This window comes from Comamonas sp. F1-6 (genome assembly GCF_039581415.1).
GTDB lineage: Bacteria > Pseudomonadota > Gammaproteobacteria > Burkholderiales > Burkholderiaceae_C > Comamonas > Comamonas thiooxydans.
Window position 1 is genome coordinate 56,842 of sequence record NZ_JBCPWN010000009.1, and the last position, 57,134, is coordinate 113,975.

The following is a 57,134-nucleotide window of genomic DNA, read 5'->3' on the forward strand; positions in this document are numbered from 1 at the left end:
GTCTGGGCGTTCACGTCCTCGGCCATCCTGTTGCCATGCTTTCCAACGTGCGCCGTCGCGCGCTCGGTGAACGACGCGATGGCGCTTTCCAGCGCGCCCAGGCAGGCGGTGGACACCGCACGCTGGAACACATGGGTAAAGGGGATGCGGAACAGCCAGCTGGTGTTTTCCATGCGGCCGGGGCAGCCCACATCGCTGTGGTCGTTGGTGTACTGGATGCGATGTGCCGGGACAAACGCGTTTTCCACCACGATGTCATGACTGCCTGTACCGCGCAGGCCCAGCACATCCCAGTTGTCCTCAATGCGGAAGTCCGCCTTGGGCACCAGAAAAGTCACATGCTCCAGGCCAGGTGTGCCATCACGCTTGGGCAGCAGACCGCCGAGAAACAGCCAGTCGCAATGCTTGGAGCCGGTGGAAAAGCTCCAGCGACCGTTGAACCTGAATCCGCCTTCCACGGGCTCGGCCTTGCCAGTAGGCATATAGGTCGAGGCGATGCGCACGCCGTTATCCTTGCCCCACACATCTTGCTGAGCCTGGTCGGGGAAAAGCGCCAGCTGCCAGGGGTGAACGCCGACCACCCCGTAAATCCAGGCCGTGGACATGCAGCCCTTGGCCAGCTCCATCTGCACGCTGTAGAACACACGGGGATCCATTTCATAGCCACCCCAGCGCTTTGGCTGCAGCACACGGAACAGCCCCGCCTCAGCCATCTCCTGAACGGTTTCGTCGCTGATCTTTCCTTCGCGATCCGCCTGCTGCGCGCGTGCCGCCAGCTTGGGCGCCAGGGCCTTGGCACGCTCGATCACAGCCAGCGCATCAGGAGTGAGGTAGTTATCTGTCATTGTGTTCATTCAGGTCTCCAGTTGCCGCTCCACCGGACGGCTTGTGGTGTGGTGGGCAAGGCCTTTTCGCCTATGACAGAAATGCTCTCACCATGCAATTTTCCGTTCATCGTCCGATCAGACTAACGATGAAGCAGGCGTTTGCGGACTTCTCCAAAGCCTGATCCCGCACAGCAAAAACACGGAGCCTAGGACAAACACCAAGCCCTGTTTTGCGCTGCTAGTCCATGTGAAGGATTCATAAAAGCCCTGTTCGCAGCACTCTTGCACCAAGGAGACATTCACCCCATGCAAAGCACTGCAGCAACCTTCGACCCCAAAGACTTTCGCCGCGCCCTGGGCATGTTTGGCACCGGGGTCACCATCGTCACCACCCGTGCAGAGAATGGCGAGCCTGTAGGAATCACCGCCAACAGCTTCAACTCGGTTTCGCTGGAGCCCCCCATGGTTTTGTGGAGCCTGGCCAAGAACGCCCGCAGCCTGCCTGTGTTCCAGAACGCCGACACCTGGAATGTGCACATCCTCTCCAACGAGCAAGAAGCCCTGTCGAACCGCTTTGCCCGTGCTGGCGAAGACAAGTTCTCCGGCCTGCCGCTGGACTCCGAGGCAGCCCATGCCCCGCTGCTGCAGGACTGCAGTGCGCGCTTCAGGTGCAAGACGGCATTTCAGTACGACGGCGGCGACCACATCATCTTTGTGGGCGAGGTGACCGACTACGACGCCAACCCACACCCTCCCCTGCTCTACGTGACCGGCGGTTACGCCCTGGCTTCACGCAAGGCCAACGCCGTGGCCAGCGAACCTGCCGCAGACACCAATACCGCCTACTCGGAAAACCTGATCGGATATTTGATGGGCCGCGCGCACTTTCAATTCCTGAGCGGCTTGCGCAAGCCCATGGCGGCTTACGGCATGACCGATGCCGATTTTTACGTGCTCTCGCTGCTGAGCATCCAGCAGCCTCAGTCGCCTGCCGAAATTGCGTCTCACATGGCCTACACCGGCACCGACATCGGAGCCGTGGCCCTGCAGTCGCTGATCAGCAAGGGCTGGGTGGAAGAAAGCCGCGGGCGCGCCGAGTCGCTGCAGCTCACGCCCCTGGGCAACGAAGCCATCTTGCGTGTGTTGGCGGCAGCCAAAGCCGTGGAAACCGATTTGATAGCAAGCCTTGGCGAGATGGAAGCAGCCACGCTGCGCAATCTGCTCAAAAAGGCGATTGCCGCCACCGATCCCGGCCTGCCCAAGCTCTGGCAAGCCAGGACTTGATAAGCCTCGTCATCCAAGATTTCTCACCCGAAGGCAGGAGACAGCCTTCGCCTATCCACTCCAAGCATAAAGAACAGAGATGAGCCAATTTTCCATCCCAGAAGGCAAGTATGTGGACATCGGCAATGTGGCCGGTCATCCTCAGCGCGTTCACTACCATGAGCAAGGCTCTGGCGACCCCGTGATCTTTTTGCACGGCGCTGGCACCGGTGCCAGCGGCTACAGCAACTTCAAGGGCAACTACCCCGAGTTTGCTGCGGCCGGCTTTCGCTCCATCGTTCCCGACCTGCTCGGTTACGGCCTCTCGTCCAAGACCGAGGAGCCCAGGCAGTACGACATGGATTTCTTCATCGCCGGCGTCAAGGGACTGGTGGAGCAGCTGGGCCTGAAAAACATCACCCTGCTGGGAAATTCGCTGGGCGGTGCCGTGGCGCTGGGCTATGCGCTCAAGTACCCCGAGGACGTCAAGAGCCTGATCCTCATGGCACCTGGTGGCGTGGAAGAGTTTGAAGCCTATATGGCCATGCCCGGCATTGCCAATATGTTCAATGTCTACAAGTCGGGCAAGACCGGCCCCGAAGCCATGCGCGCCGTCATGAGCATGCAGGTGGTGGACCAGTCGCTGCTGACGGAAGAAATCATCAATGAACGCGCCCCGATTGCGCTGACCCAGACCGAGGCCTCGCGCCAACGCCTGTACATCCCCAATATGACCGAGCAGCTGCCTGATCTGAAGTGCAATGTGCTGGGGTTCTGGGGCATGCAGGATGCCTTCAATCCCGTGGGTGGTGCCGACAAGCTGGCCAAGGGCATCAAGAACTGCCGCGTGGTGCTGGTCAACCAGTGCGGCCACTGGGTGCAGGTCGAGCATCGCGAGATGTTCAACCGCACCTGCATAGACTTCATGAAAAACGGTTGAATCCATGAGCACCACCGAACTTGATCTGTCATTCACCGAAACCCAGGGCCGGCGCCTGTATGACGCGCTGCGCACCGCCAGGACGCTGGCACCACTGACCGAAAGCCACCCCGAAATGACGGTGGAAGACGCCTATCACATCTCCCTGCACATGCTGCGCCTGCGCGAAGCATCGGGCGAACGTGTGATCGGCAAGAAGATAGGCGTGACCTCCAAGCCCGTGCAGGACATGCTGAATGTGCACCAGCCCGACTTCGGCTTTCTGACCGACAGCATGGAATACGAGGACGGCGCTGCCGTCTCGCTCAAGGCAGCCGGTCTGATCCAGCCCCGCGCCGAAGGCGAAATTGCCTTCATGCTCAAGAAGGATCTGCAAGGCCCGGGGGTGACCAAGGAAGACGTGCTGGCCGCCACCGAGTGGGTCGCCCCCTGCTTCGAGATCGTCGATTCGCGCATCAAGGACTGGAAGATCAAGATCCAGGACACCGTGGCCGACAACGCCTCCTGCGGCGTCTTCGTGATCGGCAAGCAGCACACAGATCCGGCTTCGCTGGATCTGGCCGCTGCCGCCATGGAGATGCGACGGAACGGCCAGCCCGCAGGCTCTGGCCTGGGCAGTGCCGTGCAGGGCCACCCAGCTGAAGCCGTAGCCTGGCTGGCCAACACATTGGGCGCTTTTGGCATTCCTTTCAAAGCCGGTGAAGTGATTCTCTCTGGCTCTCTCGCCCCCCTGGTGCCCGCTGCCGCCGGCGACCGTTTCGACATGGTCATCGAAGGCATGGGTACTTGTTCCATTCAATTCACCGAGTAAGAAACCATGACGCAAAAAAAGATCAAATGCGCACTGATCGGCCCCGGCAATATCGGTACCGATCTGCTCATGAAACTGCAGCGTTCCCCCATACTGGAGCCTGTGTGGATGGTCGGCATCGACCCTGAGTCCGATGGTCTCAAGCGTGCCCGCGAGATGGGCATCAAGACCACGGCCGACGGTGTGGATGGCCTGCTGCCCTTTGTCAAGGAAGACGGCATCCAGATCGCCTTTGACGCTACCAGCGCCTATGTCCACGCCGAAAACAGCCGCAAGCTCAACGAGCTGGGCGTGCTGATGATCGACCTGACGCCTGCAGCGATCGGCCCCTACTGCGTGCCCAGCGTGAATCTGGCCGAGAAGGTTGCAGAAAAGGCCATGAACGTGAACATGGTCACCTGCGGCGGCCAGGCCACCATCCCCATGGTGGCTGCGGTTTCGCGCGTGCAGGCCGTGAGCTACGGAGAGATCGTGGCCACGGTATCGAGCCGCTCGGTCGGCCCCGGCACGCGCAAGAACATCGACGAATTCACCCGCACCACATCGGGTGCCGTGGAAAAGATTGGCGGCGCGCAAAAGGGCAAGGCCATCATCGTCATCAACCCCGCCGAGCCGCCGCTGATCATGCGCGACACCATCCACTGCCTGACGGTGGATACGCCCAAGCCTGCCGAGATCGAAGCCTCGGTGCACGCCATGATCAAGGAAGTGCAGAAATACGTGCCCGGCTACAAGCTGGTCAACGGCCCCGTGATCGACGGCAACCGCGTCTCCATCTATATGGAAGTCGAAGGCCTGGGCGACTACCTGCCCAAGTACGCGGGCAATCTGGACATCATGACCGCCGCCGCGGCGCGCACGGCCGAGATGTTTGCCGAAGAAATCCTCGCCGGCCGTTTCGAGTTGGCCGAAGCCGCTGTTGCCGTCTGATCCAGGAGAAGAACATGTCCCTCAAAGGTAAGAAGATCACCGTTCACGACATGACGCTGCGTGACGGCATGCACCCCAAGCGCCACCAGATGACCCTGGAACAGATGAAGTCCGTGGCCACGGGACTGGATGCCGCTGGCGTGCCCCTGATTGAAGTGACCCATGGCGACGGCCTGGGCGGCAGCTCGGTCAACTACGGCTTTCCTGCACATACGGACGAGGAGTACCTGTCCACCGTCATCCCGCTGATGAAGCAGGCCAAGGTCTCGGCCCTGTTGCTGCCCGGCATCGGCACTGTCGATCACCTGAAGATGGCCCACGAGCTGGGCGTCTCCACCATCCGTGTGGCCACGCATTGCACCGAGGCCGATGTCTCCGAGCAGCACATCGCCATGGCCCGCAAGATGGGCATGGATACCGTGGGCTTTCTCATGATGGCGCATATGAACAGTGCCGAAGGTCTGGTCAAGCAGGCCAAGCTGATGGAAGGCTACGGCGCCAACTGTATCTACATCACGGACTCGGCCGGCTATATGCTGCCGGACGACGTGAAAGAGCGTCTGTCCGCCGTGCGCCAGGCTCTGAAGCCCGAGACCGAACTGGGTTTCCATGGCCACCACAACCTGGCCATGGGCATCGCCAACTCTCTGGCTGCAGTGGAAGTCGGTGCCAACCGCATCGACGCTGCGGCTGCCGGCCTGGGCGCCGGTGCGGGCAACACGCCGATGGAAGTGCTGGTAGCCGTGTGCGCGCGCATGGGGATTGAAACCGGCGTGGACGTGTTCAAGATCCAGGACGTGGCCGAAGACCTGGTCGTGCCGTTGATGGACTTTCCCATCCGCATCGACCGCGACGCGCTGACCCTGGGCTACGCAGGCGTCTATGGCAGCTTCCTGCTGTTTGCCAAGCGTGCCGAAGCCAAGTACGGCATCCCCGCACGCGAGCTGCTGCTGGAGCTGGGCCGCCGCGGCATGGTGGGCGGCCAGGAAGACATGATCGAAGACACGGCACTGACCATGGTGCGCGAGCGCCAGAGGCAGGCTGTGGCGGCCTGATACTTCTGACTTCAGGCTCTCTTTGCCACTTTGATCGGGTTCAGCGGCTGCTTGGGGCGGCCGTTGAACCCTTTTTTTGCGGCATCGGCCTGAGCATCAGGCCTCTATCCATCCAGGCCAGCCTGCCCGGGCTACATGGCACATCTTTTCTAGAAGCGATAGCGCGCCACCACCTGAGCCGAGCGCGGTGCGCCCGGCAGGTTGAGGTTGGGCACGCTGCCATGACCGGCCACGATGTAGCGACGATTCAGCAGATTGTTGAGCTTGAGCTGCACATCCCAGGGGCCCATGCGGTAGTAGGCCATGGCATCCACTGTGGTGTAGCCTGGCAAGGTCACGGTATTGCCGGGATTGGCGAACCGGGCGCCGACATAGTTCAGCCCCCCGCCCAGGCCGAAGCCGTGGCCCAGTGCCTTGGTCACCCATAAGTTGGCGCTTTGCCTGGGCGTCAGCGTGGGGCGCTTGCCCTGGACCGGCTGGCCGGAATCGACGGCAGGCGATGTGGTCATCTCTCCATCGAGGAATGCATAGCCGGCCCAGACCTGCCAGCTCGGTGCAATCTCTCCGGCAAACGTCAGCTCCAGCCCATTGGTGCGCTGCACGCCCAGAGGCACCACGGTGTTGCTTGTGGGGTCGACGCTCTTGATATTGGTGCGCTCGAGCTTGAATAGCGAGGCCGTGACCGAAGCCTTGCCGTCCGGCAGATCCCATTTGACTCCGACTTCCTGGCTGGTCGTTTTCTCCGGCGCCAGCTGTGCATTGTTGGCAGCCAGCGCAAAGGTTTCACCTGAAGGCTGGAAGGACTTGCTCCAAGAAGCATAGTAGGACCACGCCGACGAGGGCTGATAGACCAGCCCGACGCGCGGACTCCAGGCAGTGTCCGTACGGCTCAAATCCGGCTTGCCGGGCTGACGCTCATGCGTTTCCTGCTGGAAGCGGTCATAGCGCACACCAGCCAGTGCCTTCCACTGAGGACTGATGGTGACCAGATCCTGCAGGTAGGCGCTGGCCACCTTGAAGACGCTGTGATTGTCCGCCGCAGGCTTGCCGTCGATGCGCAGCGGCAAAGTCGGCAGCACCGGATTGAACAGCGAGACCGTTGCCACATTGGCTCGGCTGTATGACAGCAGATCCTTGCTCTGTCGGCCGAATTCAAAGCCGTACAGCAGCTGATGCTTCATCCCGGCGAACTCGAGCTTCTGGCTCAGCTCGGTCTGGTTGAAAAATCCGCTCTCGTCACGCTGCACATTGCCGCGTGTCAGCGATGCCGTCATCGCCTTCTCGTTGACCGAGCCCACGAGAGTGTTGTTTCTATCCAGCGAATAATCGTAGTAGCGCAAGGCATTGCGCAAGGACAGGCTGTCGCTGATCCGGTGATTCAGCGTGGCCCCCAGCGATGCCACTTCGGCACGGCTTACATCCACATCCCTGGCATTGGCCGCGCCGTAATAGGTACCGGGTGACACATTGACTGGCCGGCCCTGGTACGCGGGGATGCCGAAGTCCGTGAGGCGGCTGTCCTTCAGATAGTCGGCCTGCAGCAGCACGCTGGTGTCCGAGCTGGGCTTGATCAGCACCGATGCCGCAAGCGCCTTGCGATCGAGAAATTGCTGGTCGCGGTAGCTGTCGGCGCGCTCAACGGCGCCGGTCAGGCGATAGGAGACCGCACTGTCCTGCGGCGCGCGCGCCAGGTCGAACTCGCCACGGCGCTGGTTCCAGCGCCCCAGAGTCAAGCCCACTTCGCTGAGATTGACGCCGGGCTTCTTGGTGATGCGATTGATCAGGCCGCCCGACGAGCCGCGCCCGTACAGCACCGATGCAGGACCCTTGAGCACTTCGATCTGCTCGATATTGGACAGATCGCGGAAATACAGCGCGTCATCGCGCAAGCCGTCCACAAACTGGTCGGCAATGGCGGAGAAGCCGCGAATGGTGACCTGATCGCGCTGACCGTCACCATGAGAAAAGCCCACGCCAGGCACGGCCTTGAGAGCGTCCTGCATGGATTGAGCGACCTGATCGCGCAGCAGGCTCTGAGGCACCACATTCACGGTCTGAGGAATATCACGCAACGGGGCCTCGATCTTGGTGGCGCTCGTTGCCGTGGGTGGGTTGTAGCCGGAATCGGGCTGGCGATCGCTGCGGACCTGTACTTCGTCCAGCACCACCTCTGAAGCTTGCTGCGCCCACGCTGCACCGGAAAAAGCCAGCCCCAATGCCGCTGCCAGCGGCGAATACCTCAATGCCATGAATGCCTCGTTATACGGAGTTTTAATTCGGCTTGGCGGGTATCGTCCGCAGCAGGGACTACGGCATCAATTGGCTACAACCTGTGTGCTGTGCAAACGCGTGCGCATCATAAGCGAGAATCGGTCTCATTTACCTGTACTTTACAGTACAGAAATTATCTGGAGATCAAAGTCATGTACATGCTTTGAAAGCAGCAAGAGTCCATGGCTTAACAAAGCCGTATCCGCCCCTCCGAGGCGGGCTGGAGGCGATGCCGATACAACGGCAACTCGCTGCCATCAGGCCGCCGATTTCAGGACCGATCAAGGGAAAACGAGAGGACTCAACCGGCAGAGCTTTCAGCCCAGGGCTCAATAGCCCGATGCAAAAACCGCGTTCCAGGAGGTCTGGGCACTGGCCAGCACGATGCCAGCGGGCAGCTTGACCGCAGGCTCCGCCTGCCCTGCCACAGCGGTACCCTGCGGCAGATTCATGGCAGGCAGGTACAGCGCCAGTGCGGCAGCCACCAGCGACACTGCGCGAAGCGCATTCATCCAGCGAAAAGAGGTTTTCATGCTTGTCTCCTTTACAGGCTCTATGGCCTTTCTGGTTTGCAGTATGGCCAGCACGGAAAACGCAACATCGTCCATTTTGATGAGCAGGTATTTACTTAGGTGGCAACCCCAGATCACCGACCCGATGGCGCCGCCGCATGGCTTTGACTCCTGCCGGCAGAGTTTCAATAATTTGATAGCTGCCATCGCTTTTAAGACATAGGTATAAAGCCAACTTGACTGATATTTATCGCATTCCAACAGAGCCAGGATCCCATCCGTGAACGGCCGCAAAAAAAGGGCTTTGCTTGCGCAAAGCCCCAACCCTTGAAGAAACTGAAACACCCGCCTTCACCGGGCGGGCAACGGCGATTACATGTAAAGAATCACCAGGTCGTTGATGACTGCAGGACGGTCCTGGCCGACCACATGGATGTTGAGCTCCATCGTGGCCTGCACGCCGCTCTTGACCTGCTCCACAGCCTTGATGCGAGCCCGCGCACGGATCTTGCAGCCGGAGGGCACGGGGGTCGGGAAGCGCAGGCGGTCCGAACCATAGTTGACCATGTTGTTGAAGTCCACCACCTCGTAGTCCAGCGGAATCCTGAGCTGACTGGCCAGCACCTGCACCAGAGCGCCGTGGGCGATGGTGGTGCCGAACGGGCTTTTCTCGCGCGCCTGCACGGGGTCGGTGTGAATCCAGTAGTCGTCGCCGGAGAGCTTGGCAAACTCGTTGATGACTTCCTGGCTTACAGTGAACTCGTTGGACCAGGGGCTGTACTCCTCGGACACCAGCGACTTCATGGCCTCGATGTCCTTGACGGAAATCTTGCGCTTGGCTGCGGCAGCCTCCTCCACCACGGCAACCGCAACTGCGGCCTCGGCGTCCGCCTTGATGACAGTCGGGTGGCTGCCCGCACGGGCGGTAAAACGCAGCAGGGTGACCTCGCCGGGGCGCTCGTCAAACACGGGACGCACCTCCATGCCCACCTTCAGCGCCTCGGGATCCACGCCGACCATGGTGGTGTTGATGCGCACGCCTTCACGGAGTTCGACCACGGCCAGGGCCTGGGGCATCTCGTCCGTGAATTCGGGCATGGTGGGAATGCGTGCGATGGTGAAGCTGTAAAGCGTGCCTTCGCCCGACACTTTGTTCCACTTCAGGGTGCGCGATCCGCAAGTGGGGCAATGGGTGCGTGGGAAAAACAGCGAGTGTCCACGATCGCATTGCTGAATGCGCACTTCGTGGGCCTTGAGACCTTCCCAGTACGGCGCAGAAATTTCCGTGGGATGGGGCAGAGGTTTGTTCCAAGCCATGTTCTTATGCTCCCCGCAGGATCAAGGCGCCCTGCTCGCTCATCACGCCACCGGTGCCGGACACATAGGCCAGATCGTTGCGACCCAGTTGCCTGTCGCCGGCACGCCCCTGAATCTGGTGCACCGCTTCAATCACCTGGGACATGCCGCCCGCCGTGCCGGACTGACCGAAGCTCAGCTGGCCGCCATGGGTATTCATGGGGAAGTTGCCCTTGAAGGTGAAATCGTTGTTGCGCAGAAAGTCCATGCCCTTGCCCTTCTCGCAAAAGCCCGCGTCTTCCAGCGTCAGCATCACGGTGATCGTGTAGCAGTCATAGATCTGCGCCATATGCATGTCTGAGGGACGCATGCCCGCCATTTCGAAAGCCTTGGCAGAAGCCGGGCCGATGGGGGTCTGCAGCATGTCGGCCATATAGGTGGGTGACTTGCTGCTCACATGCTCGCCGCAGCCGACGATGCTGACGGGGCGGTGTCTGGTGGTTTTGGCGCGATCGGCGCGCGTGACGATCATGGCGCCGCCACCCGCAGCCGGCAGCACGATTTCCAGCACATGCAAAGGGTCGGCCACCATGCGCGAGTTCAGCACGTCATCCACCGTGATGGGCTGACCGTAGAACATGGCGTCGGGGTTGTGACAGGCATTGAAGCGCTGGTCTACGCTGATGCGTGCCAGAGCGGCCGCGTCGTAGCCATGGACCGCGCCATAGCGCTGGGCGATCATGGCATAGCCGGTGTTCTGCGCCATATGGCCATAGGGCAGGTCCATCTCGGCCTCGGGCGCTCCAAAGCGAGTGCTGTGGCCGCCGAAGCGGCTGGCCTTCATGACTTCCTTGATGTGGTCGTCATGTTCTGAGATCGGTGCCATGCGCGAGGGCAGCACGCAGACCACGGTGTTGCACAGCCCCAGCTCGATCGCAGCCGCCGCGCGCCAGACCATGGCCACGGAACTGGCTCCCCCCAGGTCCACGACTTCGGCAAAGTTCAGGCGCACGCCCAGGTATTCGCCGGCCATGGCCGGCACAAAACAGCTGGCTTCATGAAAGTGCGGAGCGCTGGTGATCAGACCGTCCACCTCGGACAGCTCCATGCCGGCGTCCTCCAGAGCCTGCAGCGTCAGATCGGCCACCTGCTCCAGATGGAACATGCGCGGCGCCGTTGCGTACTTCTGCGGCTTGTACTGCGCGACGCCAACCAGCGCCGCTTTTCCTTGCAAACCCATATGTCTCCCTTACCAAGAAAGTGTGCATTCATTGTGTAAATGAAGCAGACCGAATCCATCGTCTGTAGAGACTAAAAAGCCGGCCCCGTACATACCCCTAATTCTCCGGGCAAACGTCCATTCGGACGATGTTGCTGAAGCTCCAAATCAAGAACCTGCACCCGTGTTTGCAATACATGCACAGCGTGTACGAATCAATAAGGAGACAACGTGAAAACAGCCGTCGGTATAGGCGCAGCAGCATTGGTGGCCTTTGCCTCAGCGCTCGCCTTTGCACCCCGCACACCGCCCCCCCTGGCCCCCACCACCATTGGCATCGAGCGCAGTCACTTCAACACCATCACTCAGGTGGGCGATCGTCTGCTGACAGCCGGCGCACTCGGTGAAATCCTGTACTCGGACGACAAGGGTGCTCACTGGCAGCAGGCACAGATCAAGGAGCAGCGTCAGGCGCTCATCGTCAGCATGGCTTTTGCGCCCGACAGAAAGACCGGCTTCGCCGTGGGGCACGAAGGCTGGATTCTGCGTACCAAGGACGGAGGCAGCACCTGGGAGGAAGTCGCTTTCTCCAAGGAAAACGGAGAGCCTCTGATGTCGATCGCGCGCCTTCCTTCGGGCGACTGGATCAGTGTCGGCGCCTTCGGCCGTGCCATCACCTCCAGGGATAACGGTCAGACCTGGGAGCAGTTGCCCCTGCCCTCAGAGGTGGAGGACAAGCACATGAACCGCATTGCCAGCTCCGAAGATGGCAAGCACTGGCTGATAGCGGGCGAGCGCGGCCTGGTCATCAAGTCCGAGGACTCCGGCGCAAGCTGGCAGATCGAGCCCGGGTTCTACAACGGATCTTTCTACAACGCCATGCCTACACGCGAAGGCGGCTGGCTGATCTATGGCATGCGCGGCAACGCCTTTGTGCAGGCCGCACCGGACGCGCAATGGGTCAAGTCGACGATTCAGGCTCCGGTCTCCTTCTTTGGCCATGCCCAGGAAAAGGACGGAACCATCATCCTGGTAGGACAGGGCAGCATGCTCGGCCTGAGCAAGGACGGCGGCAAGAGCTTCAGCCTGCAACGCGCCAAGGGCCGCGCCACCCTGACCGACATTGTGCTTACCGGCCCCGACAGCGGATGGATGTCCAGCGACGCAGGCCTGCAACCCTTTCCCCCACCACAACAAGCCAAGGCAGCCGCTCAGGCTGACCCAGGAGCGACACAATGACTCTGAGCGAACCCACCAGCCGGCTGGACCGGTTTATTGCATCCACGGCACGCTGGCTGATTTCGTGGAGCAAGTCCATAGTCGTGCTGACGCTGATTGCCACGGCACTGCTGGCTGTCTCGGCCATGCGCACGCACCTGGATCCGGGCTTCAACAAGTTGATCCCCATGCGTCATGAGTACATGACGGCATTTCTCAAGCATTCAGCCACCTTCTCCGGAGCCAACCGCATTCTGGTGAGCGTGGAATGGAAGGGCCGGCAAGGCGATATCTATAACAAGGAATTTCTCGAAGCCCTGCGTGGCGTGACGGACGAGGTCTTCTTCACCCCCGGCGTCAACCGCGGCCAGGTGTATTCGCTGTTCACACCGAATGTGAAATACATCGAGATCACCGAAGACGGCTACGTGGGCGAGGTGCTGATTCCTTCGCGCTTCGAGGCCAACGAACAAGGCCTGGCCCAGGTACGCTCCAACGTGGCCAAGTCCGGTCAGATCGGCTCTCTGGTCAGCAACGATCTGAAATCCGCCATGGTGCGCGCCGACCTGCTCGAGGTCGACCCAAAGACCGGAGAAAAGCTCGACTATCACAAGGTTGCGCAGCGCCTGGAAGAGATCCGCAGCAAGTTCGAAGGCAAGGACATCTCCATCCACATCATTGGTTTTTCCAAGGTACTGGGCGATGTGATGGACGGCCTGACCACGGTGATGACCTTTTTTGCCATCGCCTTTGTCATCACGGCCATCATGCTGCGTCTCTACACCAAGTCAACCAACATCACGGTGGTCGGCCTGGCCGTGGCACTGCTGCCCGTGATCTGGCTGCTGGGCATTTTGCCGCTGATCGGCTACGGCATCGACCCCATGTCGATCCTGGTTCCCTTTCTGATCTTCTCCATCGGTGTATCCCATGCGGTGCAGATGACGGGAGCCTGGAAGCATGATGTACGCGCCGGCCTAAGCTCCAGGCTGGCCGCCGAGAACGCGATTCGCAAGCTGGCCATTCCCGGAGCTCTGGCGCTGCTGACCAATGCTCTGGGCTTCATGGTCATCATGCTGATCGACATCCCCATCGTGCACGAGTTGGGCGTGACCGCCTGCATGGGCGTGCTGCTGATGATCATCACCAACAAGGTGTTCCTGCCCGCGGTGCTGGCCAATCTGCGCCTGGAAAAAAAGGCCATGCAAGCCCCCTCCTCCTCAGCCAATGGCCGTAACCCCATCTGGTGGAAGCTGTCAGCACTGGCCGAAGGCAAGCCCGCAATGCTGACTCTGGTGGTGTCGCTGCTGCTGCTGGCCGCCGGTACCTACGAATCGCGCAATCTGCTGACAGGTGATGTGGGAACGGGCGCTCCCGAGTTGCGTGCCGAGTCGCGCTACAACCGTGATAACGACACCATCATCGGCAGCTATTCCATAGGCATGGACGTGCTGTCCGTCTTCGTCGAAACCTCCAAGCTCGACGAAGGCTGCCTTAACTGGCAGGTGATGAACGCCGTGGAGCGCTTTGAGTCGCGCATGCGCCGGGTTGACGGCGTGCAATCCGTCTCCACCGTCTCCGGTCTGGCCAAGATCGCGGCCTCCAGCAACAACGAGGGCAACCCCCGTTGGGCAGCGCTGCAGCGCACCGAAGCCGCATTGCGTTCGGGTGCCAAGGCACTTTCTCCCGATCTGGGCCTGAACACAGAGGGCTGCAAGGTCATCAATCTGCAGGTCTTCCTCAAGGACCACGAAGGCGCCACGCTGACCCATGTCGTCAATGAAGTGCGTGATTTCATCGCTGCGGACAAGACACCCAACGTCAAGTTCCTGCTGGCTGGCGGCAACGCCGGCGTGGCGGTCGCGACCAACGAAGCCGTGGAACATGCCGAAGTGCAGATGCTGGGCTCCATCTTCGGCGCCATCACGCTGCTGTGCTGGCTGACCTTCCGCAGCTGGCGCGCCGTGCTGTGCATCGTCGTGCCCCTGGCCATCGTCTCCATACTCTGCAATGCCTTGATGGCCATGCTGGGCATAGGTCTCAAGGTCCCCACACTGCCCGTGGTGGCGCTGGGCGTGGGCGTGGGCGTGGACTACGGCATCTACCTGTTCGAGAGCATGCAGCATGAGCTGCGCGAGCGAGACATCACGCTGCGCGAGGCTTTCTATGAAGCCATGCGCCAGCGCGGCAACGCCGCCATCTTCACGGCGCTGACCATGTCCATAGGCGTGGGTACCTGGGCGTTCTCGGCACTGAAGTTCCAGGCCGACATGGGCATCTTGCTGGCCTTCATGTTCCTGGTGAACATGCTGGGCGCGATCTTCCTGCTGCCTGCCATGGCCTATTGGCTGAATGTGGGCGCGGCGGAAGCCAGGGCCCGCATCAAGCGCCTGCACCGGCAGCCCAGACACGCCCATGCGACAGGCAGCGCAGGCGGTATCAGCCATGCGGGCGGCATGCTCAAACCCGAGCCCCAGTCATCCGTGAACGGCAAAGTGTGATGCAGACCGCAGCAAGCACGCTGGAGCAGGTTCTTCTTGAACATGCTCTGACCCAGACCCTGATCCGCTACGCCACGGCCTGCGACACACGCAACTGGGACTTGCTGCAGCAGGTGTTCACACCTGACTGCACCACGGTCTACGGTGGCAGCTACATCTGCGAAGGGGTCGCCAAGGTCCGCCGCATGATCAGCACCCATCTTGACGGCTGCGGCCCCACCCAGCATCTACTGGGCAATCTGGAAGTCGATGCAGCCGACCCGCAGCGCCCGCTCAGCAGGATTCAGGTGCGAGCCGCGCATCAGGGACTGGGCGAGCGCAGTCATCTGCGCTACGACGCCATTGGTTTCTATGAAGACGAATGGGTAAGGCTGCCCGAAGGCTGGCGCATCCAGAAGCGCAGCATGACCATGTTGCTTGAGATCGGTGAGCGCTCCGTGCTGCAGCCCGGCACCTGAGCAGCCACACTCCATCAATCAAGCCGCGCGGCCATGCTGCGCGGCTTTTCTGTTTCCGGACGACTCAATTGACAGAAGCCTACGCTCCATCAAAAAAGAACTTCGGGCAAATTTGACACGTGAAAAAGGCCAGCATTTGCTGGCCTTCTGCTTTTCCGCCGAGTCCTGTCTACTGCTCGAACTTTACCTTGAGAAACTGCAGCAACTGCTTGCCGGCCAGACTGCGTGCGGTTTCATCGCGTCCGGCGATATAGCCCACCTTGACGCAGTCCCCCAGAGCCTTGCCGCTCTGCACCCGAATCCTGTAGCGGGTCTGGCGATCGAACTGAGCCCCGGCGGGAATCAGCGGCTGGCCATTGAGGACGGGAAAGTCCTTGTCATTGAACTCTATCGTGCAGCCGGACAGATAGGGGCGGTTCGTCATCTCTCGTGGCTTGTCGCTTTCCCAATCATGGCCTGCTCTGGCATAAACCACCGTACTGACCTCGGAGCCCGCCTCACGCAGGATTTTTTCCTGCTGTGCACAGGCCACCAGATCATTCGATGCATCCTCCCCCGCTCTGAAGCTGAGCAAGGGCGAACCCGTGGTTTTGCGTGACTGCAGCAGCGCATAGCAAGGCCCGTAAAAGTCCACATGCAAGGCAAAGGGCTGAATGAAAGGCGCCAGCTTGTCGCGAATGCGCGCATCCAGGCTCATGCGTGCCGCAATTCCGCCTTTGGAAAATCCCATCACCCCGATACGCCAGCCATCGATGGCCGGGTGCTTGTTCAAGGCCTTGAGGGCGGCATAGGCATCGGCCACGGCATCGAACTCGGAGGTACCCATGATCTTGAGCGCATAAGGCATGTCTTCGCTGATGCCACGCGGCTTGAAGTTATCAACCAACAGCGCAGCTATGCCGTTGTCGGCCAGCATCTGGGCTGTTTCGCTCTCTCGCCCGGGAATGGCCCCCGCGCCACCTGGCAGGACAACCATGGCCGGCACCTGCTTCTTTTCGCTGGCCCCCTTGGGCAGGAACAGCTTTCCCATACCCATGGTTGCCTCTGCCCTGGCAGGCTGACTGAGCAGCACATCGAGGTCGTACGGACTGCTGGACTTGAAGCGGATATCGCCCTGTGTATCACCATGCAGCTCCGTGGGGGCCATCAAGGGAGCCACCTTGGGCAAAGGAGGCAAAGCATCGAACAGATGCTGTCCTGATGCCGCACTGCTCATCAGGCTCAGGGCTGCAGCTCCCAAAGGAGTTACCCATTTTCCGGTCAGTATTTGCATTCGCTTGCGCCTCTTTCAAACACAAAAGCCCGGAGAGCCGGGCTTTTGTGGTGTTGGCTCGTTGGTGTGGTTCAGAACGAGTACTTGGCGGTAACAGACAGCTGGTCGCGGTCGGCCAGCGGGCGTGCACGCAGGGAATCGGCAGAAGGATTGCCCAGGTAGTTGATGTAGGCCACGTTGATCGAGAAATTGCTCTTGCGAACGAAAGTCGCGCCAATGCTCAACCGGCTGTCGCTCTGGCCGCCGCCGAAGGTGCCAACCAGAGAACGGCCGCGCAGTTGCGACTGGTAGCTGATGGGGATGCTCAGATCCCAGCCTTCGAAGATGCCGGGGTAGCCCAGCGTCAGGGTCGCACCGGCCACCAGGGAGTTGCGGGTCTTGAAGCTCAGGTTATCGGTAGAGCTGCCATCGGCCACACTGATCACGCGAGAGCCGGAAATTTCGGCAGCCAGGGACATGTCATCCGCGATACCGGTGCGGCCGATATTGAAGATACCGCCGACGTTGCCCTGCACCACATCGCCACGCACCGCCACACCATTGCCGTTGAGCACTGGCGTACCTTTTCGATAGCTCGCTTCACCAAATGCAGAGAACTTGCCGAAGGTCGTGCTGACCGTCGTTCCCAGCATCTTGATGTCGTCGAAATAGCGAACCTGATAGCCGGTCGGTATCGCGCCATTCATGTTCACGACCAGCGATGGAGTGCGGTCGTTGTAGTTCAGGTAGTACAGACCGACTTCCGTCTCGTCAGTGACGCGGTAGCGACCGCCGATACCCCACTGACCCGAGCTGCTGGGCCGGATGTCGGTACCGCGTCGCAGGCCGCGACAGGTCGCACCGTTGTAGACGCCCAGGCAGGAGGCGCCGGGACCCAGGGCATTGCTGGTGCTGGTGTACATGCCGGGAGCCGGCAGCAGCGTTTCATGGAAGCCGAACTGGTAGTGACCAAGCAGCGAGAGTTTGGGACTGACTTCCAGCGAAGCCGAGATCTGATCTTCCGGCAGAAGGATTTCCTTGACCTCAGCGCCAGGCGAAGCTGCCTTTGCTGCATCGCTGGGTCCCTGGGCCGCAGCGATATTGGCAAAGTACATGGACTCGCCCCAGTTCACCACCTGCTTGCCCAAGCGTACCGTGGCGCGGGCCTCGCCCATGTTGAAGCTGGTGTAGGCGTAGGTATCCAGAAGGCGCGAATAGCCGCCACCATAGCGCTTGGCGGCAGAGTTGAACTCATTGACGGGACCTGCCGTGCTGATCGGTCCCTTGTTGTCGTTGCGCTGGTGATATACGTCGTCATAAAAGGTGCTGGCATTCAGCACAAAGCCGCTGTCACCTTTTGACAGCTTGCTTTCCCAGACAGCACCCAGTCGGTTCGCCGTCAGAGCACCTTTCTTGAAATTGTTGTTGCCGTCTGTGTTCAGCACCGGAGACGGGTTATCCAGACGAACACCCAGGCCATAGCTCACGTTCAGACGCCAGTCGAACTTGAGGCCATCTCCCAGCTCGACAGTCTCCCCCGCCTGAACTGCTCCCATACCCAAGGACAGCAGTGCCGCCACTGCGATGGGCGTGAGTTTCTTCATATTGTTTTTCATAGTGAGTCGCTCGTTGATAAAACTTAGTTGCCCGCGTTGCGTGCGGCTTCTGGTGTGAACATGGCGGGCACGAGATCACCCTTGTTCAGGATGGGTCCTTGGGGACGCTCCTGAAAAAGGTTGTAGCCCATGTAGCCGCCGGAATTCAGGTCGTGATAGAAGGACGTGCCTGCATGCCAGGCCTTGATGTCAAAGGAGTAGTAGTAGTTGATGAAGGCGTGCTGCCACAACTGGCCACGCGCGTCGTACATGTCCGCGGCCACTGCCTGGCCGGTGTCCTCGTCCACGAACAGCACACGCTTGCCATAGACATGTCGGAAACCGTCCTTCAGCGTGCCTTCCACGGCCCAGACTCTGCGCAGCTCGTAGCGCATGAAGTCGGGGTTGGCATGACCGGGCTTGAGCAGGTCGGCATACTTCACCGTGGGCTGATGGATCTTGTAGTTGTTGGCGGGGATATACATCTCCTTCTTGCCCAGCAGCTTCCAGCTGTAGCGCTCTGGCGAGCCATTGAAGAGACGATCCGAGTCGATGGTCATCTTGCCGCCGGTACCAGCCATGGGCTGGTCAAAGCCATACTCGGGCACCTGGCGCACGCGGCGTGTACCGGGGTCATAGCTCCAGGCCAGGCGCTTGTCCTTGCCGAAATTGACGGGCTCCACCGAGTGGGTCACACCGCCCTTTTCACGCTCGGGGGCCAGCGTTCTGGTGCGGGTATAGGCCATCACGCCCTCGACCGGCTTGCCAAGCATTTCAGGCTTGTTGACCATGTCCAGGTTCAGGTTCTGCATACGCCCAAAGCTCATGCTGCCGTCCGACAGCACATTCGCCATGTCACGCGTGATGGCCTCGGTGTAGGCACGCGTGGGCAGCAGGTTGTTCCAGATCACTTCCTGCCCGGTCTTGGGAATCGGGAAGTTGATCGCACCAAAGCTGCCCTTGATTCCCATGCCGTTATCGACGACCTCGGACTCCAGTGCATTCTTCTTCAACACTGCGCAGACCTCATCGGTGTAGCGGAAATCGCGATGCCCCTTGTAGACCGGAATCTGCATGGTCTTGGAATACTTCTGGAACATGGCTTTCTGACCAGCACTGAGCTTGTCGCCATACTTCTCCATGTTCTCCGCAGTGATCACGAACAGTGGTTTTTCATCGGCATAGAGATCCACGGGGTGCTTGCCACTGGATTGCACATGAGCCACGCCTGCAGGGGCACCGACCCATTTGCCTGTGAACTCTGGAATCGTGCCTTCCTTGTTGCCGGCCTTGATGGCACCCACGCATGTCAATTCCTTGCCCAGCTGTTCTGCCTCGTTCGCCGGCACCTTCGCCCATACCGACGTCGCCACCATCAAACCCACTGCCGCTGCGAGTGGAGTCTTGGCCGTCACAAACTTCATCTCTGTCTCCTAGGTTCTAGAACTTATTTTTGGCGGGTGCTACAAACGAGGTACATTGCCTCGCATCGCCCCATTGGTTTTGCCGTTTGCAGGCAGTTGCATACTGCGCCAGCAGGTCTCTTCAACCATCGTCTGAGTTGACTACTGACAGACCCTAGCGACCTAGTCCACATGGGTCACCTGAAGCGCCGCCCCGAATGAAAAAACCTGCTGGTGCACGAAGCAGCAGCAGGCTTTCGGAGCGTGATCGGGAAAGTCCTAGGACCACCCAATTCCGTGCATCAGGTCAGCAGGTGAGCGCACTCCTTGCGAATCGATGCCTTGAGCATCTTGCCTGCGGGATTGCGAGGCAAAGGCTCCGCGCGCACAACGATCCGACTGGGAACCTTGTAGCCCGCCAGGCGCTGTGCCACGAACTCGCGAAGCAGCTCGGGAGTCACCTGACTCCCGGTCTTCCCGACCACCACGGCAACGACCTGCTCGCCCGTGACCTCATGCGGCATGGAGAACACAGCAGCCTCCTCCAGTGCCTCATGCTGCAGCAGACAGGCCTCGACCTCCGCCGCAGCAATCTTTTCACCGCTGCGGTTGATCACGTCCTTGATGCGATCGACGATGGTCAAAAAGCCTTCATCGTCCAGAACGCCTATGTCTCCGGTGTGGAACCAGCCGCCCTGCATGGCTTTGGCTGTGGCCTCTGCATCACCGCAATAGCGCTCCATCAGGGTCACGCCACGCAGCCAGACCTCACCGGGCTCACCGATAGGCAAGGCTGTGCCATCCAGGTCTGCGATTCGTACCTCGATGATGGGCGACAGCACCCCCGAGCTGCGCGGATGCGCCTCGAACATGCGCCCCGAGCTGCCTGCGCAGACTCCATTGGATTCGGTCAGTCCAAATCCAATGCCTGACATGCGCCCCTTGAACTTGGCCAACACCTCATCGATCAGGCGCGGGTGCAGGCCCGCTCCGCCAAAGCCCACACCGGAGAGGTTGCCAGAGCTTTCAGGCTGCTCGAAGCCGGGCAGTCCAATGAGCTGCTGCACCATGCTGGGCGCACCATTGAACTGCGTGACCTTTTCCTTGCGAATCAGCTCAGCCGCCTTCTCTGGCTCCCAGCGGTGCACGAAGATCAGGCGGCGACCATGGCGCAGGCTGACCAGCAACTGCGCATGCAGGCCGCTGACATGAAACAGAGGAACTGCCGACAAGATCGTGGGCTGCAGCTGTCGCGCCATGATGGCGGCGACGGCGTCCGGCGAAGTCATGGCTGCCACTGCACCGATGAAGTCAATATTGAAGATGCCCTGGCAAACGGCGCGATGGGTGGATTCCACGCCTTTGGCCCGGCTGGTGGCACCCGAAGTGAACAGAATCAGCGCAGGCTCATCGGCACTCAGCTGCGGCGACACGAATCCATCATGACCGCCTGCGGTCAACTCCGACCAGCTGATATCGCCCCCCTCGCCATCCACCACCACCGTCTTAATGGCAGTCTGCGCAATGGCCTGGCTGATGCGAGCATGGCGGTCCGCATCACAGATCAGCATCACCGGCCGGGTGTCCTCCAGATTGGCCATCAGCTCGCTGCTCAGGCCAAAACTGTTCAAAGGCACCGGCACTGCGCCAAGCAAGGCAATGGCAGCAAAAGCCACGGCCCATTCGGGACGGTTGCGCATGGCAATCGCCACCCGGTCGCCGGGCTTGATGCCGCGCTGCTTCTGCAAACGACTGGCCAGTGCATCGGCTGCTGCAAAGAACCTGTCAAATGTCCATCGATCCTCGCCATAGACCATGAACTCGGCCGCACCATGAACCCGGCCGGCGTCAATTACCTGTGCCAGATTCTGAAAGGCATTGCGATAGGCTGCCACGCTGCGCCCATCGGACAGCGTGACCTGCTGCACTTCAAAAGGTGCGCCCTGCGAAGTCAGCTGCGCACGAATGTTCCTGATCTTTTCACCCATAGAAACCAAGGCATCGCTCATCTCAGAAACCTTTCAGTTGTGCAAAGCGATTGCGGTGATAACCACCGTCGCCCAGCAGGCGTTGCAGAACGCGTGCCCGCTTGAAGAACAGGCCAATATCCAGCTCATCGGTCACCCCGATGCCGCCATGCAACTGGATCGCCTCGTTGCACAGCTTCTCGCACAAGTCAGATGCCTTGGCCTTGGCCCCACTGACCAGCTCGGGCACCTTGGCTTCCAAACCTGAATCAATGGCCTCGAAAGCTGCCAGCACACAGCTCTCCAGCAGCTCAAGCTCCACATACAGACGTGCAGCACGGTGCTGCAATGCCTGGAATGAGCCGATCTGCACGTCGAACTGAACGCGCTCCTTCAGATAGCTAACCGTACGATCAAACACCTCACGCATCAGACCCAGAGACTCTGCGGCCAGGCAGGCACGGGCTCGATCCAGCACTTCATCAAGCACCTGAGCAGCAGGCCGGGCCACCAACGCCATATCAGCGCTCAGCTCCACCTTATCGAACTGCACGCGGGCCATGTTACGGCTGTCAATCATGCACATGGGTTTGATGCTGACGCCTTGTGCATCAGCTGGCACCAGCCACAAACCGGGAGCACCTTCGCCAGACGCCGCCAGCACCACAAAGCCATTGGCACCCACGCCATCCATCACAAAGGCTTTCTCACCGCTCAGGCACCAGCCCGTGCCGGTCTGCTCGGCTACCGTGCTCAATCTGGCTGAAAGATGCTGGCCGGACTTTTCATCCAGAGCCAGTGCCAGCCTGGCCTGCCCGCTGCCCAGCAGGGGCAGCCACTGCGCCTGCTGGGCTTCGGAGCCGGCGCGAATCAGCAGCTCAGGTGCGATCACGGCCTGGCTCAGCAGCGGCTGTGCCGACAGGTTTCGGCCGATGGCTTCAAACACGGCGCCCATGCCCAGATAGCCCGCAGCCAGCCCGTCATGCGACTCGGGCAGCACCGCCACGGGCCACCCCATCTCCACCATCTGCTGCCACAGTCGTGTATCAAAGCCCTGTTCCACCTTGTCATCCCGCAGACGGCGCTGCTGGGCCACGGGTGCCTCCTGCGCGAGAAAGGCAACAGCACTGTCCTTGAGCAATTCCTGCTCTTGCGACAAAAGCATGGTCATATTCTTGTCTCCATTTCAATTCGTTATCCTCAGCCTGTGCGACCAGCACTGCCCAACTCAGAGCCGGCGAGCAAGGACCTGGGCAGCCCCGTCGCCCCGCAGCGAGGCTGTCGCCGCACAGCGGCTCAGGGGGTCAAGGCAATTCCAGCACTCGCTTGGCAATGATGTTCAGTTGCACTTCCGAACTTCCGCCTGCAATCGTGTAGCTCTTGGAACGCAGCCATGCACGACCTATATCGATCTCATCGGCTGTGAAATCATCGCCTGCCTCCCAGCCCAGACCGCGCAGGCCCAGCACCTGCTCCAGCAGTTCGTACTTGGCGACTTCCTGCTCGGTCTGCACCAGCTTCATGATGCTGGAGGGGCCAGCAACGTCCTGACGCGCCAGAGCCTTCTCGGTCACCCGACGATGGGTCAGAGCGAAAGACTGTGCATCCATCAGCAGTCCTGCCAGCTTCTCGCGCAGCGCACCATCGCTGATCCGCCCCTGCTCGTCCACCATGTAGGGCAAGGCGGTCTTGAGTGCATCGTGCGACGGCGCGCCACCTTCCGTGAACTTGGACATGGCCGCACGCTCATGCTGGAGCAGCTTTTTGGCCAGCGACCAGCCTTCGCCTTCCTTGCCCACAAGCTGTCGCACAGGCACCCGCACATCGTCGAAGAAGACCTGACAGAAACTGGACTTGCCGCTGATCAGCTCTATGGGCTTGACCGTGACGCCGGGACTCTTCATGTCGATCAGCAAAAAGCTGATGCCGTCTTGCTTCTTGCCTTCGCTGCTGGTGCGCACCAGCGCATACATCCAGTCGCCCTTGTCTCCGTCCGAGGTCCAGATCTTGCCCCCGTTGACGATATAGGCCTCGCCCTGCTCGTCCGTCACGCGCCTGGCCGAGGTCTTGAGGCTGGCCAGATCGGAGCCGGCATTGGGCTCCGAAAAGCCCTGACACCAGCGCTGCTCGCCGCGCATCATGGGAACCAGATGCTCGAGCTTTTGCTCATGCGTCCCCACCTCCACCAGAACCGGCCCCAGCATCCACACGCCCAGGTTGTACTGGGGCTGACGGCAGCCAAGACGGGCCATCTCCGTGTCCAGGATACGGGCTTCCCTTGGGGAGAGTCCACCGCCGCCGTATTCACGCGGCCATGACGGTGCAAACCAGCCACGGTCGCGCATGCGCTCGAACCACAGCTTCTGATCCTCGTTCAGAAACTGCAGCTTGGAGCTGCCCCAGACCATCTCCTCTGAAACAATGGGCCGGCGCATGCTCGCAGGACAGTTCTCCTCCAGCCACTGCGCCACTTCTTGTTTGAATGTTTCCAGTTCCGTCATGGCTTCCTCACCTCAGGCCAACGAGAAATATGCAATCTTGCCCTCACCCGGGGTACGCAGCAGCGTTCCATCCTGGTGAAGCAGGTTCAAATGGGCTATCGTTTCCCCTAGTGCCATCAGGCGATCCACGGGGCTGCGCAGCCTGGGAAAGAGCACGGGCACCAGCTCCGCAGCCGTTGCCCGCCCCACCTGGCCCAGATGTCCGGTCAGCAGTGCAAACTGCTCGGCATGGTGCTCGAGCACCTGCACCAGGCGCTCATGCAGGCCGTAGAAAACGCCCTGGTGCGATGGAAGCACCAAGGTCTCGGCCGGCAGCTCATGCAAACGATGCAGCGAATCGATCCAGAGCTTGAGCGGATTGCCCTCGGGCTCGATGGGGCTGACCATCACATTCGAGGTGATGCGCGGCAGCACCTGATCACCGGCCAGCAAAATGCCGTCTTCCTCGCAATACAGACAGGCATGCTCGGGCGAGTGCCCCTCGCCCAGCACAATGCGCCATCGGCGCTCCCCGATCTGCAGCACCTCACCCGGACGAATGCGCTGGTAATGGCTGGGCTGCCTGGGCATGAACGGATCCTTGCGCATGGCAGCCAGCATGTCGTCCAGCTCTTCGCTGCTCACCCCGGCACGCGCATAGAACTCGCGATGCGCCTCGGGCAGAGGATCGGGCGGCGGCCCCATCAGCGAGCGCAGCATCATGAACTCGCCATAGCTCATGAGCAGCGGCACGCCAAAGCGCTCCTGCAACCACCATGCCGCACCCGCATGGTCGTAGTGACAGTGGGTGCAGATCACACGGGTCAGCGGCTGGCCGGCCAATTTCTCCGTGAAGATCTTCTCCCACAGCTCGAAGGTGCCGGGAATTCCCAGCCCCGTATCCACCACCGCCCAGCCGTCGCCGTCCCTGAGCAGATAGACATTGATATGGTCCAGAGCCATGGGCATGGGCATGCGCAGCCACAGCAGGCCGGGGACGATCTCCACATGGCTGCCATCGGCTGCAGGCGGCGCAAAGGGATAACGCAGCACATCTGCGGGCTTGGCCCGTACGCGCTCCTGCGCGACGGCGCTATCCACGCAGAGCCTCTTCAAGCGTTGCAGCGTTCAGCGGCACATAGGTCTGCAGCTTGTCATTGCGTACAAACAGCGGGTCGCCAGTCTGAGCGCTGTCATAGCCCTGTTTTTGCAGATCCACCTTGCGCAGCTTGTAGTTGCCGGTCATGTCCGGCGTATCCATCAGACGCACGAACAGTGGTGCCGCATAACGCGGCAGACGAGCGATGGCCATCTTCCAGAAGGCCTTGGGATCGAATTGGGCTCCCTCATGCATCACCAACGCTGCCATGCCCGCACGGCCACCGTGACCGGGAACCTGCACACCATAGACGGTAATCGCATCCAGCCCCTGAAAGTCCCCGAGTGCGTCGCTGACCTCCATGGTCGAGACGTTCTCGCTCTTCCAGCGGAAGGTATCGCCGATACGGTCCACAAACCAGCAGTAGCCGTCTTCGTCGCAGCGCAGCAGGTCGCCCGATGTCCACCACACATCGCCCTGCTGGAAGACATTGCGCAGCAGCTTCTTTTCGGAGGCCTCCTCGCTGGTATAGCCTTCAAAGCGCCCGGCAACCACACCGGGATACTGGATGACCATGCCGATGGCCTCGCCGGGCTCGTTCACGCCGGCCAATTGCAAGAAGCCGTTTTCATCTCGGATGTAATCGCCTTTTTCCTGGTCGTAGCGAACCAGGCGCAAATTGGTTTTTTCCCAGAAGGGAACGCGGCCGCAGGAGCCGATGCGATTGTCCAGATTGATGGTATTGGTGTTGGACTCCGTGCCTCCCCAGCCTTCATAGATCTGGAACACGGCGCCAAAGCGCGATGTCCATTGCTGCCAGATCTCGGGCGTGAGACCGGTTCCGGCCATCTTGCGCAAGCTGTGCTCCCGGTCGCTGTCCGTCGCGGGCGCGCTGAGCAGGAAGCGGCAGATCTCCCCCACATACTGGCAAAAGGTAATGCCATGCACGCGGATATCGCGCCAGAACTCGCTGCGGCTGAACTTGCGGCGCACCACGATGCGCGCTCCTGCAGCCATGGCGGTTGCCGTCAGCGACATGGAAGCCGCGCCGTGGTAGAGCGGCAAAAAGCAGTAGAAGCAGTCATCCCGGGTGATTTCCCACAGCAGCTGCATGGAGTCCCCCGCCATCAGCCAGCGTGCATGGCTGATGACCGCGGCCTTGGGCAGGCCGGTGGTGCCGGAGGTGAATATGTACTGCGCCGTATCGCCGGCCACCACGCCCTCGCGCCACTCCAGCGGTACGGCCGTGCCGTCCCGGCTCATGGCAAGAGCCTGCAAATCAGAGCCGAACTGCTGCAGAACTCCCGCCGCGGCGGGGCGCACTTCATCCGGCCAGTGCCAGTAACTCAGCGCGGTGTTCAGTCCTTCGGTCTGCGCAAAGCGCTCTGCACACTCCTCGCCCACGATCACATGGCTGGCGTTGGTCACCTCCAGTGCATGCGTCAGAGGCTTGCCCATCACATGGGTGTTGATGAAGGCCACCACGGCACCCAGCTTGGCCACGCCAAACCAGGCAAAGAAGAAGGCTGGGCGATTCTCGATGGCCATGGCCACCACATCGCCCTTTCTCACACCCTGCTCGTGCAACGCACGTGCCACTTGATTGGCGCGCTGGTTGAATTGCGCATAGGTGTAGCGCACATCGCCTTCGGTCAGAAAGATGCGCTCGCCGAAATCTCGCGCACAGTCCTCCAGACGATCAGCCATGGTGTAGGGCGTATCGGCCAGGTACTTGGCCGCAATGGGCGCGCGACGATCCAGCTTGAGCTGGGTCTGCTCGCGCGACACCACAATCGTGTCGCTCATCACATGTCTCCTTGGTATTTGTTATGTGTGAGATGTCTTCGATCAGCGCTGGGGGCGCGGCATGCCGAGTCCGAACTGGGCAATCAGCTCGCGCTGAATCTCGTTCGTGCCGCCACCGAAGGTGTTGATGGTGGAGGCGCGCAGCTCATACTCCAGCTCGCCCATCAGATAGGAAGCCGCCGAGCCACCACGCACCAGAGCGCTGCTGCCCACGATGTCCATCAATCGATGCAGCACCTCGACCACGCCTTCCGAGCCATAGACCTTGGTGGCAGATGCCAGGCTCACGTCCATGGCACCGGCTTCCAGACTGGCCGCGATGCGGAAGTTGGTCAGTCGCATGGCTTCAAGGCGGGCATAGCACTCCGCCAGACTGCGTCGCACCCAGGCCTGATCGACAGCGCGACGGCCCTGCTCATCCTTGGCCTTGGCCCATTGCAGCACCTTGACGAAGGGGGCGAACACCTTGTCCGACCAGGCCCCCAGACCCAGGCGCTCGTGGTTGAGCTGTGCAGTGATCAGCTTCCAGCCCCCATTGAGCTCGCCGATCAAACGTGCTGCCGGCACTTCAACGTTGTCGAAGTACGTGGCTGCCGTGTAGTTGCCCACGGTCTGAATCAGCGTATGCGAAAAGCCCTTGTCCCTGGTATCCACCACCATGATGGAAATACCCTTGTGGCGAGCCAGTTCCTGGTTGGTACGTGCGGCCAGCCACACATAGTCGGCAGATTCGATGCCCGAAGTCCACAGCTTCTGGCCGTTGACCACGAAATGTCCGGTCTGAAGATCGCCCTGCAGCTGAGCCTGTGTCTTGAGCATGGCGAGGTCGGAGCCAGCACCGGGCTCGGAGTAGCCAATGGCGAAAATGATGTCGCCGCTGGCCATGCCGGGCAGAAACTCCTGCTTCTGCGCCTCGGTGCCATGCTCCATCAGCGCGGGGCCGACGGTGCTGATGGTGACGAAAGGCAGGGGAGCTCCGGCAATATTGGCTTCCTCAAAGAAGATCAGCTGCTCGGTGGCCGACAGGCCCTGGCCGCCGAATTCCTTGGGCCAGCCTATGGCCAGCCAGCCATCGCGCCCCATCTTGCGGATCAGTTCGCGGTACTCGTCGCCGCCCTCTGCACCGCGCATGCGGGCCTTGAGCTCGGGCGTCATCAATGCCTGAAAGTAGTCACGGCACTTCAGGCGCAGCGCATGCTGCTCGGGAGTCAGGTCAATGAACATGAATGTCTCCCTTGCAATCAGGCCTCGTCGCCCAGAATCAGGCCGCTGGTGGGCACGCCTGTACCGGCGGTCACCACCATGTTGTGCACGTCCTTGACCTGATTGACGGAGCTGCCACGGATCTGGCGCACGGCTTCGGCAATGCCGTTCATGCCATGGATATAGGCTTCGCCCAGCTGGCCGCCATGGGTGTTGATGGGCATGGAGCCGCCGCGTGCATGCTCGCCGGCGCGAATGAAGTCCTTGGCCTCGCCGCGCTTGACGAAACCGAACTCCTCGAGCTGAGGCAGCACAAAGGGCGAAAAATGGTCGTACAGCACTGCGCTTTGCACATCCTTGGGAGTCAGGCGGCTTTGCTGCCACAGCTGGCTGGCGACATGCCCCATTTCAGGCAGGCCGGTGATGTCCTCGCGGTAAAACGAGGTCATGGACTGCTGACCGTCAGAGATACCCTGGGCTGCCGCCTTGATGTAGACCGGCTTGGCCTTCATCTCACGGGCACGGTCGCTCGATGTGATGACCATGGCCACGGCCCCGTCGGACTCCTGACAGCAGTCCAGCAGGTGCAGCGGCTCGCAGATCCAGCGGCTGGCCTGGTGCTCCTCCAGTGTGATGGGCTTGCCGTAGAAGAATGCGTTGGGATTGGTGGCTGCAAAGTCGCGCACGGCCACGGCCACGCGGCCGAAGTCCTCGCTGGTCGCACCGAAGGCATGCATATAGCGGCGGGCAAACATGCCCACCCAGGATGCCGGCGTATGAAAGCCGTGGGGCATGTACCAGCCATAGTTCACGTTGTCAAAGAATGGCGTGCTGCCAAAGCCATAGCTGCCGGTGCCAAAGCGGTACCAGCTGCGCTCATTCATGGCGCGGTAGACCACGACCGTCTTGGCAACGCCCGTGGCCACGGCCATGGCCGCATGCAGCACAGGGCCGCAAGCCGCACCACCACCATGCGGAACCTGCGAGAAAAAGCTCACATTGCGAGCCCCGAGCAGGCGGGCGATTTCATACTCGGGAACCTTGTCCACGGAGTACGAGGAAAAGCCGTCCACTTCCTTGGGGTCGATGCCGGCATCGCTCAGCGCAGCCAGCGTGGCTTCCATGGCCAGACGCAGCTCGGTACGGCCCGAGTTCTTGGAAAATTCTGTTGCACCCAGACCCACAATGGCGGCGCGACCGGAAATATTCATATCGTTCACAGGAATGTCTCCGCTTGTTGTTCTTAGGCCAGGGCCACTTGCACAGTGCCGCTGACGTGAGAGCCCATGGAATTGCTGCCCTTGAGCGTGATCTGAACGCTGCGCGTGGCCTCGTTCTTCTCGGTCACGGAGCCCGTGAACTTCATGGTGTCGCCGGGATAGTTGGGCGCGCCCAGGCGAATCTTCAGATCCATGAGACGCGCATCGTCGCCAGCCCAGCTCTCAACAAAGCTCTGCACCAGACCGTTGGTGGTCAGGATGTTCATGAAGATATGGGGTGAACCCAACTCTCGCGCGGCATCGCGGTCATGATGTCCGGGGAAATAGTCACGCGTGGCGATGGCGCCGCCGGCAATCAGCGGCACGGTGATGGGCACGCTGACGGGCTGTAGTTCGTCACCCACGTTCACCGACTCGAAGCGAATAGATTGGTTTGCCATGTTGTTGTCTCCTTAGCGGTCTTCGGGCAGGTCGTACTTCCAGCCGAGCGTGTCGTTGTCTGCGAGCCACTGGCCCAGCGCTTGCAGGTGCTGCTCGGCACTGCCGGCCTCGGCAGCCAGTGCACGACACCAGAACATGAAGCGGTGAATGTGATAGGTCACATCCACGCCCATGCCGCCATGCACATGCTGTGCAACGCGGCCTACCTTCAGGCCCAGCTCGTTGGACTGAGCGCGCACCGCGTGGGCCTGCGGCGTGCAAGGCAGGCCGGCATCCAGACGCCAGACCAGCTGGCTCAGTGCGCTGCGCTGCGCCTGCATGAGGATGTAGCCGTCGGCCATCTGGCCCTGCACCAGCTGGAAAGTCCCGATGGGACGGTCAAACTGCTTGCGCTCGCTCACATACTCCACGGTGCGGCGCAACTGCTCCTGCGTCACGCCCTGCTGCAGGCTGGCCAGGCAGGCGATTGCCATTTCGTTGACCCAGTCCAGCGCACGGCCGCCCAGCACGGCCAGCACCGGCGTGTTGCGAAAGCTGATGTCTGCTACCGCACAGTAGTCTTCGCGCATGCCGGCCACGCGGCTGACGCCATCCGCCTGCAGGCTCACCAGCACCAGCTTGATCTCATCGCCCGCCGCCGCCGCCACCAGAGCCACCCTGGCCTGTTCGCCCAGCGGCACGGCTTGCAGCTGGCCCTTGAGTCGCTCACCCTGCAGCTCAAGCGCCGGCCCGCGTGCAGCCACTGCGGCCTGCAGCGACAGAGCCAGCAACTCGCCCTCCATGGCGGACTGAACGACTGCGTCCTGTCCCTCGGCAAACCTGGCAATCGCGGTCGCAGCGACCTGCTGCTGCCACAGCGGGACCTGCGCCAGCGCACGGCCTTGCTGCTCCAGCACGGCCAGCATCTCGCTCATTCCCAGACCCAGGCCGCCGGCAGCTTCCGGCACCAGGATGCTGTGCAGGCCCGCAGCCACGCACTGCTGCCACAGATCCTGCATGAAAGGCTGACCCGAGGCATCGTGCTCGCGCAGCTTGTCGTCGGTGCAATAGTCTGCAAACAGGCTTTGCGCCATGTCTGCGAATGCACGCTGGTCTTCACTGAGTTGAAAGTCCATGACGGTCTCCTCGCATCAGCCCACGGGACGGAACTGGGCCAGAGTCAGATCACCGTCGAAGGTGTTGAACTCAACCTGAACCTTCTGACCGATCTGCACCTCGCCGGGCTTGACGCCGACCAGCTGGGCAATCAGACGCACGCCCTCCTGCAACTCCACCAGACCGATGGGATTGGGGTGGTCGAAAGGCGGTACTTCGGGGTAGTGCATGACCACGAACGAGTACACCGTGCCCTTGCCGCTGGCCTGCACCGTGTCCCAGTCGAACGAATGGCACTTGGGGCAGACGGGACCCGGTGGATGGTGCAGATCGCCGCAGCTCTTGCAGCGCTGAATCAGGAGCTTGCCTTCCTTCAGGCCTTCCCAGAAGAAGCGGTTGTCATCGCTCACGCCGGGAGCGGGCCGCTTTATCTTCGGGGCGGCCGCCTGCGCGGGTTCGGCCTTTTGCACATTGGCAGGACGGAACTTGAAGACGCGGAACATCAACTGGCCGACCTTCTCGTCTTCGCCATTCGCTGCCTTGATCGAGAAGTACTCCATGATCTGCGTGACAAAGTAACCCGTGCCCAGGGCCGTGGTCTTCTCTTCGCTGATGGCTTCCAGGCGTGTCGTGTAGTACAGGTCTTCACCTTCGAGCACATCGCGCTCGAAGCTCAGCTCGGAATTCACCGCCACGGTGGAAGGAAAGTCGTGCGCTTCGATCAGCTTCAGAACTTCATAAGGATTCTCTGTCGTGGAGCCTGGCGGGTAGTTGTTCTGCACCGGCCCTTCCATGCACCAGACCTGCAGCATCGCGGGAGGGGCAATGGTCTTGCCATCCTTGTTGGTCTTTACGGCCACCCCCATCAGCTCGCTCCACTGACGAATCATGGGGCTGTTGACCTTGTCCCAGGCATAGACACGCCCGTATTGCTTGCCCACGTATGCGCGGACCTCTGCCATCCAGTCTTGATCGGTCAAGATTGTCTCCTTTGAAATTCAGTGTTTTTGTTGCACGGATTCCGAGTTCGATGCGCTCAGAAATGCGGGGCGCTCACCACCGCCATGCAGCAGCAGATTGGTGCCGCTCATGTAAGAGGCGTTTTCGGAAGCCACATACAGACAGGCATTGGCAATGTCCTGCGGCTCGGCCAGACGCCCCGCAGGAATGGTCCCGGCGACAGAGGCAATTCCCGCCTCATCCCCGAAATGCAGGTGCGACTGTTCGGTGCGCACCAGGCCGGGGCTGACCGCCACCACACGCACCTTGGGCGCCCACTCCACGGCCAGAGAACTGACCAGGCTCAGCACTGCAGCCTTGGCCGCTCCATAGGCTGCCGTACCGGGGGAAGGACGCAGCGCGCTGATGCTGCCGATGCAGACAATCACGCCACCGCCATCCTGCTGCTGCATCACGGCATTGGCGGCCTGGGAGGCGTGCAAGGTCGAGAACAGATTCAGACGCAGCACGCTTTCATGAAAGCGCGGAGACACCGTAGCGGCATCCACATGGGGGGCGCCACCGGCGTTATTGACGAGAACGTCCAGACGGCCATGGCGGCGCTGCACCTCATCGACCATGTCCTTGACGGCCTGGGCCTCGCGCACATCGCATGCAACGAAGTCTGCGCTGCTGCCATTGATGCTTGGCAACGCTTCAGGTTGCTGACGGCCGCACACCACTACCGTGGCACCTGCCGCGAGAAACGCCTGGGCAATGCCCTTGCCGATGCCCTTGGTGCCGCCAGTGACCAGCACTACCTTGTCTTGAAAGCTTTTGTTCGTATCCATGCCTGCCAATTTAGGTTTCGGCACCAGCAGCAGATACGTCCAAAAGGACGATGTTGCTCTATCCCTTGAAAACGACCATCGTCTCTGTTCAACTCCTTGGGAATTCCTATGTCGGCATCGCTTTCCGCTATTGAAAACATGGACGCCGCGCAGCGAGAGCTACTGGTTCGGCATCAGGACCATGGCGTGGCAATCGTTCAGCTCAACCGCCCCGAGGCAACGAACGCGCTGAGTCTTTCTCTGCAGGCTGCGTTGTCCAGGACCTTCGCCGAGCTGAGCGCAGACGCCAGCGTGCGCTGCATCGTTCTGACCGGCGGCGACAAGGTGTTTGCGGCAGGCGGCGACATCAAGAGCATGGACTCCTGCGGCCCCATAGAGATCATGAAGCGCCACACAGAGCGCGTCTGGGCCCCCATCGAGAAGTGCCCCAAGCCCATCATTGCAGCGGTCTGCGGCTATGCCTTTGGCGGCGGAGCCGAGCTGGCCATGCATTGCGACATCATCATTGCCGGGCAGGGGGCCAGCTTTGCACAGCCCGAGATTCGCATCGGCATCATGCCCGGTATCGGTGGCACCCAGCGGCTGGTGCGCGCCGTGGGCAAGTTCCAGGCCATGCGCATTCTGCTGACCGGCAAGCCCGTCAGCGCCGACGAAGCCTATGCCATGGGTCTGGTCAGCCTAGTCTGTGCAGACGATCAGGTAATCCCTGAGGCGCTGAAAATGGCAAAACTGATTGCCAATATGCCGCCACTGGCCGTGGAGCAGATCAAGGAAGTGGTGATTGCCGGCATGGACGCATCGCTCGATGCCGCCCTGATGCTGGAGCGCAAGGCCAACCAGATCCTGTTTGCGACCCGCGACCAGAAGGAAGGCATGAATGCGTTCATTGAGAAACGCCAGCCGGTGTTCAAGGGGGAGTGAACGCATCAAGCCAGGGCCGCAACATCGCCTTGCACGAGGCCTGTGCAGCAGCCCGAGGGGCTAAGGCGGCCCTCAGTCATTGCGCATGCAGCCACCGGCAAAGCTTGACCACAAAGGCTGCGACTCCAGATGTGTATGCTTTTGCTTGAGAGCCGAAAAAGGCGAGTCCAGCGTGCCCAGTGCGATACATATCCAGTCGGCCCAGTCACCGGCCTGTCTGGACCAGAACAGGGATGAGCCGCAGTGCTGGCAAAACTGCCTGTGCACGGAAGCCGACGATGCATAGGATTTGATGTCGCTCTGCCCGGAGACTATGCACAAATCCTTGCGCGGCACGGCGCCATAGCTCGCGAACGCAGCACCATGGCTTTTACGGCACTGCCCGCAATGGCAGTGGGTCACGGCCCTGGGCGGCGACAGCAGCCGATAGCCGACTCTTGCACATAAACAGCTTCCCAGATAGTTATCGGGCACGACTCGGTCTCCAAATCCTCTATCCCCAACACCTGGTCCGCAGGCATCGAATATCTGCCGCTGCGTGTCTGCATGCATCCCATATGCCTTGACCGTCCCGGCGCTGCCGGGCAAGGCCGCGTTCCGAATGGAGTTGCCCGGCATACGCTCAGAGCATCATGCCACCAGACACTTCAATGCGCTGGCCCGTGACCCAGTTGTTGCCATCGGCAAGCAATGCGGCAACCGCGGCGCCCACATCGTCGGGGCGCCCCGCCCGGCCCATGGCGGTCAGGCCGCTGATATGGGCGTTGAGCTGTGCATTGTCGCGCACCACGCCGCCACCGAAATCCGTCTCTATGGCGCCGGGTGCAATGGTGTTCACGGCGATGCCGCGTGCGCCAAGCTCCTTGGCCAGGTAGCGCGTCATCACCTCAATGCCGCCCTTCATCACCGCATAGGCGGCATAGCCGGGGAGACTGAAGCGTGCCAGCCCGGACGAGGTATTGATGATGCGTCCACCGTCCCGGATCAGGGGCAGCAGTTTCTGCGTCAGAAAGAACGTGCCCTTGAGGTGAATATCGAAGAGCAGATCGAACTGTTCTTCCGTGGTCTCGGCAAACGGCGCCACCAGGCCGATGCCGGCATTGTTCACCAGATAGTCGAACTGCTCGCGCTGCCAGGTGTCGGCCAGCACGCGCCTGACACGGTCGGAAAACGCGGCAAAGCTCTTGCTGTCGCCCACGTCCAGGCGCAGCGCCACGGCGCGACTGCCCTGTGCCTCGATGCGGGATAACAGCTCCTGCGCATCGCTTTCGCTGTCCTTGTAAGTGATGATCAGATGAACGCCGAGCTCGGCCAGCTTGAGGGCTTCGCTACGGCCCAGGCCACGGCTTGCGCCGGTGATCAATGCGATACGGGGTGCAGATGCTTGCATGTCGGTCTCATGGAGGATGTCAACAAGCCAGCACTTTAGGTGTTCTCCATTCATGAATAAACACTTTGAAAAAGATCGCACTGTTCACTTTGAAAATACAATAAAGCCATGGATTTCAATGCGCTTCATGTGTTCACCCGCGTTGCCGAACTCTCCAGCTTCACCCAGGCCGCAGAGCAGCTCGGGCTGACCAAAAGCCGTGTGTCTACCGTGGTGCAGCAGCTGGAAAAGCAGCTGGGAACCCGTCTGCTGCAACGCACCACGCGGCATGTCCGGCTGAGCGCCGATGGCGAGCAGTTCCTTGAGCGCAGCAAGGAACTCATGGCCGACCTGGAACAGCTGCAAGCCATGTTCCAGCCTGCCGCCAGCGGGCTGCGAGGCAGTCTGCGCATCGATATGCCCAACTCTCTGGCCCGGGATGTCGTCATTCCGAAACTGCCCGAATTCCTCTCGGCCCACCCTTTGCTGGAAGTAGGCATCAGCACCAGCGACCGCCGCGTGGATGTGGTGCAGGAAGGCTTTGACTGTGTGGTGCGCATCGGCCCGCTGGCAGATACCGACCTGATCGCCCGCACCATCGGTGCAATGGAGATGTGCAATCTGGCCAGTCCCGCCTATCTGGAGCGCCACGGCACGCCCGCAACACTGGCCGATCTGTCACGGCATCGCATCATTCACTATGCGAACCAGCTCGGGCGGCATGGCGCGGGCTGGGAGTATCAGCACGGCAAGGAGACCGCCCTGCTGCCCATGCACTGCGCCCTGGTGGTCAATGGCACGGATGCTTACCAGGCCGCCTGCCTGGCCGGTCTGGGCCTGATTCAGGCACCCGTCCGGGGTGCACGCCATCTGCTGGATCAGGGCCTGCTGGTCGAGGTCATGCCCGACTTCAAGGCCGCGCCCATGCCGGTATCCCTGCTCTACCCGCATCGCAGACATATCGCGCCGCGGGTCACCGCGTTCCTGAACTGGATCACCGAGGTGCTGGAGCCCCATCTGGCAGGCATGGACCGCTCTTGATGCCTGACCCCAGGCCCAGGGCGAGCATGGTGCATATGCATAATTCGGCGATGACTTCCATTCGAGCTTCCCGCCCCGACGAAGGGGCACGAGCGATCGAGATCTGGCGCCATGCCGTTGATGCCACACATGACTTTCTGAGTCCGCAGGATCGCGCAGAGATTGACGAGATGGTGTGCAGCTTTCTGCCAGACGCCCCGCTGTGGTTCGCCGTCGACGAGCAGGACTATCCCCTGGCATTCATGCTCATGGACCAGGGCCATATGGAAGCGCTGTTTGTGGACCCCGACTTCAGGCACCGGGGCCTAGGTGCGGCGCTGGTGCGCCACGGCCTGGCACTGCATCCCGAGATGAGCACCGATGTGAACGAGCACAACGCTCAGGCGGTGGGCTTTTACGAGCACCTGGGCTTCAGGCGCACGGGCCGCTCCCCGCATGACGGACAAGGCCGCGCCTACCCGATCATCCATCTCAAATACGCCAATCCCTGAATGGCCGGCCGGCTGGACTACGCACGCCGACCCGGCACGGATCGCAACATCCAGCGCTTCAAACGCTATATAAACAAGAGCATATTACGCCTGTCTTTTATTGACTATGACCACAAAGCATTCGAAATTCGAATGCAGTCAGGCGCAAGCAGCTTCTGAATACAGAGCATCGCAGCCGCCGGCTGCTGCTGTGTTGCAGCGCCGGCGCCATGGCTTATCCGGCTCCGGGGCAAGCGCCGCACGCCACACCACAGGCTCGCCATAGACCGAGCAAAGAGATGCGAGATCAGCGCTGCGCCTGCGCAGCAGAATCCGCTTGCCTAGAATCGGCGCCTGTGTCGAAAGAACCGTCATGGCCCACGCCGTGGCCATGAAAGGCTTTCATTCTTGCAACCGTCGGTGTTGAAGATGAGCAAGCCTTTCATATCCCTGTGCCCGGAAATCACGCGGGCCAATGCACTGAATCTGATGGACTGGTTGAGCGACGAAGACGTCGTGCGCCACCTCAGCGATTCGCGTCATGTCTCGCGTCACATAGAGCAGCTCATCGACCGGGTTCAGCTGCCCATACTCACCCATCTCTTCAATCAGGGCGGCCGCTTCTTCATGGCCTACGACCGCGACGACCTGCCCGTGGGCTTCGTGCGTCTGATCCGCAATGGACCGGACTGCGAAATCGTGCTGGTCATCGGCAAGCGCGACAACTGGGGGCGCAAGCTCGGCGCCAGCGCCTTGCACGAGGGCATGAAGCTGGCCTTTTTCGACATGCGTGCCGAAAGACTGATTGCGAGGATCCATGCCGACAACACGCGCTCGCTCAAGACCTTTGCGCACAACGGCTTTGTGCTGGAGAGTGAAACGCCCGCACTCAAGTCCTATGCGATGACGGCGCAGCGCTACCTCCAGCGCTTGCGCGCCGGGCTGCCGGGAGCGGCGGGCTGCATTTGCATCACCGCCGTGGATCAGTCACGCCTCAGAGATCTGCTCGCCCTGGAATGGGAGTCGCAAGCGGTCGATCTGGAGCATGAAATCGAGCGTGCCGCCGTCGTCGATGCCCGGCAGGTGCAGCGCAATGTGGTCACGATGAACTCCAAAGCCTTGCTGCGCCTCGATGAGGTGGCCGTCGAAGTGGCCCTGGTCTATCCCGAGGATGCCGATGACAGTGCAGGAAGGCTCTCGGTTTTCTCGGGCGTGGGCACGGCCATTCTGGGCTGTCGGGAAGGAGACCGCATCGACTGGCGGATTCTCGATCGCACCTGCCATATCCGGATCGAGAAAGTGCTTTACCAGCCCGAGGCAGCCGGGCACTTCCATCTGTAAGCCGGCTCAGGCTGGGGGCATTCGCTGCACCGCCTTGAACAACAAAATCAATAGCATCTCCCGCTTTATATCAATGGATTTCAGATTCAAAGAGTCTTGTAATCCTTTTAAATCAGGCGAAGACTGCTTCCATATCAGAAGCAGTCAAGCGCCTGACTCTCATGAGGCGGCGGCGTGAATATTCTTCTCGCCAAACAAGGCGCGCATGCTCACCACCTTGCCCGCGCCATTGAAGCGAAAGTGATCGATGGGCGCAATCACTGTCTTTCGGCCCTGATACTCGAAACTGACGGTGAAAGCAAAGGCCGCCTCGTCGGCAACCGCGCGCACCTCCTGCGTCAGCTCCACCGCTAGCGGCAGCTTGAGCGAGTTGGCGTAAAACGCACGAATCGCAGCCGTGCCGCACCTGGGTTCGGAGCCCACGGGGTCTTCCACCGTGGCGTCATCGGCAAACAGCGCGACGATGCCGTCCAGATCGCCGGCGTTCAGCGCAGCCACATAGCGCTGCACAACCGCGGTCATATGTTCTGGGGTATTCATCTCAAATCATCCTTTTAGCAAGCGCCGTTGAAAACCGGCAATGCCCAAACAAGGGACGGCAAGCAAAAAAAGCCTCCTTGCGGCGAGGCCATAGTCTCCCTCCCACAGAGAGAGGGGGAAGACGCAGGGCCTGCCTCGGGGGATGTCAGAACTGTGTCGGACGCATCACCGCATCAATGCCGCCATCAATGACGATCTGCGCGCCATGCACATAGCTTGCGGCCGGGCTCATCAAAAAGGCGATGACCGACGCCATCTCGGACGGCTCGGCTCGGCGGCCCATGGGAGGCACGAACTTGGCAATGGATTCGCCATAGCGCGGATCCTGCAGACCCGCCTGCAGCAAGGGAGTCTCGGTCGCGCCGGGGGCGATGGTGTTCAGGCGCACGCCGGCCTCGCCCCAGGCGGCGGTGCGTTTGCGCACAGCCACCGTCAAGGCATTCTTGCTGCCCGCATAGGCCAGATTGCCGCCCTGCTCTCCCGCTTGTTCGACAATGGCGCGGGCCTTGGCTTCCTCGCCGGCCTCCAGTGCCGGTGCCAGTGGGTTCTTGTCAAAAGCCAGATGCGCGGAAGCCACGGACGAGATGACGACGGCTGCGGGCTGCCGGCCCTGCTTCAGCAACGGCAGAAAAGCATCCATCAGCTCGGTCGCGCCAAAATAATTGACCGAAACCACATTGCCGATCACCTTGGTCTGCGGCCCCAGGCCGGCGCACAGCACCAGGCCGTCCATGCCCTTGCTGCACTTCGCCAGTACATCGGCAATCGCCTGCTTTCGACCTTCGGCCGTCGAGAGATCGGCAATCACTTCCGCATCGCGTATATCGATGCCTACGATCTGGTGGCCGGCCGCCTCCAGGACCTTGCGCGTAGCGGCCCCAATGCCGGTGGCGCAGCCGCTCATCACGATGATGGACATGTCTTGTTTCCTTTTGTCTGGGTGGTGATGGCGCACATCTAAGCCCATCATGAACAGCCAGACTACATGCAAACGGACGATGTAATTCCCCTAGGGAAAATTTACCGTGGCCCTTCCTACACTGGCGCAACATCTGCGCGTGAGGAAATTCAGCCATGTACCCCCATCTCTTCCAGCCCATCACCATCGGCCATATCACCCTGAAGAACCGGGTTCTGATGGGCTCCATGCATACCGGGCTGGAGGATCAGGCGCAGGGTTTTGAAAAGCTGGCCCTCTTCTACACCGAACGTGCACGGGAAGGGCTGCAGCTCATCGTCACAGGGGGCTTCGGCGTCAACGAGTACGCACTGGGAATGCCCGAGCATGCCGAGTTCTCGACACTGTGCACGCCAGAGCAGGCGGCGCGGCACCGCCTCATCACCGATGCGGTGCATGCCGAGGGCAGCCATATCCTCATGCAGGTACTTCATGTGGGCCGCTACGACCACGGCAGCGGCGGCGTCTCGCCCAGCAGCGTGCTCTCCAGGCTCAGCAACCGCAGCTCGCGCGAACTCAGCGCGGCCCAGATCGAGCAGATCATTGCCGACTATGTGCGCTGCGCCTGCCTGGCCCGCGAAGCCGGCTATGACGGCGTGGAAGTCATGGGCGGCGAGGGCTATCTGATCAACCAGTTTCTGGCGCCGCTGACCAACTTCCGCACCGACGAATGGGGCGGCGATGCCGCCGGCCGCAGCCGCTTTGCGCTGCGCATCGTGCAAGGCATACGCGCGGCTGTGCCCGAGAACTTCGTCATCAGCTTTCGCCTGTCTCTGATGGACCTGGTCGAGCATGGCAGCCACTGGAAGGAAGTGCTGGACCTGGCCCGCCAGCTGGAAGCCGCTGGCGTGAACCTGTTCAACACCAGCGTGGGCTGGCATGAGGCGCGCATTCCCACCATCGCCATGATGGTGCCGCGCGCTGCATTCAGCTGGGCTGCCGAGCAACTCAAGCAGGCAGTCAGTGTTCCCGTGGCGGCCAGCAACCGCATCAATACCCCCGAAGTGGCCGATGACCTGATTGCCCAGGGTCATGCCGACATGGTGGCCATGGCTCGCCCCTTTCTGGCCGACCCGGCCTTTGTGCGCAAGGCGCAGGCGGGCCAGAGCAGCGCCATCAACACCTGCATTGCCTGCAATCAGTCCTGTCTGGATCGCATCTTCACGCGCCAGCAGGTCAGCTGTCTGGTCAACCCCAGAGCCTGCCGCGAATGGGAATGGCCGCAGGAAAAAGCCGCAGTTCCGCGCAAGATCGCCGTGCTCGGTGCTGGACCTGCAGGACTGGCCTGCGCGCGCGAGGCGGCCGACCGAGGCCACAAGGTGACGCTGTTCGAGCCCGGCATCCGCATCGGCGGCCAGTTCTTTCTGGCGCAGAAGGTGCCCGGCAAGCAGGAGCTGGGCGAGACGCTGCGCTACTTCGAGCATGAGATCCAGCGCCTTGGCATAGAACTGCGGCTCAACACCACACCGGACATCAACACCCTGAGCGTCTTTGATCACGTGGTCGTGGCCACGGGAGTGACACCGCGGCGCAGCGGCATCGAGGGGGAGAACAGCTCCAAGGTGGTGGACTATATCGAGGCCTTGCGCAGCCCCCGCTTTGTCGGCGAACGCGTGGCCATCGTGGGCGCGGGGCCGCTGGGCTTTGACATGGCCGAATTGCTGGCCCATCACAAGGCCGACGACGGCAGCGTGGCCGCCTTTGAGCGCGAATGGGGCATTGATCCAAAGCGCGAGCAGCGCGGCGGCATCAAGGCCAGCGAGAAAGCCGATTCGCCGCGTCAGATCTGGCTGCTTCAGCGCAGCAAGGCGGCCATGGGCAGCACCTTGCCAACCACCACGGGCTGGATTCGCCGCGCCCGGCTCAAGAACAAAAGCGCACGCATGTTCAACGATGTGGAGTACATCCACATCGACGACAACGGCCTGCACCTGCGCATACGCGGCGAGCAGCGCTGCCTGAGCGTGGACAACATCGTGGTCTGCGCCGGCCAGGAATCACATGACCCCTGGTCATCAAGACTTCAAGCACAAAACATTGCGCACACAGTGATTGGGGGCGCGCGCAATGCCCACAAAATTGATGCAGCGCGCGCCATCGAAGAAGGGGCCGAACTCGGCCGAAAACTATAGGAGACAGCGAAACAAAATGAGCAATCCCCACGCATCAATGCTGGAGCCGGGCCGTATCGGCACCATGGAGCTGAAGAACCGCATCATCATGGCCCCCATGGGCGAGAACTACGGCGGCACCGACGGTATCTGTGGCGAACGCGCCCAGGACTATTACGAAGAGCGTGCCAAGGGCGGCACCGGCCTCATCATCATGGGCACGGCCGCCATCTCCTGGCCCACCGGCACCAGCGAGCCGCACCAACTGGGTATCTCCAACGACAGCTTCATCCCCGGTCTGGCCGAAGTCACGCGCCGCGTTCACTCGCACGGCGGCAAAGTCGCCATCCAGATCAATCACAGCGGCAAGGTCGCGGCCAATGACCGCACCCACGGACGCGAGATGTGGGTGTCCTCGATTCCGCCCGACGGCCCTGTGGCCGAAGCCATGCGCACCGTCACGCCCAAGGAGTTCTCGACCTTTGTGGGAGTTGGCCCCTACCCCGACCGCTACCGCGTGATGGACAAGGCCGATATTGCACAGATGGTGGAATGGTTTGCTGCGGCCGCCCTGCGCGCCAAGCAGGCCAACTTCGATGCTGTGGAAGTGCACTGCGCGCACAACTACATGATCGCCAACTTCCTCTCCCCCTTTTTCAACAGCCGTACCGACGAATACGGTGGCAGCTATGAAAACCGCAGCCGCCTGCTGCGCGAAGTGCTGACTGCCGTGCGCGAGCGCGTGGGCGCCGACTTCCCCATCTGGGTGCGTATCGATGCCGAGGAAATGCACACGCCCGGCGGCATCACCATGGACGAGGCGCTCAAGACCGCCAAGCTCTGCGAAGAGCTGGGCGTGGATGCCATCAATGTCTCGGCCTATGCGCGCCTGCCCACAGGCACGGCCTTCACCGATGCACCGATTCCGCAAAAGCAGAATGCCTATCGCGAATTTGCCACCGGCATCAAAAAGGCTGTCGGCATTCCCATCATCTCGGCCGGCCGCTGGGAGCTGGATGCCGCCGCCGCCGCCATCAGCAATGGCGAGATTGACTTTGTGGCCATGGGCCGCAAGCTGCTGGCCGACCCCGACCTGGCCAACAAACTGCAAGCCAACGCCGCCCAGAGCGTGCGCCCCTGCATTTATTGCTATGCCTGCGTAAGCGAGATTTTCATCAACAAGGGCATCAAGTGCGCGGTCAACGCACAGACCGGCCACGAGGCGAGCAGGACCATCACCTTTGCCGAAAAGCCCAAGCATGTACTGATCGTCGGTGGCGGCCCTTCGGGCATGGAAGCCGCCCGCGTCGCCGCCCTGCGCGGCCATCGCGTGACGCTGGTCGAGCGCAGCGACCGCCTGGGCGGCACGCTGTTCTTTGCCGCACTGGCCTATCCCGAGAACGGCCGCCTGCTCGACTATCTGGTGCGGCAGATGGACCACCCGAACATCCAGCTGCGCTTGAACACCACGGTCGACGCCGGGCTGCTGGCCGAGCTGCAGCCTGACGAAATTCTGGTGGGCACCGGCGCCAGGCGTGCCGCGCCCGCCATCGAAGGCGCGCAGCAAAGCCATGTCTGGAGCGGCGACGAACTGCGCCGTCTGATGACGGGCGATCGCGCCGAAGAAATTGCCAAGGCCAAGCTGAATCTGGCCGAGCGCGCGCTGTTCAAGGCCGGCGGCATGTTCAAGGTGACGGACAGCACGGCAGCGATCCAGAACCTGTCCAAGCTGTGGATGCCCCTGGGCAAGCGCGTGGTCATCATCGGCGCAGGCCTGGTCGGCCTGGAACTGGCCGAGTTCCTGCTCGATCGCGGCCGCGAAGTCACCGTACTGGACCCCGGCACCCATCCCGGTACCGAGCTGGCCATCGTGCGCCGCTGGCGCGTGTACGACGCCGTGAAGAAGCACGGCAAGCTGCTGATGCAGTCCAACGTCACTCGCATCGATCGCAAGGAAGTCGTCTGGACGGACAAAAAAGGCGAGGAATACCGCACGCCAGCCGACTCCGTGGTGCTGGCCATTGGAGCCGAGGCTGACTCCGCCGTTGCCGACCAGCTGCAATCCCTTACCCGGGCTCCCGTGCGCCGCATCGGCGACTGCCAGGACCTGGGCTATATCGAGGGCGCCATGCATTCAGGCCATCAGGCCGGACGCGAAGTCTGAAGATACTCCTTGATAGCTGAAACCGCCTGCGCGCTCCATGCACGCAGGCGGTTTTCTATTGGAGTCATCGCATTTCGGTAGAACGGAGCAAGAGGCTTAATCTGGCCGGAAGCTGGTTTTCGCAACTGAAGCAAAATAGGCTCGAACCTGCCTCTCACTTTTGCTCCACCAAGGATTGACTGTCCCGATATTGACTGTCCCGATGCCTACGCCTGAGCGCTTCGTTGCGGATGTCCTCCAAAATATCAACAATCGTACGATTCTTGAACGCTGGGATGATTTGAATCTTCCAGATGGCTGGCTTGTTGCAGGCTGCTTATTTCAGACAGTGTGGAATTTGCAGGCGCAGCGGAATCCAGAGGATTCCATCAAAGACTACGATCTCTTCTACTTTGATCCATCGAGCACCACTGACGGTGCGGAGCAGAAGATGCAAGCACATGCCGATCGCGTTTTACGCGACCTGGGCATCAGGATTGAAGTCACGAACCAAGCTCGGGTTCACTTGTGGTATGAGTCATATTTCGGTCGCCCATATAAGGCACTGCGAAGCTCTTGCGAGGGAATAGACCGATTCCTGATCCCAGCTACCTGCGTGGGTCTTCGCCCAGGCGGCCTCTATGCCCCGAACAGCCTGGATCTGATCTATGACGGAGTTTTGGCACTCAATCCATTGACCCCGCATCGTGAGCTTTTCCAGCAAAAGGCCGAGTCTTACCGAGCGCGTTGGCCATGGCTGCGAATCGTTGCCCAGGGTCATCAGCCTCAGAGAATTGATGCACGCTGATGTGTGCGTACATGTCCGCCCTGGGTCGTGCTGGGACGGTGGCCTACCGGCCACGAGCAGACCTTACACTTCGGTGCAGACCGTTCAATTTACTCACGGCTCGCACTATGAAAAGTCTTTACCATGTCTAAAAGTGACGCTGCAACAACTGTCGTAGTAAGAGAAGTCCAACCACATGACTTTGAAGCCTGGCTTTCACTCTGGGATGGCTATAACGCTTTCTATGGAAGGGCCGGAGCTACCGGACTGGCGAAGGAAATTACCCAAAAAACCTGGGAGCGATTCTTCAATCCCATCGAACCTGTATTTGCGCTGGTCGCTGAAGATGCAGGAGAAGTGGTTGGTCTAGCGCATTACATATTTCACCGTAGTACTACGAGACTTGGTCCGGTCTGCTATCTGCAGGATCTTTTCACGGCCCCGAAAAGGCGTCAGCTTGGAGTTGGCAAGGCCCTGATCAGCAGCGTCTATAAGCAAGCAATACTGGCTGGCTCAAATCGCGTCTATTGGCAAACACAAGCAACCAATGAAGCCGGCCGAGCGCTCTACGACAAATTAGCCAAACATAGCGGTTTCATCGTGTATAGCCATGAACTGTAGTCTCTCACTCCAGATGGACGAATGAGGTTCGTCAATTGATGGTGGCTTGGGGTTGACTCGATGCTCGAATGCAGCCGCTGCTTTCAACCAGGACGCTCTTGCCCAATGCCGGCCTCTGCATCGACCTGGTCAGGGCATGCATAGCCCACAGCGTCCAGCTCGAGATAGACCCAGCCTCACGAGCTGTATAAAGAAACAGTAGACTTTGGACTTGATAGCTCCAGGAAAAGTCCAGACATGCCAGCAGAACTCGAACCAGAAGACGTCTCCATCTTCGAAGACCGCCTTTGGCACCACAAGGGCTGGGAAGCCCGCGTCATCAAGAATGAAGACGACGATGGATGGGCGGTGTCAATGACTCAGGACGGCCAGGCGGAACCTGCTCTGGTCGGCCCATGGACCATGGGGCGCGACAAGAAGAATCCCAAGCCTCTTGACGTGTCGGCCTTCAACACGCTGGTGAAAACTGCCAGCGAAGTGATACGTCGCCATGAGCAGCACCAGGCAGCGCTGTTGCACAAAGCCATACAGATTGAAGTTCGCGGATTGCGCGTGACGGTGGCTCTCGATATTGAGCCCGATGAGGACAATCCCACGGCGACTCTCACTGCCACTGCAGCGGACGGCAGCGAATTGGCCAAGGTACGAGTCCGGCCGGACCATAGTCTCACCCGTGCTTCTGCACAGCGCTGGGCAGACGCAGGCTACCCGCGTGAGAGCGAGGACTGAACCGCCGGACAAGACCCTTGCTCAGAAGTCGGGGGGCCCTTTCAGGGCGACCAATGTCCGTAGCATGGCCTTGGCTGCTTGTGGAAGCTGGCTTGAGCACCGGAAGAAAGTAATGCCGGAGAAATTGAGCACACCACCCAGCCGGCCTTGACAGGCATGCCCGACACTGCGGAGCCCCGGTCAAGGATCTGCATTGACCCGTTGAAACCACAGCCGTCAGCGGACATTGGCTATCGCACCACATCTTCGGACTGCATGAGTTCGCTCGAAAATCAGCCAGATGCCCAACCTCGACCTGTTTGATATCCATCTCCACCGCTGGAGTGCGAAGGCGGCTGGTGACCCCTTCACAACTCATACAAGTGACCTTCTGCCAGTCATCCTTGCAAGGAACTGGGCAGATCTTCCTGCGATGATCAAGATCACGCGAAACCTTGACGAGCGCATCGGAGGCAGAGTGCTTCAATGGTGGGACGGCAATGGAGCAGCGCGAGTCTATGCTTGCGACCAAGATTCAGGAGCGCTGCTGATGGAGCGCGCAACCGGCTCCAGGCATTTGCTGCACATGGCTAGAGAAGGCGAAGATGATGCAGCGACAAGCTGTATCTGCCGCACCATCGAGCAACTGCATTCAAAGAGGTCCTCGGCACCACCCGAAGAACTGCTGCCGCTGACGGATTTTTTTAGGTCACTCGCGTTGATGGCGCAGCAGGAAGGCGGCTTGATGGCCGAATGCGCAACGGTGGCAGCTGAGCTGCTGCATGAGCAGCGCGAGCCTGTCGTCCTGCATGGCGACGCGCACCATGGCAACATACTCGATTTCGACAGACGTGGATGGCTGGCGATAGATCCAAAGCGCGTCACAGGTGAGCGGTACTACGACTACGTTAGCGTGCTGTGCAACCCCGACCTGGAGACTTGCACCGACCCGGGGCGCTTTGCGCGGCAGCTTGCAGTAGTCATCAATGTCACGGGGCTGGAACGTTGGCGTTTACTCAAATGGGTTATGGCTCACGCCGCTTTGTCGGCAGCCTGGTTCCTGGAAGACGGAGAGCGCACCAGGGCCAACAGGCAACTGGCCGTTGCGCATCTCGCCCGACAGGCACTGGGATGAGGCTTCCAGCTCTGCCGCCAAAAAGCCGGCTCTCGGACGGCCGGCCTCGGGTTCACGCGCCGGACCGAGCGCGCAGCGCCGCTTCGAACCGGGCCAGCTCCTGCTGCAGCGTGCCGCGCTGCCTGAAGCGCAGGCCTGCCCGCTCATACCAGTTCTCGGCGTCCTCCAGATCGCCTTCCTGCAGATGCAGCAGTCCGTGCAGCCAGGCCGCGAGCAGGCCTTCATGTCGCTGCACGGCATCGTGCGCGGCATTCCATTGCCCGGCTCGCATCAGCGACAGAATGGCTTGCAGCTGCGCATTGACTTCGCTCATGACAGGACTCCGTCGCGCTCAGGCCAGCAGCGCCTGCTGCACCAGGTGGCTGTCCACATACTGCTCCATGCTCGTGATCCTGCCCTCCTTGAGCCGGTACAGGTGAGCGAAGCCCGCCGTCATCGCCTTGCCCGTCTTGCGGTAGGTTCCCGAATAGACGCCGAAAGCTGCCACACGGTCGCCATCGGCCAGGTAGGTGTGGACCTTGGCGCTGTAGCCGTCCCACTCCGTCGCCAGCCGCTGGAACACGCCCGCGACGATCTGCTGCGGGCCGACATAAGTTCCTGCATAGGGAAAACCGGCGGCCTCGGTCCATTGGGCATCGGGCGCCAGTGCTGCCAGCAGATTCCTGCCGTTCTCTTCGGACGAACCTTCGTAGGTCGCGCGGATGATATCCAGATTGGTGGTCATGGTGTGCATCCCGGGCTTCAGCCCCACTTCATCTCACCCATGGCCACCTTTGCGCCGATCTGCAGCGCGGCGGCCAGGCCGGCGTCAGGGTAGCGCTTGTTCATGGCTGCGATCAGCGCGTCGCCATTGGCCGCCCTGGCCAGCTCCTGCTCGAAGGCCAGCAGGTACTCGCGGGTGTAGTTCACGGCCGAAACATCCAGCGTTCCATGGGCACCGAGGTGGCCCGGCACGATCACGGCCGGATTGCGGGCGGCGATAGCTTCCAGGTTCTTTACCCAGGCCGCGCGAGAGGCTGCCGTCGGGGTATCGGCCGTCCACACATGCAACCCGGAGAAGATCAGCACGCCACCGAAGACCGCATTCAGCGAGGGGACCCACAGGTAGCGGCGGTTCTCCAGTCCTTGTGCCTTGACGATTTCGATGGTGTTGCCTTCCAGCATCAGTGCAGGGCCGTCATAGGCTTCAGGAAAGACGATGTCGGCGAGCTTCTGCGGCCCGTTCTCCTTGAGCTGGGGCGCCCAGGTAGCTATCTTCTTTTGCACATTGGCACGGATGGCGGCAATGGTGTCGGAGGCTGCCAGCACCCTGGCGGCGGGGAAGGCGGCCTTGATCGGGCCCAGGCTGAAGTAATAGTCCGGGTCGCTCTGGCTGACGTAGATGGTGGTCAGCTGCTTGCCCGATGCCTTGATGGCTTCGGCCACGGCGCGTCCATCGGGCAGGGAAAAGCCGCCGTCGATGAGAACGGCCTCCCTATCGCCCGAGAGCAGCACGGGCGCACGGAAAAAGCCTTTGTCGCCTGCGGGAAAGTGCTTCCATTGCAGCCTGGAATGGCCGCTCACAGCTGCGGCGCAACCAGCCAGGCCTGTGGCAATGCCGACAGCGGCAGCGGTTTGAACAAAGTCTCGGCGATTCATCATGATGGTCCTTCAGTGAATTTCAAAAATGGCGGGGGTCAGACGCGAAAGGCTCAGGCCGCGCTGAGCTGCTCGGCAAAGGCCTGCGGGTTGGAGTAAGCGGCACTGGAGTTCAGCAATTGGCGCTGGCCATTGGTTTCCAGAATGAAGCTTGGAACTCCACGTGCACCAAGCTGGCTCTGCAGCGCCTTTGCACTCTCGATGCGGGCTCGATTGGCAGCCAGCAGTTCGCCATCGGACCGGCGCAGGCTTGCAGCAGCCTGCTCCAGCCCCAGGGCCTGCAGAACGGCCATCAATGTGTCCGGTTGCGTGATGTCCTCGCCATTGACGTAGCGGGCATGCTGAATGGCCTCAAGGGCGTCAAGCTCACGCTCTGGGGTGCACAGACTGACAGCGCTCAGCGCCAGGGTGGCCGGGCCGCTGTCGAACAGTTGCTGACGATCCGACAGCACATGGCTGCGGTAGCGCTCGCTAAAGCGCTGGCCCGTCAGGCGCTCGATTCGCTGATCGTTGCTCCAGGCATAGGCTGCAAAGCCATCGTCCATGAGACGTGCACCCGCGCCTGCGAAAAGGCCGCTGGGCAGCAGGCGCAGTTCGACCTCAGGCACTTTGCCCAGGGCCGCCACCGCTGCGGCGGCACCGTAGCACCAGCCGCACAGGGGGTCGAATACGTAATGCAGGGTCTTGGTCACCGAGGGCTCCGTTGCTTCAATACCGTGATCGTAGGAACAAAGCATTGACAGAAAAAGCCTGATCGAATAGATAAACTGTATGCCAATAGCAAACAATTCAGAAAAATCCGTCGCCGGCAGGCTTGCCAATCTCAAGCGCCTGGCCTACTTCGCGGCCGTGGTGGAAACCGGCAATTTCACGGCGGCCGCGGACCGTCTGGGCATCACCAAGGCCGTGGTCAGCCAGCAGGTCGCAAGGCTGGAGCGCGAATTCCACACGACGCTTCTGACCCGCACCACCCGCAAGGTCGTTCCCACCGATGCAGGCCGGATCTTTTATCAACGCTGCGCATCCATCCTCAAGGAAGCGGGCGATGCTTTCGACGAGCTGGGGGAAGTTGCGGCCGAGCCTTCGGGAACCTTGCGTCTGACCGCCCCGCTGGACTATGGCATCACGGCAGTGGTGCCAGCCATCACCGAGTTCACGCGGCACTACCCCCAATGCAAGGTGGACGCCGTGTTCAGCGACCAGCCGCTTGATCTGATGTCGGGGCAGGTCGAGCTGGCAATCCGCGTCGGCTGGCTTTCCCACTTGAATGTGCAGGCCCGTCAGATCGGGAGCTTCAGGCAATTGCTGGTCGCCGCTCCCTCATTGCGCCGGCAAGTGACGCAGCTCAAACAGCCACAGCACATCAGCGAGCTTCCCTTTGTCGCGAACACGGCCTTGCGTGAACCCTGCAACTGGAGCTTCTCGCGCAGCGAGCTGGAGCGCCAGAGCGTGACAGTGCACCCTGTGATCTCGCTCGATGCGACACTGGCCGTGCGCGAAGCCGTGCGTCATGGGGCGGGCTTGTCGGTACTGCCCGACTTTGCCGTGGCCGATGATTTGAAAAGCGGCGCGCTGATACAGGTGCTGCCCAGTTGGTCGCTGCCATCGGGGGGCGTTCATGCCGTGTTCCCGACCGCACGATTCCGACCGGCAAAGGTCAAAGCCTTCGTGGACCTGATGCAGGAGCAAATCCGCTCCAGGGCATGACCAAGGTCGGCCATCAGACAGCTGACAAGCGGCTCAGGCGATGGCATGCTGAAGACACATCGGACCACCACCGCACAGCAGCCACGCCATCCGGGCAGCAGCTTGCAGACCTTGCAGTTGCGCTTGACCGGGAACGCAGCGGCTCGATTCCCGCTGCGGATCGAGTTCAAGCGACATCGTCAAGAGTGCATAGAAAAAGGGAGCCCAAGCCCCCTTTTCCTGTGCGAGGCGGTCGCTCCCGCCCGAGCGATGCCATCAGACTCAGAAGTTGGGCGCCTCCACACCTCCGTCCACCCCCAGCACTTTGCCGGTCACCCAGCTCGATGCGGGGCTGGCCAGAAACAGCGCGGCACTGGCGATGTCTTCGGGCTGGCCCATGCGTGCCATGGGTGTGGTCTTTTCCATGCGCTCCTTGCGATCCGGCGTGAGAAACGGCGCCAGTGCATCGGTCATGATGGTGCCGGGCTCGATGGCGTTGATACGCACCCTGGGACCGAAGTCCTGCGCCAGGCAGCGTGTCATCTGGTTGAGAGCGGCCTTGGCCGCACCATAGGCGCTGAAGTACTTTTGCGAGTAGCGTGCCGCCGTCGACGAGATATTGACCACGGCTCCGCCGCCCGCAGCTTCCATGGCCGCGGCCGCCTTCTGGATCAGCGTGTATGCAGGCACCACATTGAACGCCAGCATGTCGCCCACGGCCTTGCCCGCCACCTTGCGCGGGTCGTTGGGGCCGCCACCGCCCACATTGTTGATGAGCACATTGATCTTGCCCAGCTCCTCCACAGTGCGGACGATGAGTTTGTCCAGATCTTCGTCCTTGTTCACATCGCCCTGCACGGCAATGGCGCGGCGGCCCAGCGCTTCAATTTCGGCCTTGACTGCCTTCAGATCCGCCTCGGTGCGCGCAAACAGCGCCACATCGGCGCCGGCCTTCGCCAGCGTGACAGCGCATGCACGGCCGATACCCTTGCCCGCGCCGGTCACCACGGCCACCTTCCCCTCCAGCGAAAACTGGCGAAAAATCTCGTTCATGTCTCTTCCTATGATTGCGTTCAGACCCGCCCATGCTCTGCACGAAACGCGTTCAGGACATCAGCCAAACGGACCATGGGACAAGTCCCATGGCCTGCCCCTGCAGCCTGCGTCAACACGCGAGCATTGAGCCCTTGAAATTGATAGCGCTGCACCAGGGCAGAGCCGCGAATCAGACAAAGTCCAGATCAGGGACTGCGAGCAAGGATCTAGACAGCCCCGCCGCCGCGCAACGGCTCAGGGGGTGACTGCTGCCTGCAGCATCTGTTCGAACTGCTCGTTATAGGGCGGCAGCATGCCCCACTCGCGACGCGGGTCGTGGTTGCCGGCCTTGTAGACGGAGCGGGCATGGCTGAACTCGAGAAAACCCTCGCGGCCATGATAGTGGCCCATGCCCGAAGCGCCCACGCCGCCAAACGGCGCATCCTCCAACGCCGGATGCATGACCACATCATTGATGGAGACACCGCCGGACAGCGTGTTGTCCAGCACCCAGTTCTGCTCCGTCTCGTCGCTGCCGAAGTAGTACAGAGCCAGCGGGCGCTCACCGGCATTGATCGCGGCCACGGCGTCGCGGATGTTCTGGAAGCTGCGCAGCACCACGGCCGGGCCAAAGATTTCGTGCTGAGAGATTTCGGCTTCAGCTGGCGGGTTGACTACCAGCGCCAGCGGCAGGCGGCGGTCTGCGCCGGCTTGCGCGGCGCCGACTTCCAGTACGGTCAGACCGCGCGCCTTGGCATCATCGACATAGGCTTTCACGCGTGCGTGGTGGCGCTCGTTGATCACGGGCGTCATGTCTGCGTTACCTGTCACCGAGGGATACAGTGCCTGGTATTGCGAAGCAATGCCATCGGCCAGCGCCTGCAGGCGGGATTCATGGACCCAGACCACGTCGGGTGACACGCAAAGCTGGCCGGAGTTGAGCGACTTGCCTACGGCGATGCGCTCGGCCGCATTGGCGATGTCGGCGGAATCGCCCACCAGCACGGGAGACTTGCCACCCAGCTCCAGCGTCACGGGCACCAGGTTCCTGGCGGCAGCAGCCATGATGAGCTTGCCCACGCTGGTGGAGCCCGTGAAGACCATATGGTTCCAGGGCTGCTCGGCAAACGCCGCAGCCACTTCGGGGCCTCCCTGCACCACGGCCAGCACCTGGGGATCAAAGCGCCTGGCCACGGCCTCGGCCAGCACCTGGGCCGTACGCGGCGCAATTTCGGAGGGCTTGAGCACGGCCCGGTTGCCCGCCGCGAACGCGCAGGCCAGCGGCGACAGCAAGGTGAACAGCGGCGCGTTCCAAGTGCCGATGATGCCGATCACGCCCTTGGGCTGGTACTTGACCCAGGCCGTGGCGCCAAACATGTCAAAGGGTTTGACGCTGGGACGTTCGGAGTCACCCAGCCAGTCCCTGAGGTGATCGCGTGCATGCTTGAGCGAGGAGAGCGAGCCAAGAATGTCATTGGCCAGCGAGAACACGGCGGGGCGGCCACCAAAGTCTTCGCCCATGGCCTGGCAAAGTTCCTCCTTGTGCTCCACCAGCATATCGATGACTTGCTGAATGCGCTGCATGCGCACATCGGCGCTGACCGCAGCCTCTTCGATAAAGGCCTGTTTTTGCATGTCCAGCAACTGGCGAATGCCGATGGACGAATTCGTCTGGGTCATTTTGTCTCCTCGATATTTCTCTTGAAAGCCATGAACGGAAGGCACATGCTCAGACCTCCGGATTTCGCGGTCGTCGTCCAAAAAGACGATGGCATAACCCTAAGCCCCTCGCACGATGCAGCGCATGCACACCCCTCAAACTCCGCCTCCCGCCGTCAGCTGGCGCACTCATCTCAGCCTCGCCCTGCTGGCGCTGGTCTATATTTTCTCCTTCATTGACCGACAGGTTCTGTCTATTTTGCTGGAGCCCGTCAAACAGGAATTCGGCGCCTCCGATACCGAGATGGGTTTGCTCACGGGGCTGGCCTTCGGTCTGATCTATGCCATGCTGGGTGTGCCTGTGGGGCGTCTGGCCGACACACGCAACCGCCGCAACATCGTGGCCCTGTGCTGCGGGATCTGGAGCCTTGCCACCGCTGCCTGCGGCATGGCCACCCAGTACTGGCACATGCTGCTGGCCCGCATGAGCGTGGCCGTGGGCGAAGCCGGCGGCATGGCGCCCTCGGTGTCCATAGTCTCGGATCTGTATCCTCCCAAGATGCGTTCGTTTGCCATCAGTCTGTTCATGATGGGACCCAACCTGGGAACGCTGCTGGGACTGGTCATAGGCGGCATGGTGGCCCAGCATTACGGCTGGCGCTCCGTGTTTCTCGCCTTCGGCATTCCGGGCGTCATTCTTGCGCTGCTGGTGTATTTCTTTGTCAAGGAGCCGGCACGTGGCGCCTATGAAAGCATCAAGCCTGCAGCTCAAGACAGTGCTCCGCGCGAATCCATGTTTCGCCAGATAAAGCGCCTGCTGGGCATGGCGCCGCTGCGCTATATCTGCATCGCCTGCGGCGTGGCCGGTATTGCAGGTTATGGCTACGGTGTCTGGGCGCCGAGCTTTTTCATGCGCATTCACGGCATGAGCATCTCTCACGCCGGCCTGGTGTTCGGCCTGGCCAGCGGCCTGGGTGCCGTTTTCGGCGCCATGTTCTGCGGCTGGCTCAGCGACAGATTGACCCAGCGCGACTCGCGCTGGCAGCTGCGTCTGGCCGCCATGGGCACCTTCTGCGCCGTGCCTGCAGGCGTCGCCGTGTTTTTCTGGCCTGTATCCGACTTCTGGACGGTTGCCGGCATCAAGGTCCCCTATGCCATGGCATTTGCCCTGCTGTTCGGCTTTTTTGCAAGCTGGTTTGCCACGCTCTCATACAGCGCCGTCAGCCAGATGGTGACTGCAGCCGAACGCAGCGTCGCCTCGGCACTTCTCAATCTTTTCATGACCTTGCTGGGCGTGGGCCTTGGTCCGCTGGTAACCGGCATTCTGTCGGACTACTTTGCCCGGACCCATGGCTCCGAAGGCCTGCGCTGGGCGCTGATGGGCGTGACCTCGCTGCTAGTCATCACTTCGCTTTTCTTCGCGTTGGCCATCCGCCCCTATAAGCAGCGCCTGCAGCAGTTGCAGATGAATGCCGCCTGATCATCAAAAATTGGAGACTCTCATGAGCCGACCCGTAGTTCTCATCACCGGTGCCAGCCGCGGCATTGGCGCTGCAACCGCCGTCTTCTTTGCCACCAAGGGATGGCGCGTGGCCATCACCGCCCGCACGCTGACCGAAGGTGCGCAGATGGAAAACCAGCTGCGCCTGCCCAACGGCCAGCTTCTGTCCGGCAGTCTGGAGTCCACAGCCAAGGCCATTGAGGCCGCTGGGGGCGAGGTGTTTCCGCATGTCATGGACCTGATGGACCTGAGCAGCCTGGACAAGGCCGCCGACGCCGTGCTGACACGCTTTGGCCGTGTCGATCTGCTGATCAACAACGCCGTCTACCAAAACCGCGAAATCAACCATCTGATCCCCGAGATAACGGCCGAGTCGCTGCAGCGCTCCATGCTGGGCAATGTCATCGCCCCTTTCCATCTGGCTCAGCGCCTGCTGCCGGCCATGGCGGCACAAGGCGGCGGCCGAATCATCAATGTGTGCTCGGCTGCGGGCCAGTACAACCCGCCCGTGCCCGCCGACCAGGGCGGCTGGGGCTTTGCCTATGGAGCCTCCAAGGCCGCCATCGCGCGCCTGGCCGGCTGCATCAACACCGAATACAAGCAGCAGAATGTGCGCGCCTTCAGCGTCAACCCCGGCGTGGTGAGCACCGAGGCCGTCAAGGCCACGCTGGGCGACGATGGCCTGCTGGCTCAGCGCTATGGTGCCTCCACCCCCGAAGAAATTGCGGCGGCACTGTTCTGGCTGGGCACTGAGAAAGACGCTCTGCCACTGGCCAAGAGTTACACCATGATTGACCTGCAACCACTTCACAAAGAGCGCGTGGCTGCGACCATGTGAGCCGCAGGTAAGCGTGCGCAAACACCCGACCAAGGGCAAACCCTGTGCGGTTTGCGCCAGATCAAAGCCGCGCCTTCACTCGTCCAAACAGAGTATGCGCGGCGACGCCGCTTGCCAGAAGATTCATCCGTCCAAAACTAAATACGGAGACCTCTGCAATGGCAACCACGAAGGACTACCGCCTCGGTGAATTCACCTACCCACGTGGCTGGTTCATGATTTCCGAGGCCAAGGCGCTCGACACCCACAAGCCCGTGGCCGTGCGCTTCTTCGGCCAGGATTTCGCGCTGTACCGTGGCCGCGAAAGCGGCAAGGTCGTGCTGCTGGACGCTTACTGCCCCCATATGAAGACCCATCTGGCAGCGCCCAATGCCACCAGCTATGTGGTGATCGACGGCGGCGGCAGCAATGTGGAAGGCGACGGCATCCGCTGCCCCTATCACGGCTGGCGCTTCGGCGCGGACGGCAAGTGCAACCACATCCCCTATCACGACGGAGCCATTCCGGCAGCGGCTGCGGTCAAGAGCTGGAAGGTTGTCGAGCAGTACGGAGCCATCTGGGTCTGGTTCGATCCCGAAGGCGGCGAGCCCGACTACGATCTGCCCACTTTTGGCGACTGGCATGACGAGACCTATGTCAACGGCCAGTGGGACTACCTGGGCGAGCTGAACCAGCACCCCATGGAGGTCGTGGACAATATTGCCGACTATGGTCATCTGAGCCCCATCCACGGCTCCACCGTGGCACGCTTCGAGAACGAGTTCAAGGGCCACAACGCCATCCAGCGCCAGTGCGGCGGTCACCGCACCCTGGTGGGCGAAGGCGGCGCCAGCGCCGATCTGCACACCGACACCTGGTACCACGGCCCCTCCATCCTGGTCTCCAAGGTCAGCGGCATGTTCAACTCCTTCATGATGATCATGCACACCCCCATCGAGGACGGCAGGATCAAGGTCTGGCACAACCTGCTGGTCAAGACTGCACACGGCGGCCTGCCCACCAAGGCGGACGAAATCGCGGCCAAACAGTACCAGGAGGCCAGCCGCCTGGCCTTTGCCCAGGACTTCGAAGTCTGGTCTCAGAAGGCGCCCTGCCTGAACCCGCTGTTCATCCCCAGTGACGGCGCCTTCCTCAAGGCCCGCATCTGGTACAAGCAGTTCTACAACCCCCGCGCCAAGGCGGCCGAGTATCTGGACCAGTGCGAAGGCAGGTACATTCCTCGCGGAATGGTGGCCTATACCCAGGAAGCCGAGGAAGCGACGGCCTGATCCCGAGAATCTCCAAGGCCAAAGGCCCATGCGCTTGCATGGGCCTTTTTTTGTCGGGGTGAAGGTCTGCCTTTTAAAACCATAGCTTCCAGCGCTTTATCTCCATGGAAATTCAATACAAAACATATTGAAATCCTTATTCATAAAGCGCAAGCAGCTACTATCTTTTCAATCCCTCAAGGTCTGGCATGTGTCACCTCCGTCAGCATGAAGACATGCTCGCCCCAGCCGAACTCGCCGTCCTGCGCACGGGCCGAGACATCGAGTGAAGCCGCTGCCGCCTGCGCCTGCTCCACCGTGTCAAACCACCACTCGACCACATGGCGGTAGCCGTAGCCGGAAGGAGGCTGCTCATCGACGGTGTTGCAGACAATGCGGCTGGCCAGGCCCAGGGCAAGGCTTTGCCACTGCGGTGGACAAATCTCCGGCAAGGCCGCAGCCCCGCGCCAGACGTCGCTGCGCTGCAAAAAGCCGATCAACATGACTTGTTTATGCTGCGGCAAGACATCTGTGCACAGGCTGCCACGCAACACCTGCTGACGGCATAGCAGCGAGAAATTGCGAACATAGTCGGCAAACACGCGCGGCTCGTCGGGGCGCATGACGGCCAGAGTTTCGGGGTCGCTCCAGATCGCAGAGCCCGCTTCGCGCTCGGCCAGCACCATGAGGTTGACGCCGTCATAGTCCTTGCCCAGCTCTGCGGCATCTGCCT

At 61.2% G+C, this 57,134-nt stretch carries 52 protein-coding genes (2 of these 52 only partly in view); 22 read left to right on the plus strand and 30 right to left on the minus strand.

From position 1 onward, the window contains the following. Positions 1-845: the 5' portion of an acyl-CoA dehydrogenase family protein gene (locus AAIL66_RS11480; protein WP_343496840.1), read on the minus strand. It extends 343 nt beyond the left edge of the window; the window shows 845 of its 1,188 coding nt (coding positions 1-845); it begins with the start codon at positions 843-845; the stop codon falls past the left edge of the window. Between the two features lie 288 nt (positions 846-1,133). On the opposite strand from AAIL66_RS11480, the gene AAIL66_RS11485 reads away from it, so the two are divergent. The 5 genes from AAIL66_RS11485 (at position 1,134) to tesG (ending at position 5,826) form a co-directional block, all read left to right on the plus strand. After that, positions 1,134-2,111, plus strand: a complete 978-nt coding sequence (locus tag AAIL66_RS11485) for a flavin reductase (RefSeq protein WP_343496785.1) — start codon at positions 1,134-1,136, stop codon at positions 2,109-2,111. A gap of 79 nt (positions 2,112-2,190) precedes the next feature. Continuing rightward, the gene (locus AAIL66_RS11490; RefSeq protein ID WP_059440889.1) at positions 2,191-3,030 is read left to right on the plus strand and encodes an alpha/beta hydrolase; all 840 of its coding nucleotides are present in this window, start codon (positions 2,191-2,193) and stop codon (positions 3,028-3,030) included. A gap of 4 nt (positions 3,031-3,034) precedes the next feature. Then, complete coding sequence (tesE, locus tag AAIL66_RS11495; RefSeq protein ID WP_063664584.1) at positions 3,035-3,841, plus strand: 2-hydroxyhexa-2,4-dienoate hydratase TesE; 807 nt, start codon at positions 3,035-3,037, stop codon at positions 3,839-3,841. Between the two features lie 6 nt (positions 3,842-3,847). After that, a complete protein-coding gene (gene tesF / locus AAIL66_RS11500) occupies positions 3,848-4,771 on the plus strand; it encodes an acetaldehyde dehydrogenase TesF (protein ID WP_004341179.1) in 924 nt (307 codons plus the stop codon). A 14-nt stretch (positions 4,772-4,785) separates the two neighbouring features. Then, entirely contained in the window at positions 4,786-5,826 is a 1,041-nt protein-coding gene (gene tesG, locus AAIL66_RS11505; protein WP_034410442.1) for a 4-hydroxy-2-oxovalerate aldolase TesG, read from the plus strand. Positions 5,827-5,975: 149 nt separating this feature from the next. Here tesG and AAIL66_RS11510 read toward each other — a convergent pair whose 3' ends face one another. The 4 genes from AAIL66_RS11510 to AAIL66_RS11525 form a co-directional block, all read right to left on the minus strand. Next, complete coding sequence (locus AAIL66_RS11510) at positions 5,976-8,075, minus strand: TonB-dependent siderophore receptor (RefSeq protein WP_343496786.1); 2,100 nt, start codon at positions 8,073-8,075, stop codon at positions 5,976-5,978. Positions 8,076-8,426: 351 nt separating this feature from the next. After that, positions 8,427-8,630 (minus strand): hypothetical protein, encoded by a 204-nt coding sequence (locus tag AAIL66_RS11515; protein ID WP_034378556.1) that lies wholly within the window; start codon positions 8,628-8,630, stop codon positions 8,427-8,429. A gap of 351 nt (positions 8,631-8,981) precedes the next feature. Continuing rightward, entirely contained in the window at positions 8,982-9,926 is a 945-nt protein-coding gene (locus AAIL66_RS11520) for an OB-fold domain-containing protein (RefSeq protein WP_059440886.1), read from the minus strand. 4 nt (positions 9,927-9,930) lie between these two features. After that, the gene (locus tag AAIL66_RS11525) at positions 9,931-11,145 is read right to left on the minus strand and encodes a thiolase family protein (RefSeq protein ID WP_034360356.1); all 1,215 of its coding nucleotides are present in this window, start codon (positions 11,143-11,145) and stop codon (positions 9,931-9,933) included. Between the two features lie 210 nt (positions 11,146-11,355). On the opposite strand from AAIL66_RS11525, the gene AAIL66_RS11530 reads away from it, so the two are divergent. The 3 genes from AAIL66_RS11530 to AAIL66_RS11540 are packed head-to-tail and all read left to right on the plus strand — an operon-like array spanning position 11,356 to position 15,301. Further along, complete coding sequence (locus tag AAIL66_RS11530) at positions 11,356-12,363, plus strand: YCF48-related protein (protein ID WP_343496787.1); 1,008 nt, start codon at positions 11,356-11,358, stop codon at positions 12,361-12,363. Next, positions 12,360-14,843, plus strand: a complete 2,484-nt coding sequence (locus AAIL66_RS11535) for an MMPL family transporter (protein WP_034396848.1) — start codon at positions 12,360-12,362, stop codon at positions 14,841-14,843. Before AAIL66_RS11530 ends, AAIL66_RS11535 begins: the two co-directional genes overlap by 4 nt. Continuing rightward, entirely contained in the window at positions 14,843-15,301 is a 459-nt protein-coding gene (locus AAIL66_RS11540; protein WP_343496788.1) for a nuclear transport factor 2 family protein, read from the plus strand. The genes AAIL66_RS11535 and AAIL66_RS11540 overlap by 1 nt, the downstream gene beginning before the upstream one ends. Before the next feature lie 169 nt (positions 15,302-15,470). Here the strand turns inward: AAIL66_RS11540 and AAIL66_RS11545 are convergent, their stop codons facing one another. From AAIL66_RS11545 to AAIL66_RS11610, 14 genes are all read right to left on the minus strand, one after another. Next, complete coding sequence (locus AAIL66_RS11545) at positions 15,471-16,574, minus strand: dienelactone hydrolase family protein (RefSeq protein ID WP_343496789.1); 1,104 nt, start codon at positions 16,572-16,574, stop codon at positions 15,471-15,473. A 71-nt stretch (positions 16,575-16,645) separates the two neighbouring features. After that, complete coding sequence (locus tag AAIL66_RS11550) at positions 16,646-18,157, minus strand: DUF1302 family protein (protein WP_004341209.1); 1,512 nt, start codon at positions 18,155-18,157, stop codon at positions 16,646-16,648. 35 nt (positions 18,158-18,192) lie between these two features. Next, on the minus strand, positions 18,193-19,572 hold the full coding sequence (locus tag AAIL66_RS11555; protein WP_034360342.1) for a DUF1329 domain-containing protein: 1,380 nt from the start codon (positions 19,570-19,572) through the stop codon (positions 18,193-18,195). A gap of 281 nt (positions 19,573-19,853) precedes the next feature. Next, positions 19,854-21,560, minus strand: a complete 1,707-nt coding sequence (locus AAIL66_RS11560) for a class I adenylate-forming enzyme family protein (RefSeq protein ID WP_343496790.1) — start codon at positions 21,558-21,560, stop codon at positions 19,854-19,856. 1 nt (position 21,561) lies between these two features. Continuing rightward, the gene (locus AAIL66_RS11565; RefSeq protein WP_034360316.1) at positions 21,562-22,689 is read right to left on the minus strand and encodes an acyl-CoA dehydrogenase family protein; all 1,128 of its coding nucleotides are present in this window, start codon (positions 22,687-22,689) and stop codon (positions 21,562-21,564) included. A 133-nt stretch (positions 22,690-22,822) separates the two neighbouring features. Continuing rightward, positions 22,823-24,019, minus strand: coding sequence for an acyl-CoA dehydrogenase family protein (locus AAIL66_RS11570; protein WP_034396838.1), 1,197 nt, complete (start codon positions 24,017-24,019; stop codon positions 22,823-22,825). A gap of 12 nt (positions 24,020-24,031) precedes the next feature. Further along, positions 24,032-25,099: an MBL fold metallo-hydrolase gene (locus AAIL66_RS11575; RefSeq protein ID WP_343496791.1), complete on the minus strand. Its 1,068-nt coding sequence runs from the start codon at positions 25,097-25,099 to the stop codon at positions 24,032-24,034. Further along, complete coding sequence (locus AAIL66_RS11580) at positions 25,092-26,903, minus strand: long-chain-acyl-CoA synthetase (RefSeq protein ID WP_343496792.1); 1,812 nt, start codon at positions 26,901-26,903, stop codon at positions 25,092-25,094. The genes AAIL66_RS11575 and AAIL66_RS11580 overlap by 8 nt, the downstream gene beginning before the upstream one ends. Positions 26,904-26,945: 42 nt before the next feature. Beyond that, positions 26,946-28,127, minus strand: coding sequence for an acyl-CoA dehydrogenase family protein (locus tag AAIL66_RS11585; protein WP_034396832.1), 1,182 nt, complete (start codon positions 28,125-28,127; stop codon positions 26,946-26,948). 17 nt (positions 28,128-28,144) lie between these two features. Then, positions 28,145-29,317 (minus strand): lipid-transfer protein, encoded by a 1,173-nt coding sequence (locus AAIL66_RS11590; RefSeq protein ID WP_034360309.1) that lies wholly within the window; start codon positions 29,315-29,317, stop codon positions 28,145-28,147. Between the two features lie 32 nt (positions 29,318-29,349). Beyond that, positions 29,350-29,766: a MaoC family dehydratase gene (locus AAIL66_RS11595; protein ID WP_003078281.1), complete on the minus strand. Its 417-nt coding sequence runs from the start codon at positions 29,764-29,766 to the stop codon at positions 29,350-29,352. A 12-nt stretch (positions 29,767-29,778) separates the two neighbouring features. Beyond that, entirely contained in the window at positions 29,779-30,882 is a 1,104-nt protein-coding gene (locus tag AAIL66_RS11600; protein WP_343496793.1) for an acyl-CoA dehydrogenase family protein, read from the minus strand. Positions 30,883-30,897: 15 nt separating this feature from the next. Continuing rightward, entirely contained in the window at positions 30,898-31,842 is a 945-nt protein-coding gene (locus AAIL66_RS11605; RefSeq protein WP_034360306.1) for a Zn-ribbon domain-containing OB-fold protein, read from the minus strand. A gap of 18 nt (positions 31,843-31,860) precedes the next feature. Continuing rightward, on the minus strand, positions 31,861-32,652 hold the full coding sequence (locus AAIL66_RS11610; protein ID WP_034360305.1) for an SDR family oxidoreductase: 792 nt from the start codon (positions 32,650-32,652) through the stop codon (positions 31,861-31,863). A gap of 108 nt (positions 32,653-32,760) precedes the next feature. Between AAIL66_RS11610 and AAIL66_RS11615 the strand changes: the two genes are divergently transcribed. Next, positions 32,761-33,573, plus strand: a complete 813-nt coding sequence (locus tag AAIL66_RS11615; protein WP_059440876.1) for an enoyl-CoA hydratase — start codon at positions 32,761-32,763, stop codon at positions 33,571-33,573. A 72-nt stretch (positions 33,574-33,645) separates the two neighbouring features. On the opposite strand, the gene AAIL66_RS11620 is transcribed toward AAIL66_RS11615, so the two are convergent. Together AAIL66_RS11620 and AAIL66_RS11625 are read right to left on the minus strand one after the other, a co-directional pair. Further along, positions 33,646-34,047 (minus strand): GFA family protein, encoded by a 402-nt coding sequence (locus AAIL66_RS11620; protein WP_343496794.1) that lies wholly within the window; start codon positions 34,045-34,047, stop codon positions 33,646-33,648. A 148-nt stretch (positions 34,048-34,195) separates the two neighbouring features. Beyond that, the gene (locus AAIL66_RS11625) at positions 34,196-34,963 is read right to left on the minus strand and encodes an SDR family oxidoreductase (protein ID WP_343496795.1); all 768 of its coding nucleotides are present in this window, start codon (positions 34,961-34,963) and stop codon (positions 34,196-34,198) included. Positions 34,964-35,071: 108 nt separating this feature from the next. Between AAIL66_RS11625 and AAIL66_RS11630 the strand changes: the two genes are divergently transcribed. The 3 genes from AAIL66_RS11630 to AAIL66_RS11640 all read left to right on the plus strand — a co-directional run bounded on the left by AAIL66_RS11630 (position 35,072) and on the right by AAIL66_RS11640 (position 37,794). Then, the gene (locus AAIL66_RS11630; protein ID WP_343496796.1) at positions 35,072-35,983 is read left to right on the plus strand and encodes a LysR family transcriptional regulator; all 912 of its coding nucleotides are present in this window, start codon (positions 35,072-35,074) and stop codon (positions 35,981-35,983) included. A 50-nt stretch (positions 35,984-36,033) separates the two neighbouring features. Continuing rightward, positions 36,034-36,474, plus strand: coding sequence for an acetyltransferase (locus tag AAIL66_RS11635; RefSeq protein ID WP_343496797.1), 441 nt, complete (start codon positions 36,034-36,036; stop codon positions 36,472-36,474). Between the two features lie 408 nt (positions 36,475-36,882). Then, positions 36,883-37,794, plus strand: coding sequence for a GNAT family N-acetyltransferase (locus AAIL66_RS11640; RefSeq protein WP_343496798.1), 912 nt, complete (start codon positions 36,883-36,885; stop codon positions 37,792-37,794). 159 nt (positions 37,795-37,953) lie between these two features. On the opposite strand, the gene AAIL66_RS11645 is transcribed toward AAIL66_RS11640, so the two are convergent. Beyond that, positions 37,954-38,334, minus strand: coding sequence for a steroid Delta-isomerase (locus AAIL66_RS11645; RefSeq protein ID WP_343496799.1), 381 nt, complete (start codon positions 38,332-38,334; stop codon positions 37,954-37,956). 145 nt (positions 38,335-38,479) lie between these two features. Continuing rightward, positions 38,480-39,253 carry a 3-alpha-hydroxysteroid 3-dehydrogenase gene (locus tag AAIL66_RS11650; RefSeq protein WP_034396809.1) on the minus strand — a complete coding sequence of 258 codons (774 nt, stop codon included), beginning with the start codon at positions 39,251-39,253 and terminating at the stop codon, positions 38,480-38,482. A 155-nt stretch (positions 39,254-39,408) separates the two neighbouring features. Here AAIL66_RS11650 and AAIL66_RS11655 point away from each other — a divergent pair, with 155 nt between their 5' ends. The 6 genes from AAIL66_RS11655 to AAIL66_RS11680 all read left to right on the plus strand — a co-directional run bounded on the left by AAIL66_RS11655 (position 39,409) and on the right by AAIL66_RS11680 (position 46,797). After that, a complete protein-coding gene (locus AAIL66_RS11655; RefSeq protein ID WP_343496800.1) occupies positions 39,409-41,424 on the plus strand; it encodes an FAD-dependent oxidoreductase in 2,016 nt (671 codons plus the stop codon). A 16-nt stretch (positions 41,425-41,440) separates the two neighbouring features. Then, the gene (locus AAIL66_RS11660) at positions 41,441-43,567 is read left to right on the plus strand and encodes an NAD(P)/FAD-dependent oxidoreductase (RefSeq protein WP_343496801.1); all 2,127 of its coding nucleotides are present in this window, start codon (positions 41,441-41,443) and stop codon (positions 43,565-43,567) included. A 202-nt stretch (positions 43,568-43,769) separates the two neighbouring features. Next, positions 43,770-44,354, plus strand: coding sequence for a nucleotidyltransferase family protein (locus AAIL66_RS11665; RefSeq protein WP_343496802.1), 585 nt, complete (start codon positions 43,770-43,772; stop codon positions 44,352-44,354). Between the two features lie 123 nt (positions 44,355-44,477). Next, on the plus strand, positions 44,478-44,954 hold the full coding sequence (locus tag AAIL66_RS11670) for a GNAT family N-acetyltransferase (RefSeq protein ID WP_343496803.1): 477 nt from the start codon (positions 44,478-44,480) through the stop codon (positions 44,952-44,954). Positions 44,955-45,191: 237 nt separating this feature from the next. Beyond that, the gene (locus tag AAIL66_RS11675) at positions 45,192-45,683 is read left to right on the plus strand and encodes a hypothetical protein (protein WP_034378479.1); all 492 of its coding nucleotides are present in this window, start codon (positions 45,192-45,194) and stop codon (positions 45,681-45,683) included. 280 nt (positions 45,684-45,963) lie between these two features. After that, complete coding sequence (locus AAIL66_RS11680; RefSeq protein ID WP_034360279.1) at positions 45,964-46,797, plus strand: aminoglycoside phosphotransferase family protein; 834 nt, start codon at positions 45,964-45,966, stop codon at positions 46,795-46,797. A 52-nt stretch (positions 46,798-46,849) separates the two neighbouring features. Here AAIL66_RS11680 and AAIL66_RS11685 read toward each other — a convergent pair whose 3' ends face one another. Genes AAIL66_RS11685 through AAIL66_RS11700 form a run of 4 tightly spaced genes read right to left on the minus strand, consistent with a single transcriptional unit; the run spans position 46,850 to position 49,127 of the window. Further along, a complete protein-coding gene (locus AAIL66_RS11685; protein WP_034360276.1) occupies positions 46,850-47,110 on the minus strand; it encodes a hypothetical protein in 261 nt (86 codons plus the stop codon). 18 nt (positions 47,111-47,128) lie between these two features. Continuing rightward, complete coding sequence (locus AAIL66_RS11690) at positions 47,129-47,521, minus strand: nuclear transport factor 2 family protein (protein WP_034396877.1); 393 nt, start codon at positions 47,519-47,521, stop codon at positions 47,129-47,131. A 17-nt stretch (positions 47,522-47,538) separates the two neighbouring features. After that, entirely contained in the window at positions 47,539-48,438 is a 900-nt protein-coding gene (locus AAIL66_RS11695) for a twin-arginine translocation signal domain-containing protein (RefSeq protein ID WP_343496804.1), read from the minus strand. Between the two features lie 50 nt (positions 48,439-48,488). Continuing rightward, positions 48,489-49,127, minus strand: coding sequence for a DsbA family protein (locus tag AAIL66_RS11700; protein WP_034378341.1), 639 nt, complete (start codon positions 49,125-49,127; stop codon positions 48,489-48,491). A 79-nt stretch (positions 49,128-49,206) separates the two neighbouring features. On the opposite strand from AAIL66_RS11700, the gene AAIL66_RS11705 reads away from it, so the two are divergent. Beyond that, a complete protein-coding gene (locus tag AAIL66_RS11705; protein WP_343496805.1) occupies positions 49,207-50,142 on the plus strand; it encodes a LysR family transcriptional regulator in 936 nt (311 codons plus the stop codon). A 261-nt stretch (positions 50,143-50,403) separates the two neighbouring features. Here the strand turns inward: AAIL66_RS11705 and AAIL66_RS11710 are convergent, their stop codons facing one another. Next, on the minus strand, positions 50,404-51,174 hold the full coding sequence (locus tag AAIL66_RS11710; protein WP_343496806.1) for a glucose 1-dehydrogenase: 771 nt from the start codon (positions 51,172-51,174) through the stop codon (positions 50,404-50,406). A gap of 237 nt (positions 51,175-51,411) precedes the next feature. After that, positions 51,412-52,836 carry a coniferyl aldehyde dehydrogenase gene (locus AAIL66_RS11715; protein ID WP_343496807.1) on the minus strand — a complete coding sequence of 475 codons (1,425 nt, stop codon included), beginning with the start codon at positions 52,834-52,836 and terminating at the stop codon, positions 51,412-51,414. Between the two features lie 124 nt (positions 52,837-52,960). Here AAIL66_RS11715 and AAIL66_RS11720 point away from each other — a divergent pair, with 124 nt between their 5' ends. The 3 genes from AAIL66_RS11720 to AAIL66_RS11730 all read left to right on the plus strand — a co-directional run bounded on the left by AAIL66_RS11720 (position 52,961) and on the right by AAIL66_RS11730 (position 56,422). Beyond that, entirely contained in the window at positions 52,961-54,295 is a 1,335-nt protein-coding gene (locus AAIL66_RS11720; protein ID WP_343496808.1) for an MFS transporter, read from the plus strand. Positions 54,296-54,317: 22 nt separating this feature from the next. Continuing rightward, positions 54,318-55,154, plus strand: coding sequence for an SDR family oxidoreductase (locus AAIL66_RS11725; RefSeq protein WP_343484396.1), 837 nt, complete (start codon positions 54,318-54,320; stop codon positions 55,152-55,154). A gap of 158 nt (positions 55,155-55,312) precedes the next feature. Next, positions 55,313-56,422: a Rieske 2Fe-2S domain-containing protein gene (locus tag AAIL66_RS11730; RefSeq protein WP_034360249.1), complete on the plus strand. Its 1,110-nt coding sequence runs from the start codon at positions 55,313-55,315 to the stop codon at positions 56,420-56,422. A gap of 176 nt (positions 56,423-56,598) precedes the next feature. Here AAIL66_RS11730 and AAIL66_RS11735 read toward each other — a convergent pair whose 3' ends face one another. Further along, positions 56,599-57,134, minus strand: the 3' portion of a protein-coding gene (locus AAIL66_RS11735) for an EthD domain-containing protein (protein ID WP_343496809.1). 190 nt of this gene lie beyond the right edge of the window; only the last 536 of its 726 coding nucleotides appear in the window; its start codon lies beyond the right edge, outside the window — the gene reads right to left on this strand; the stop codon is at positions 56,599-56,601.

Bases quoted from the DNA above. Each gene is read 5' to 3' on its own strand.
- AAIL66_RS11540 (WP_343496788.1), top strand. From the start codon at position 14,843: ATGCAGACCGCAGCAAGCACGCTGGAGCAGGTTCTTCTTGAACATGCT.
- AAIL66_RS11560 (WP_343496790.1), bottom strand. From the start codon at position 21,560: ATGAGCGATGCCTTGGTTTCTATGGGTGAAAAGATCAGGAACATTCGT.
- AAIL66_RS11635 (WP_343496797.1), top strand. From the start codon at position 36,034: ATGACTTCCATTCGAGCTTCCCGCCCCGACGAAGGGGCACGAGCGATC.
- AAIL66_RS11600 (WP_343496793.1), bottom strand. From the start codon at position 30,882: ATGGACTTTCAACTCAGTGAAGACCAGCGTGCATTCGCAGACATGGCG.
- AAIL66_RS11570 (WP_034396838.1), bottom strand. From the start codon at position 24,019: ATGACGGAACTGGAAACATTCAAACAAGAAGTGGCGCAGTGGCTGGAG.
- AAIL66_RS11655 (WP_343496800.1), top strand. From the start codon at position 39,409: ATGTACCCCCATCTCTTCCAGCCCATCACCATCGGCCATATCACCCTG.
- AAIL66_RS11695 (WP_343496804.1), bottom strand. From the start codon at position 48,438: ATGATGAATCGCCGAGACTTTGTTCAAACCGCTGCCGCTGTCGGCATT.
- AAIL66_RS11690 (WP_034396877.1), bottom strand. From the start codon at position 47,521: ATGACCACCAATCTGGATATCATCCGCGCGACCTACGAAGGTTCGTCC.
- AAIL66_RS11510 (WP_343496786.1), bottom strand. From the start codon at position 8,075: ATGGCATTGAGGTATTCGCCGCTGGCAGCGGCATTGGGGCTGGCTTTT.
- AAIL66_RS11660 (WP_343496801.1), top strand. From the start codon at position 41,441: ATGAGCAATCCCCACGCATCAATGCTGGAGCCGGGCCGTATCGGCACC.
- AAIL66_RS11725 (WP_343484396.1), top strand. From the start codon at position 54,318: ATGAGCCGACCCGTAGTTCTCATCACCGGTGCCAGCCGCGGCATTGGC.
- AAIL66_RS11715 (WP_343496807.1), bottom strand. From the start codon at position 52,836: ATGACCCAGACGAATTCGTCCATCGGCATTCGCCAGTTGCTGGACATG.
- AAIL66_RS11645 (WP_343496799.1), bottom strand. From the start codon at position 38,334: ATGAATACCCCAGAACATATGACCGCGGTTGTGCAGCGCTATGTGGCT.
- AAIL66_RS11515 (WP_034378556.1), bottom strand. From the start codon at position 8,630: ATGAAAACCTCTTTTCGCTGGATGAATGCGCTTCGCGCAGTGTCGCTG.
- AAIL66_RS11580 (WP_343496792.1), bottom strand. From the start codon at position 26,903: ATGAGCGACACGATTGTGGTGTCGCGCGAGCAGACCCAGCTCAAGCTG.
- AAIL66_RS11705 (WP_343496805.1), top strand. From the start codon at position 49,207: ATGCCAATAGCAAACAATTCAGAAAAATCCGTCGCCGGCAGGCTTGCC.
- AAIL66_RS11680 (WP_034360279.1), top strand. From the start codon at position 45,964: ATGCCCAACCTCGACCTGTTTGATATCCATCTCCACCGCTGGAGTGCG.
- AAIL66_RS11610 (WP_034360305.1), bottom strand. From the start codon at position 32,652: ATGGATACGAACAAAAGCTTTCAAGACAAGGTAGTGCTGGTCACTGGC.
- AAIL66_RS11555 (WP_034360342.1), bottom strand. From the start codon at position 19,572: ATGAAGTTTGTGACGGCCAAGACTCCACTCGCAGCGGCAGTGGGTTTG.
- AAIL66_RS11720 (WP_343496808.1), top strand. From the start codon at position 52,961: ATGCACACCCCTCAAACTCCGCCTCCCGCCGTCAGCTGGCGCACTCAT.
- AAIL66_RS11640 (WP_343496798.1), top strand. From the start codon at position 36,883: ATGAGCAAGCCTTTCATATCCCTGTGCCCGGAAATCACGCGGGCCAAT.
- AAIL66_RS11550 (WP_004341209.1), bottom strand. From the start codon at position 18,157: ATGAAGAAACTCACGCCCATCGCAGTGGCGGCACTGCTGTCCTTGGGT.
- AAIL66_RS11565 (WP_034360316.1), bottom strand. From the start codon at position 22,689: ATGACCATGCTTTTGTCGCAAGAGCAGGAATTGCTCAAGGACAGTGCT.
- tesE (WP_063664584.1), top strand. From the start codon at position 3,035: ATGAGCACCACCGAACTTGATCTGTCATTCACCGAAACCCAGGGCCGG.
- tesG (WP_034410442.1), top strand. From the start codon at position 4,786: ATGTCCCTCAAAGGTAAGAAGATCACCGTTCACGACATGACGCTGCGT.
- AAIL66_RS11595 (WP_003078281.1), bottom strand. From the start codon at position 29,766: ATGGCAAACCAATCTATTCGCTTCGAGTCGGTGAACGTGGGTGACGAA.
- AAIL66_RS11615 (WP_059440876.1), top strand. From the start codon at position 32,761: ATGTCGGCATCGCTTTCCGCTATTGAAAACATGGACGCCGCGCAGCGA.
- AAIL66_RS11630 (WP_343496796.1), top strand. From the start codon at position 35,072: ATGGATTTCAATGCGCTTCATGTGTTCACCCGCGTTGCCGAACTCTCC.
- tesF (WP_004341179.1), top strand. From the start codon at position 3,848: ATGACGCAAAAAAAGATCAAATGCGCACTGATCGGCCCCGGCAATATC.
- AAIL66_RS11520 (WP_059440886.1), bottom strand. From the start codon at position 9,926: ATGGCTTGGAACAAACCTCTGCCCCATCCCACGGAAATTTCTGCGCCG.
- AAIL66_RS11665 (WP_343496802.1), top strand. From the start codon at position 43,770: ATGCCTACGCCTGAGCGCTTCGTTGCGGATGTCCTCCAAAATATCAAC.
- AAIL66_RS11675 (WP_034378479.1), top strand. From the start codon at position 45,192: ATGCCAGCAGAACTCGAACCAGAAGACGTCTCCATCTTCGAAGACCGC.
- AAIL66_RS11590 (WP_034360309.1), bottom strand. From the start codon at position 29,317: ATGAATATTTCCGGTCGCGCCGCCATTGTGGGTCTGGGTGCAACAGAA.
- AAIL66_RS11525 (WP_034360356.1), bottom strand. From the start codon at position 11,145: ATGGGTTTGCAAGGAAAAGCGGCGCTGGTTGGCGTCGCGCAGTACAAG.
- AAIL66_RS11670 (WP_343496803.1), top strand. From the start codon at position 44,478: ATGTCTAAAAGTGACGCTGCAACAACTGTCGTAGTAAGAGAAGTCCAA.
- AAIL66_RS11730 (WP_034360249.1), top strand. From the start codon at position 55,313: ATGGCAACCACGAAGGACTACCGCCTCGGTGAATTCACCTACCCACGT.
- AAIL66_RS11685 (WP_034360276.1), bottom strand. From the start codon at position 47,110: ATGAGCGAAGTCAATGCGCAGCTGCAAGCCATTCTGTCGCTGATGCGA.
- AAIL66_RS11650 (WP_034396809.1), bottom strand. From the start codon at position 39,253: ATGTCCATCATCGTGATGAGCGGCTGCGCCACCGGCATTGGGGCCGCT.
- AAIL66_RS11710 (WP_343496806.1), bottom strand. From the start codon at position 51,174: ATGAACGAGATTTTTCGCCAGTTTTCGCTGGAGGGGAAGGTGGCCGTG.
- AAIL66_RS11585 (WP_034396832.1), bottom strand. From the start codon at position 28,127: ATGTTCATTGACCTGACTCCCGAGCAGCATGCGCTGCGCCTGAAGTGC.
- AAIL66_RS11490 (WP_059440889.1), top strand. From the start codon at position 2,191: ATGAGCCAATTTTCCATCCCAGAAGGCAAGTATGTGGACATCGGCAAT.
- AAIL66_RS11485 (WP_343496785.1), top strand. From the start codon at position 1,134: ATGCAAAGCACTGCAGCAACCTTCGACCCCAAAGACTTTCGCCGCGCC.
- AAIL66_RS11625 (WP_343496795.1), bottom strand. From the start codon at position 34,963: ATGCAAGCATCTGCACCCCGTATCGCATTGATCACCGGCGCAAGCCGT.
- AAIL66_RS11535 (WP_034396848.1), top strand. From the start codon at position 12,360: ATGACTCTGAGCGAACCCACCAGCCGGCTGGACCGGTTTATTGCATCC.
- AAIL66_RS11545 (WP_343496789.1), bottom strand. From the start codon at position 16,574: ATGCAAATACTGACCGGAAAATGGGTAACTCCTTTGGGAGCTGCAGCC.